Annotated in this window: 50 protein-coding genes (2 of these 50 only partly in view); 30 read left to right on the forward strand and 20 right to left on the reverse strand. The window is 59.0% G+C overall.

What is annotated here, in order from left to right:
- Together AACY50_RS08920 and AACY50_RS08925 are read left to right on the forward strand one after the other, a co-directional pair.
- Positions 1–87, forward strand: the end of a protein-coding gene (locus AACY50_RS08920) for a histone deacetylase family protein (protein ID WP_339431506.1). Its footprint begins 939 nt before the window's first position; only the last 87 of its 1,026 coding nucleotides appear in the window; the start codon falls outside the window, past its left edge; it ends in the stop codon at positions 85–87.
- Positions 88–242: 155 nt separating this feature from the next.
- Positions 243–4,829, forward strand: coding sequence for a dermonecrotic toxin domain-containing protein (locus AACY50_RS08925; RefSeq protein ID WP_339538451.1), 4,587 nt, complete (start codon positions 243–245; stop codon positions 4,827–4,829).
- Here the strand turns inward: AACY50_RS08925 and pdxR are convergent.
- Complete coding sequence (pdxR, locus tag AACY50_RS08930) at positions 4,786–6,339, reverse strand: MocR-like pyridoxine biosynthesis transcription factor PdxR (protein ID WP_339538452.1); 1,554 nt, start codon at positions 6,337–6,339, stop codon at positions 4,786–4,788. The two genes, AACY50_RS08925 and pdxR, sit on opposite strands and share 44 nt — an antisense overlap.
- 92 nt (positions 6,340–6,431) lie before the next feature.
- Here pdxR and AACY50_RS08935 point away from each other — a divergent pair, with 92 nt between their 5' ends.
- The 3 genes from AACY50_RS08935 to AACY50_RS08945 are packed head-to-tail and all read left to right on the forward strand — an operon-like array spanning position 6,432 to position 8,196.
- Positions 6,432–7,055 carry an FMN-binding negative transcriptional regulator gene (locus AACY50_RS08935; RefSeq protein WP_339431503.1) on the forward strand — a complete coding sequence of 208 codons (624 nt, stop codon included), beginning with the start codon at positions 6,432–6,434 and terminating at the stop codon, positions 7,053–7,055.
- 10 nt (positions 7,056–7,065) lie between these two features.
- Entirely contained in the window at positions 7,066–7,512 is a 447-nt protein-coding gene (locus AACY50_RS08940) for a GNAT family N-acetyltransferase (RefSeq protein WP_339538454.1), read from the forward strand.
- Positions 7,513–7,524: 12 nt separating this feature from the next.
- A complete protein-coding gene (locus AACY50_RS08945; RefSeq protein WP_339431501.1) occupies positions 7,525–8,196 on the forward strand; it encodes a GNAT family N-acetyltransferase in 672 nt (223 codons plus the stop codon).
- A 254-nt stretch (positions 8,197–8,450) separates the two neighbouring features.
- Here AACY50_RS08945 and AACY50_RS08950 read toward each other — a convergent pair whose 3' ends face one another.
- The gene (locus tag AACY50_RS08950) at positions 8,451–8,816 is read right to left on the reverse strand and encodes a DUF6124 family protein (RefSeq protein ID WP_339538455.1); all 366 of its coding nucleotides are present in this window, start codon (positions 8,814–8,816) and stop codon (positions 8,451–8,453) included.
- Between the two features lie 599 nt (positions 8,817–9,415).
- On the opposite strand from AACY50_RS08950, the gene AACY50_RS08955 reads away from it, so the two are divergent.
- The 6 genes from AACY50_RS08955 (at position 9,416) to AACY50_RS08980 (ending at position 17,167) form a co-directional block, all read left to right on the forward strand.
- Positions 9,416–11,491 carry a type VI secretion system Vgr family protein gene (locus AACY50_RS08955; RefSeq protein WP_339431499.1) on the forward strand — a complete coding sequence of 692 codons (2,076 nt, stop codon included), beginning with the start codon at positions 9,416–9,418 and terminating at the stop codon, positions 11,489–11,491.
- A complete protein-coding gene (locus AACY50_RS08960; RefSeq protein ID WP_339431498.1) occupies positions 11,488–12,342 on the forward strand; it encodes a DUF4123 domain-containing protein in 855 nt (284 codons plus the stop codon). Before AACY50_RS08955 ends, AACY50_RS08960 begins: the two co-directional genes overlap by 4 nt.
- Complete coding sequence (locus tag AACY50_RS08965; protein ID WP_339538456.1) at positions 12,339–13,118, forward strand: hypothetical protein; 780 nt, start codon at positions 12,339–12,341, stop codon at positions 13,116–13,118. The genes AACY50_RS08960 and AACY50_RS08965 overlap by 4 nt, the downstream gene beginning before the upstream one ends.
- 12 nt (positions 13,119–13,130) lie before the next feature.
- Positions 13,131–13,913: a hypothetical protein gene (locus tag AACY50_RS08970; RefSeq protein WP_339465162.1), complete on the forward strand. Its 783-nt coding sequence runs from the start codon at positions 13,131–13,133 to the stop codon at positions 13,911–13,913.
- 12 nt (positions 13,914–13,925) lie between these two features.
- Positions 13,926–16,109, forward strand: coding sequence for a lipase family protein (locus AACY50_RS08975; RefSeq protein WP_339538458.1), 2,184 nt, complete (start codon positions 13,926–13,928; stop codon positions 16,107–16,109).
- Positions 16,110–16,192: 83 nt separating this feature from the next.
- Positions 16,193–17,167 (forward strand): hypothetical protein, encoded by a 975-nt coding sequence (locus AACY50_RS08980; RefSeq protein ID WP_339507796.1) that lies wholly within the window; start codon positions 16,193–16,195, stop codon positions 17,165–17,167.
- Positions 17,168–17,353: 186 nt separating this feature from the next.
- Here the strand turns inward: AACY50_RS08980 and AACY50_RS08985 are convergent, their stop codons facing one another.
- Positions 17,354–18,253 (reverse strand): homocysteine S-methyltransferase family protein, encoded by a 900-nt coding sequence (locus tag AACY50_RS08985; RefSeq protein WP_339465159.1) that lies wholly within the window; start codon positions 18,251–18,253, stop codon positions 17,354–17,356.
- Between the two features lie 113 nt (positions 18,254–18,366).
- Here AACY50_RS08985 and AACY50_RS08990 point away from each other — a divergent pair, with 113 nt between their 5' ends.
- The 4 genes from AACY50_RS08990 to AACY50_RS09005 all read left to right on the forward strand — a co-directional run bounded on the left by AACY50_RS08990 (position 18,367) and on the right by AACY50_RS09005 (position 25,468).
- On the forward strand, positions 18,367–19,188 hold the full coding sequence (locus AACY50_RS08990; RefSeq protein ID WP_339538459.1) for an ABC transporter substrate-binding protein: 822 nt from the start codon (positions 18,367–18,369) through the stop codon (positions 19,186–19,188).
- A complete protein-coding gene (locus tag AACY50_RS08995) occupies positions 19,185–20,021 on the forward strand; it encodes an amino acid ABC transporter permease (protein ID WP_339431491.1) in 837 nt (278 codons plus the stop codon). Before AACY50_RS08990 ends, AACY50_RS08995 begins: the two co-directional genes overlap by 4 nt.
- 85 nt (positions 20,022–20,106) lie before the next feature.
- Entirely contained in the window at positions 20,107–23,064 is a 2,958-nt protein-coding gene (locus AACY50_RS09000) for an autotransporter outer membrane beta-barrel domain-containing protein (RefSeq protein WP_339538460.1), read from the forward strand.
- Positions 23,065–23,263: 199 nt separating this feature from the next.
- Positions 23,264–25,468, forward strand: coding sequence for an autotransporter domain-containing protein (locus AACY50_RS09005; RefSeq protein ID WP_339538461.1), 2,205 nt, complete (start codon positions 23,264–23,266; stop codon positions 25,466–25,468).
- 195 nt (positions 25,469–25,663) lie between these two features.
- Here AACY50_RS09005 and oadA read toward each other — a convergent pair whose 3' ends face one another.
- Both oadA and AACY50_RS09015 read right to left on the reverse strand, forming a co-directional pair.
- Complete coding sequence (gene oadA / locus AACY50_RS09010; RefSeq protein ID WP_339431488.1) at positions 25,664–27,472, reverse strand: sodium-extruding oxaloacetate decarboxylase subunit alpha; 1,809 nt, start codon at positions 27,470–27,472, stop codon at positions 25,664–25,666.
- A gap of 11 nt (positions 27,473–27,483) precedes the next feature.
- Entirely contained in the window at positions 27,484–28,899 is a 1,416-nt protein-coding gene (locus tag AACY50_RS09015) for an acetyl-CoA carboxylase biotin carboxylase subunit (RefSeq protein ID WP_339538462.1), read from the reverse strand.
- A gap of 190 nt (positions 28,900–29,089) precedes the next feature.
- Here AACY50_RS09015 and AACY50_RS09020 point away from each other — a divergent pair, with 190 nt between their 5' ends.
- Positions 29,090–30,052, forward strand: coding sequence for a LysR family transcriptional regulator (locus AACY50_RS09020; RefSeq protein ID WP_339431486.1), 963 nt, complete (start codon positions 29,090–29,092; stop codon positions 30,050–30,052).
- Here the strand turns inward: AACY50_RS09020 and AACY50_RS09025 are convergent.
- From AACY50_RS09025 to AACY50_RS09035, 3 genes are all read right to left on the reverse strand, one after another.
- On the reverse strand, positions 29,994–30,206 hold the full coding sequence (locus tag AACY50_RS09025; RefSeq protein ID WP_221731873.1) for a PA3496 family putative envelope integrity protein: 213 nt from the start codon (positions 30,204–30,206) through the stop codon (positions 29,994–29,996). The genes AACY50_RS09020 and AACY50_RS09025 overlap by 59 nt on opposite strands.
- A 205-nt stretch (positions 30,207–30,411) precedes the next feature.
- Positions 30,412–31,278, reverse strand: a complete 867-nt coding sequence (gene hexR / locus AACY50_RS09030; RefSeq protein ID WP_007962240.1) for a transcriptional regulator HexR — start codon at positions 31,276–31,278, stop codon at positions 30,412–30,414.
- A gap of 127 nt (positions 31,279–31,405) precedes the next feature.
- Positions 31,406–34,279, reverse strand: a complete 2,874-nt coding sequence (locus AACY50_RS09035) for a putative bifunctional diguanylate cyclase/phosphodiesterase (protein ID WP_339465152.1) — start codon at positions 34,277–34,279, stop codon at positions 31,406–31,408.
- A 257-nt stretch (positions 34,280–34,536) separates the two neighbouring features.
- Between AACY50_RS09035 and uvrD the strand changes: the two genes are divergently transcribed.
- The 4 genes from uvrD (at position 34,537) to AACY50_RS09055 (ending at position 38,885) form a co-directional block, all read left to right on the forward strand.
- On the forward strand, positions 34,537–36,720 hold the full coding sequence (gene uvrD / locus AACY50_RS09040; protein ID WP_339431484.1) for a DNA helicase II: 2,184 nt from the start codon (positions 34,537–34,539) through the stop codon (positions 36,718–36,720).
- A 135-nt stretch (positions 36,721–36,855) separates the two neighbouring features.
- Positions 36,856–37,296, forward strand: coding sequence for an EamA family transporter (locus AACY50_RS09045; RefSeq protein ID WP_339465150.1), 441 nt, complete (start codon positions 36,856–36,858; stop codon positions 37,294–37,296).
- A 176-nt stretch (positions 37,297–37,472) separates the two neighbouring features.
- Positions 37,473–38,339: a Tim44 domain-containing protein gene (locus AACY50_RS09050; protein ID WP_339431482.1), complete on the forward strand. Its 867-nt coding sequence runs from the start codon at positions 37,473–37,475 to the stop codon at positions 38,337–38,339.
- Between the two features lie 138 nt (positions 38,340–38,477).
- Positions 38,478–38,885 carry an SMI1/KNR4 family protein gene (locus AACY50_RS09055; RefSeq protein ID WP_339431481.1) on the forward strand — a complete coding sequence of 136 codons (408 nt, stop codon included), beginning with the start codon at positions 38,478–38,480 and terminating at the stop codon, positions 38,883–38,885.
- Positions 38,886–38,906: 21 nt separating this feature from the next.
- Here AACY50_RS09055 and AACY50_RS09060 read toward each other — a convergent pair whose 3' ends face one another.
- The gene (locus AACY50_RS09060; protein WP_339465148.1) at positions 38,907–40,670 is read right to left on the reverse strand and encodes a cation:proton antiporter; all 1,764 of its coding nucleotides are present in this window, start codon (positions 40,668–40,670) and stop codon (positions 38,907–38,909) included.
- A gap of 280 nt (positions 40,671–40,950) precedes the next feature.
- On the opposite strand from AACY50_RS09060, the gene AACY50_RS09065 reads away from it, so the two are divergent.
- A complete protein-coding gene (locus AACY50_RS09065; RefSeq protein ID WP_007989648.1) occupies positions 40,951–41,433 on the forward strand; it encodes an acyl-CoA thioesterase in 483 nt (160 codons plus the stop codon).
- Positions 41,434–41,568: 135 nt separating this feature from the next.
- Here the strand turns inward: AACY50_RS09065 and pdxY are convergent, their stop codons facing one another.
- The gene (pdxY, locus tag AACY50_RS09070) at positions 41,569–42,441 is read right to left on the reverse strand and encodes a pyridoxal kinase PdxY (protein ID WP_339431479.1); all 873 of its coding nucleotides are present in this window, start codon (positions 42,439–42,441) and stop codon (positions 41,569–41,571) included.
- A gap of 117 nt (positions 42,442–42,558) precedes the next feature.
- On the opposite strand from pdxY, the gene AACY50_RS09075 reads away from it, so the two are divergent.
- A complete protein-coding gene (locus AACY50_RS09075) occupies positions 42,559–42,972 on the forward strand; it encodes a DUF3301 domain-containing protein (RefSeq protein ID WP_339431478.1) in 414 nt (137 codons plus the stop codon).
- A 1-nt stretch (position 42,973) separates the two neighbouring features.
- On the opposite strand, the gene AACY50_RS09080 is transcribed toward AACY50_RS09075, so the two are convergent.
- Positions 42,974–43,945, reverse strand: coding sequence for a CobW family GTP-binding protein (locus tag AACY50_RS09080; protein ID WP_339538463.1), 972 nt, complete (start codon positions 43,943–43,945; stop codon positions 42,974–42,976).
- A gap of 28 nt (positions 43,946–43,973) precedes the next feature.
- Between AACY50_RS09080 and AACY50_RS09085 the strand changes: the two genes are divergently transcribed.
- Positions 43,974–44,330, forward strand: coding sequence for an NADH:ubiquinone oxidoreductase (locus tag AACY50_RS09085; RefSeq protein ID WP_339465146.1), 357 nt, complete (start codon positions 43,974–43,976; stop codon positions 44,328–44,330).
- 4 nt (positions 44,331–44,334) lie between these two features.
- On the opposite strand, the gene AACY50_RS09090 is transcribed toward AACY50_RS09085, so the two are convergent.
- Positions 44,335–44,985, reverse strand: a complete 651-nt coding sequence (locus AACY50_RS09090; RefSeq protein WP_339538464.1) for a DUF1826 domain-containing protein — start codon at positions 44,983–44,985, stop codon at positions 44,335–44,337.
- Positions 44,985–46,190, reverse strand: a complete 1,206-nt coding sequence (gene zigA, locus AACY50_RS09095) for a zinc metallochaperone GTPase ZigA (protein WP_339431474.1) — start codon at positions 46,188–46,190, stop codon at positions 44,985–44,987. The genes AACY50_RS09090 and zigA overlap by 1 nt, the downstream gene beginning before the upstream one ends.
- 223 nt (positions 46,191–46,413) lie before the next feature.
- Here zigA and AACY50_RS09100 point away from each other — a divergent pair, with 223 nt between their 5' ends.
- Positions 46,414–46,791: a glutamine synthetase gene (locus AACY50_RS09100; protein ID WP_339431473.1), complete on the forward strand. Its 378-nt coding sequence runs from the start codon at positions 46,414–46,416 to the stop codon at positions 46,789–46,791.
- On the opposite strand, the gene AACY50_RS09105 is transcribed toward AACY50_RS09100, so the two are convergent.
- Positions 46,788–47,990: an N-acetylmuramoyl-L-alanine amidase gene (locus AACY50_RS09105; protein WP_339538466.1), complete on the reverse strand. Its 1,203-nt coding sequence runs from the start codon at positions 47,988–47,990 to the stop codon at positions 46,788–46,790. The genes AACY50_RS09100 and AACY50_RS09105 overlap by 4 nt on opposite strands.
- Positions 47,991–48,074: 84 nt before the next feature.
- Here AACY50_RS09105 and folE2 point away from each other — a divergent pair, with 84 nt between their 5' ends.
- The 5 genes from folE2 to AACY50_RS09130 are packed head-to-tail and all read left to right on the forward strand — an operon-like array spanning position 48,075 to position 51,946.
- Complete coding sequence (gene folE2, locus AACY50_RS09110) at positions 48,075–48,971, forward strand: GTP cyclohydrolase FolE2 (RefSeq protein ID WP_339431471.1); 897 nt, start codon at positions 48,075–48,077, stop codon at positions 48,969–48,971.
- Complete coding sequence (locus tag AACY50_RS09115) at positions 48,968–49,636, forward strand: metal ABC transporter ATP-binding protein (protein ID WP_339538467.1); 669 nt, start codon at positions 48,968–48,970, stop codon at positions 49,634–49,636. The genes folE2 and AACY50_RS09115 overlap by 4 nt, the downstream gene beginning before the upstream one ends.
- Positions 49,636–50,502, forward strand: coding sequence for a metal ABC transporter permease (locus AACY50_RS09120; protein WP_339538468.1), 867 nt, complete (start codon positions 49,636–49,638; stop codon positions 50,500–50,502). Before AACY50_RS09115 ends, AACY50_RS09120 begins: the two co-directional genes overlap by 1 nt.
- 11 nt (positions 50,503–50,513) lie before the next feature.
- The gene (locus tag AACY50_RS09125) at positions 50,514–51,389 is read left to right on the forward strand and encodes a metal ABC transporter substrate-binding protein (RefSeq protein ID WP_339431468.1); all 876 of its coding nucleotides are present in this window, start codon (positions 50,514–50,516) and stop codon (positions 51,387–51,389) included.
- Complete coding sequence (locus AACY50_RS09130; protein ID WP_339431467.1) at positions 51,386–51,946, forward strand: gamma carbonic anhydrase family protein; 561 nt, start codon at positions 51,386–51,388, stop codon at positions 51,944–51,946. The genes AACY50_RS09125 and AACY50_RS09130 overlap by 4 nt, the downstream gene beginning before the upstream one ends.
- A gap of 99 nt (positions 51,947–52,045) precedes the next feature.
- Here the strand turns inward: AACY50_RS09130 and AACY50_RS09135 are convergent, their stop codons facing one another.
- Positions 52,046–52,564: a DUF3617 domain-containing protein gene (locus AACY50_RS09135; protein ID WP_339431466.1), complete on the reverse strand. Its 519-nt coding sequence runs from the start codon at positions 52,562–52,564 to the stop codon at positions 52,046–52,048.
- A gap of 131 nt (positions 52,565–52,695) precedes the next feature.
- Between AACY50_RS09135 and cls the strand changes: the two genes are divergently transcribed.
- On the forward strand, positions 52,696–54,135 hold the full coding sequence (gene cls / locus AACY50_RS09140) for a cardiolipin synthase (protein ID WP_339431465.1): 1,440 nt from the start codon (positions 52,696–52,698) through the stop codon (positions 54,133–54,135).
- Between the two features lie 35 nt (positions 54,136–54,170).
- On the opposite strand, the gene cfaB is transcribed toward cls, so the two are convergent.
- The 5 genes from cfaB to AACY50_RS09165 form a co-directional block, all read right to left on the reverse strand.
- Positions 54,171–55,358 (reverse strand): C17 cyclopropane fatty acid synthase CfaB, encoded by a 1,188-nt coding sequence (gene cfaB / locus AACY50_RS09145; RefSeq protein ID WP_339431464.1) that lies wholly within the window; start codon positions 55,356–55,358, stop codon positions 54,171–54,173.
- 84 nt (positions 55,359–55,442) lie between these two features.
- Entirely contained in the window at positions 55,443–56,231 is a 789-nt protein-coding gene (locus tag AACY50_RS09150) for a DNA-binding domain-containing protein (RefSeq protein WP_339494144.1), read from the reverse strand.
- Positions 56,222–57,067: an MNIO family bufferin maturase gene (bufB, locus tag AACY50_RS09155; RefSeq protein WP_339431462.1), complete on the reverse strand. Its 846-nt coding sequence runs from the start codon at positions 57,065–57,067 to the stop codon at positions 56,222–56,224. The genes AACY50_RS09150 and bufB overlap by 10 nt, the downstream gene beginning before the upstream one ends.
- Positions 57,068–57,132: 65 nt before the next feature.
- Entirely contained in the window at positions 57,133–57,384 is a 252-nt protein-coding gene (bufA2, locus tag AACY50_RS09160) for a BufA2 family periplasmic bufferin-type metallophore (RefSeq protein ID WP_339431461.1), read from the reverse strand.
- 109 nt (positions 57,385–57,493) lie between these two features.
- On the reverse strand, positions 57,494–57,671 hold the final stretch of the coding sequence (locus AACY50_RS09165) for a heavy metal translocating P-type ATPase (protein ID WP_339538469.1). 1,730 nt of this gene lie beyond the right edge of the window; 178 of the gene's 1,908 nt are visible here — the last part of the coding sequence; its start codon lies off the right edge, out of view; the stop codon is at positions 57,494–57,496.

A 57,671-nucleotide genomic window follows, 5' to 3' on the forward strand; every position in this document is an offset into this window, starting at 1 on the left:
CCAACGCTGTTTGTCATGGAGGGCGGTTACGCAGTGGAGGAAATCGGCATCAACGCGGTGAACGTGCTTGAAGGGTTTGAACGATAAAAAGCGCCTGAAACGGATTGGCACGGCAAGACCCGCTTTGGCGGGTCTTTTTTTGTCTGCGAGATGTATGTACCGCACGCCGCTGAAACGCGGCCTCTACCTTGCCCTGATTCGACGCCCTTAAGCGTGCCCCCCAATCAGAGCAGGTGTTGCCCATGTCCGAACATTCTTCAGCCAGTGCCGTTGATGTAGTCACCCAACTGGTGACCGGCCCCTCAGTGCGAGAAGTCGCCACAAAGACATTGCGTCCGGCACTCAAGACGCTGTACCCGGACCTCAATATCGACCCGCAACTGGCGATGGTCGTGAAACCGACCTGGATCATTCAGAACGACAAAGTCATTCCCGGCCGCCCTCAGATCGAATCGCTGACTGATGCGTTGGTACGCTTGGGCCTGTCCGGCACGGCGGAGACCTACCTCGATGGTGAACACTTTCTGACCTTGCAGCCCGATATCCAGACGGCTGTCCAGTTGCCGGTCAAGATCGACGCCATCGGTTTGCTGCTCAACGAACTGGCGCCTTTGCTGTTCATCGCCTTCAAGGAACAACACGTCGACTACTGGGATGAATTCACGTATCCGGGACAGCCGCGCTGGCAAAAAATGTCCGATGCCTTGCGTAATCTGTGGAACGTCGACGCCAGTCTTGGCTGGGATGCCGACCAGCGTGCCATTGCCCACGCCGTCTACCAAAACCCGGACAAACAACAACGTCTCAACGACACCTACAAGACTCGCGCCTGCCTGATAGACCTCGACCGGGACGACGCAAAACACCCGGAACACTTGACCCTGCTTGATTGTGCCGTGCTGATCGGAACTGTCGAAAAGCGCACAGTGGTTCTTACCCACTCGGTGGTCCACGGTTTTCAGTGCTTCGACTCGCTGGATGCATTCGGCGAAGCCCTGCCGCAGTTCTGGCAGAGCGTTTCCAGTGCTGGCCTGAAGTGGCGACTGGTCGAGCCGCAGGGCCATTTCTTCGATCATCAGGCCTGCACACTGATCGCCCTGGAGGCCGAAGCCTTGGGCAAGATCAATTTTTTTCAAGACTCGACCCTCGACAACCTCTTCCCTCGCCAGGGCTCAGCGACCACCACCCGGGCCACACCGCGTCTCAAACCGCATACAGATCGTCTGGGGCCGCTACTGCCCGCCTGGCTGGACAATGCCCTTCCCGCCGATCAAACCCGTTACAGCCGACACCTGCTGGATCTGACGACGGTGCAGCATTCCAACCAGGGAAAAACGTTCCAGAGCGAAGTGGTCAGCCTGCAAAAATTCACCCGCCAGGCCCTGAAGCAGCAGATGCTCAAGGAGCATCCGACAGCGGACAAGATCGAGATCGATGACCTCCAGATCACCATCACCAGCCTGGTGGTATGGGGCACGTTCGTATTGCCGGGCAATATTCAGACTCAGACGCTTTCGCTCAGTGAACTGGCCCTGCAAAACCTGGCGGGCCAGCCCCTGGGCAATAAAACCGTGCACTACAACGGCGACCACGCGTTACCAGACTGGCTGACCGTGACCTACCTTGAAAAACTGGTGAGTACCGTCGACATCGGCAAGACCTACCCGCAGTACCTGCAAAAATTGCTGATTGACGACACTCGGCAAGCGTCCGAACTGCAAGCGCTCTACACCAGCCAGTTACCCATAGAACTGCCGCTCCTGGCGCTGCAACACAAGATCCAGGGCAAAGCAGGCATGGATGAAAAAGGGTACCGATATGTCGCCGCAGCACTGGGCAACACCGCAGAGCAGCGGCACATCGATGGCGAGGAAATTGTCATTCGGCCTTTGTCGTTCATCGCCCACCGCAGCAGTTCACGCACGGATGTCGTCAACAACATGTTTGTCATCGGTCCGAGGGAAGTGGAAAAAGGCCCCTGCGTACTCTATCGACCGCTGTTCGAAATGGCGCTGATCCAGTATCCAGGCCACGCCAACCTGCTCTACGCCATCGAGCATTCGCGACAGCTTCGCGAGTCGGTACTCGCCTGGTTGCCGGACGATGTGCGCTTCAATTACAGCCAGTTCGTATTCACCGCCAGGCTGCCCTCGGTGTGGACGATCCCGCAACTGCTGGTGAACCCGACCACCGCGTTCGACATGTCAGGGCCTGTTGCATTGGGGACCGCTGCGATTGAGAGCGATGTGCGGGGAACACTGTATGAGAGCAACGTCCAGGCCGTCATCACACAAGCCGAACGGCAATCGGTATCGGATGCGGAGGCACGCTGGGCGACACTTAAACGCGGCGGTTGGATGGTGTTCAACGCAGCGTTGCCATTCCTCGGTCGCAGTGCCGGCACGGCAGCGTGGATCTGGCAGATCATGGACGATTTGCAGGAAATCAGCGATGTCGAAAATGAACAGACCGACAAGACTGCCTGGACAGCAATCGCCGACATTCTCCTCGCCTTGGGCATGGTACTGGCCCATCGTGCAGCGGTGGGGAACAAGCCGATGCATGAATCGATTGCGACGACGCCAGAAGAAACGCCACCCGTAACGTCCGCCCCCAAGACCATCAAACCGCAGCGTTTGCCGGACATGGCCGGTACCGAACTGCCTGTCGCTCATCACATGTCGCTCAATACGGTGACCGCACTGAAGCGCTCCCCCGTCGCACTTGCAGCGCTGCTCGACAGTTTCAAGATCGACAAACCCAAAGAACTCGGCGCCGAAGCCAACGAAGGGGTGCATCGCCACCTCTACGCAAAACAGAAGAAATGGTACGCATCGGTCGGCGACCGCTGGTTCGAAGTACTGATCAACGAAAACCAGGACGTACAGATCATCGACTCGCGCCGGCACCCCACCCTCGCGGGGCCGTTGCTGACCCGCACCGCCGGCGGTCAATGGATCATCGACCTGAGATTGCGCCTGCGTGGCGGTGGACTGCGCAGTGGGCGCGAACAGGAAAGAGGCAAGAACCTCAGAAAAGTACAGGCACTGATTGCCGAAATCGAAGCTTTCGACAACACGATGGCAGACAAGCAGAGTCAACTCGACGCGGCCCATAACGCAATGCACGATACATCGTCGACCGTGGACGAAGCCGTTGGCAAAAAGTACCTGGACACCCTCGACTCGCTCGACAAGGCGTACGCGGCAAACGTCGAGAAAATCAAGTCACTGAACCGCAAACAGACAGTGCCCAACTATCGGACAGTCATGATCGAACGCCTGCAGATGCTGTTGTTTCTGGGGCAGGAATGGCTCAGCCAGCACAACACCGATTTTCAGACCAATGTGAACGCGACCATCTCGATGATCGCTGACCACACCCATGTCGAACCGCAAAAGTTTATCCAGTCCTGTGAAAACATCACCGATCAAACCCAAGGCATCATCGAAAAGATCGAGGCTGCCCATGCCCGGTTCGCAGAACTCGAGCTGCTCGGCAAAGAAGCCGTAGAGACCGTTTCAACTTATCGAAAGGCACTCCCGAGCTACGACCTCAATGACCTCAAGCTGTTGCAGATCAGTCTTGGGCAAGAGATCTGCGTCAAGCCCGGCGAGACCGCGACTCGGGCAGACGCGCAACAGGCACTGGAAACGCTCATCGAGGATGCTGCGCTGAATATTCAGAGCTCGATGAATCTGACCGCCGATGAGAGCCTGAGCAACTTGCGCGATCGAATCGAAGCCCTGAGCAACGTTTCCGAGCAGTTTGCCGCGGTGGACCAACGTTTTGCCGACCTTGTCGCGGAGTTTCCCGATCAACTCCAGACCACTCGGCTGGGGCATGTACGGACTCGGGTCATCGAATTCAAAGCACACACAGACGTGCGTCTGGCTGACCTGCTGCGCAATAAACATCTGCTGGAGCCGTTGCCAGGCCCAGCGAAACCGACGTCGAGTCGCAAGATCATCAGCACCAGATTCAAGGGCACGCTCGTTGGGGAACGGAAAAAAAGCACGGATGGCCTAGACACCGAACTGGTCGAGGTGCGCGGAGAACTGACCGGCGTTATTGCCACGTTTCACGAAAAATCGCCCGGTGTATGGGTCGAACACGGCATCACCAAAACCCAACCTGCCAAGGCCAGACCGAACATCAAAAAAGCGGTCGAACACGCAAAAGCATTACTCGATGGCCTGGCGGCGTTCCACCGGCGCACCGAGGCGCGCATCAAACGAGGTCAACGTATCCCGGTCGAGATTGAGGAGATCTACCATGAGGAAGCCGAGCGCTTGCGCAAAGCCGGCGAAGCGCTTGATGAGGCAATGACGGCCGCCAATCTGACCGTCGACCCGAAGCATCCGACGGCCGCTCTCGGTCATGCACTGAGCAATGCGGCAACCGCACTCTACGAAAAAGGCACCAGTGCCCGCATCAGGATCATCAAACAACAACCTCCGACGGCAGCCCGAGTGGAGTGGCTCAAAAACAAGCTAGAGGTGCAGATAACGCAAACGGTCACCCGGCGCAGCCTCAAGGGGCAGGACAAGGACTTCCTCGACGAATATGAAGTGAGCGACGCCAAAACCGCAAAAGTGCTGTGGTATGCGCACTTTCACTATAAAAATGCCAGCGACGCGTCCGCTTCGTTCACCGCCGGGCACATGAAAACCCTCCAGCAACGGCGCCTGGGCGGCAAGCTTGACCTGCGCAACAAAAGTAACCAGCAACTGATCGAAATCTATCGCAGCCAGATCGGCAGTACATTGGCGCAAACCCTGTTTTTCAAACCTGCCACGCCTGTCGCAGACGCATCAGTGCGGCTCTGATCCCAGGCTCCGGCACGGCGGCAAAGCCCAGCACCAGTCCGGCACGCTGATCGGCTGAAGTCAGGGAATCGGGCAGCCAGTAATGGCTCAAGCCGTTGATTTCCACATCCACGCGGGCGGCTTGTTCAACCAATTGCTGCTCGCGCTCGATGCTGTTCACGGCCACCGTCAGGTGCAGCCCGGCAGACACCGCCGGCAGCTTGCCCACACCGGCGATTGCCGTCGGCCAGCCGTCCAGCAATGCATTGCGACGGTTGAGTGCTGCCCGACGCATACGCCGGATATGGCGCTGGAAATGCCCGGCGGCCATGAACTCGGCCATCACCATTTGCGTACTCACCTCGGAATGCCGGACGTCCACTGCCCGGCGTTGCGAAAACGCGTCCACCAGCCCCGGTGGCAGCACCAGATAGCCCAGTCGCAACGCCGGGAACGCGACTTTGCCGAAGGTGCCGACATACAGCACTCGCCCCTGTCGATCGAGCGCCGCCAACGGTGCCAATGGCGCGCCGGTGTAACGGTACTCACCGTCGTAGTCATCCTCGATGATCCAGCCTTGGGTGCGTTCGGCCCAGGCCAGCAGCTCAAGCCGTCGCGCCAGGCTCATCACCACACCCGTCGGGTATTGATGCGACGGCGTCACATAAGCCACGCGACAGTCACTGGCTGCCGACAGCGCCGAGCAATCCATGCCCTCTTCATCCACGGCAATACCGTGTAAACGGCCACCCGCCACCGCGAACGCATGGCCGGCCGCTCGGTAACCCGGATTTTCGATACCGACGCCATCACCCGGCGCCACCAGTAGCTGTGCACAAAGACTGATGCCTTGCTGTGCGCCGCTGGTGATCACAATTTGTTCAGCCGAACACTGCATGCCACGCGAACTGCGCAAATAAGCGGCAATCAGACCGCGCAAACGCGCATCGCCAGCCGGGTCGCCGTAGCACAGTTGCTGAAGATCGGGTTTGCGCCAAAAAGCCGCGTTGAGCTTGGCCCACACGTCAAAGGGGAACAGATCGAAGGCTGGAACGCCCACTCGAAATGCGCGGGGCGGACCACTGGGAGGTTTGGGTAAATGATTGTTTCTGACCCGGCACAGCGGATCGCTGTGGATAACTTTACTGGACGAATCAACAGGTAAATCCAGCCAATTTGTGGATAAGTCTGTGGGTAAGCCTGTTGAAAACCCTGTGGATACTTTTGTGGATAGTTTTTCCGCCGATAACGCGGCTTGGGGTAATTGCGCGACGTAGGTGCCATCACCGACTCGCCCCTCGATAAAGCCTTCGGCGTATAGCTGATCGTAGGCGCGCACCACACTGTTACGGGAAATGCCCAGCGCCGCCGCCAGATCACGGCTGGCCGGCAGGCGTGTGCCGCCGCACAGGCGCCCGTCCAGCACACGCAAACGCAGCGCCTGATAGAGCTGGCGGGTCAAGCCCAAGCGACGGTCGAGCTCGATACCCGCCGGATTGAAGGGCATGGACAACGTGGGCGATTCAGGCATGGCAATGGACCTATGAAATGGGTCGTCAATGGCTCTTACAACAGACCAATAGCCTGCCTAGGATGCAGGCATTCGCCAAGGAAAATTTCCCCATGTACACGCCCCGCGCCTTTGCCATCGACGAGTTGTCGCAACTCCACGAACTGATCCTCGCCACCCGCCTCGCCATTCTGGTGACCCACGGCGAAAACGGTCTGCAAGCCAGCCATGTGCCGGTGTTGCTGCATTGCGAGCAAGGCGAGAACGGCACGCTCTACGGGCATCTGGCCAAGGCCAATGCACAGTGGAAAGACTTGCGCGACGGGGCTCAAGCGATGCTGATCTTTGCCGGCCCGGACGCCTACGTCAGCCCGGGCTTTTACCCGAGCAAGGCCGAGCACGGCAAAGTCGTGCCAACCTGGAACTACATCGCGGTGCACGCCTACGGCCACGCCGAAACCTTCAGCGACGGCGGACGGCTGCTCGACATCGTCAGCACCCTCACCGACCGCCATGAAGCGGGCCGCGCGCAACCGTGGAAGGTTGACGACGCCCCCGCCGATTACATCGACGGCATGCTCAAGGCCATCGTCGGTTTTGCCATTCCCATCGACCGACTGGAAGGCAAGCGCAAGCTCAGCCAGAACCGCAGCCCCGCCGACATTGCCGGCGTGCGCGAAGGCCTGGCCGCCAGCCCCGACATCAATGATCAAACCCTCGCCCACTTGATGCGTTAAGGAATTCACCATGAGTCAGATCGAGATCCGCCCAGTCACCGCCAATGATCACGCCGCCTGGCTGCCGTTGTGGCAGGCCTACCTGCGTTTCTACAACACCGAGCTGCTCGAGGCCGTAACCCATAGCACTTGGCAGCGCCTGCTCGACCCCAGCGAGCCAACCCACGCCGCCCTCGCCTGGGCCGATGGCAAAGCCGTGGGCATGGTGCACTACATCTACCATCGCTCGAACTGGAGCATCGAAAACGCCTGCTACCTGCAAGACTTGCTGGTGGCGCCTGAAACCCGCGGCACCGGCGTCGGTCGCCTGCTGATCGAACACGTCTACGCCACGGCCAAGGCTGACGGTTGCGCCAAAGTGCATTGGCTGACCCACGAAACCAACGCCACCGCGATCCAGCTATACGAGCGCATCGCCGAACGCCCAGGCTTCATCCAGTTTCGCAAAGCCCTTTAAGGAGAGACACACATGACTGCTTCACTGGCCGACTGGAAAGGTGTCCCCGCCCCCACGACCACACTGATCGAAGGCCGCTTCATTCGCCTGGAAAGACTCGACCCGGCCCGTCACGCCGACGAGCTGTTCAACGCCCTTGAAGGCCCCGGCGCCGACCCGAAACTGTGGAACTATCTGCCTTACGGCCCATTCCCTGAGCGCAGCGTGTTCAATGCCTGGCTGAGCAACCACGCGGCCAGCAGCGATCCGTATTTCTTCAGCGTCATCGACCGCGCCACAGGTCAGGTGCAAGGCATCCTCAGCCTGATGTCGATTGTCCCGGCCCAGGGCCGCATCGAAATCGGCCACGTCACCTTCGGTGCACCGATGCAGCGCACGCCGAAAAGCACCGAGGCGGTTTACTTGTTGGCCAAATACTCCTTTGAGCTGGGCTACCGTCGCCTCGAATGGAAGTGCAACAACGGCAACGCCCGCTCCAAATACGCCGCCGAGCGCTTGGGTTTCAGCTTCGAAGGCGTGTTTCGCCAGCACATGGTGGTCAAGGGCGAGAACCGCGACACTGCGTGGTATTCGATTCTCGATGGTGAGTGGCCGGCGATTGCGGCCGGGTTTGAGCGGTGGTTGTGCGATGAAAACCAGACGCCTGACGGGCAGGTGAAAGGGCTGGTCGAGTGCCGCTCCTGAGCGTCTGAAAGCAAAAGATCGCAGCCTGGCAGGCAGCGATCTTTTGATGTTTAACGGACATCTCGCCGAATTCGCACCACGCCCATCTTCATCCCAAACGGGCGATTGTATGTTTTCAACAAGCACCGTGCGTTCGGCAACGGTCAGGCTTATTTCAGACCCCACTTTTTCAATCGCTGGTCAATCACGCCTCAATAGCGTATTTCCCAACCAATGCGCTGGCGGCACATGCGCATGCGCCGCCAGCACGTTAATCACTCCGTGGGCACTAACCTATCCAGCACCCGATTAACCGCCAGCTCTGCCAGCATCACCACCTGCGCGATGCCTTGCAGGGTTTTGCGGTTCGAGCCTTCAACCATTGCCGCGTGGTTGTTGAGCATGACGGTGGCGGAACCGAGCGTTTCACTGGCGTCGGCCAGCAGGGATTCGGTGTCAGCCTCGGGGTGCGCCATGTACAGCGTGCTGGGTGTGTAGGGCGCGGCCATGATGGCGGCGGCCGGTGGGCAGAGATAGTGGTCGAGGGCGCGCTCGGCGGCTTCATGGAATTTCTTTGAATCGGGCGATTCGTAGGGGGATGCCGGATCTGTGACCGGCGGGTTTGGCGTTACTTTGAACATCGGAGTGTACCTCTATGAGGCCGCACCATCCCGCTGCTAAACGATAGGGTGGCGGCTGTGCGCAAGTTAGCAGACCGGTCACTCCGAAACCCGGCGCACCCGAAGGTGCCATGCGCACAGCCACCATCAAGCGCAGGCAAATGCCTGACCGGATGAGACTTGTACGACCGGAATGAAACGAAGCCGGGCTGCTAAACCCGATCACTGGGAATCAGTGACCCGATCAAGTTACGCAGCCAGCCCTGGGCGCACAAGCCGGCGGATTCTGGCGTAGCCGTAGGCAACGACGCAAGGATTTGTAGGTCGCGAGGCGTAAAGCCAATAGGTCTTAAACGAGAACAACGCCAGATGTTTACTACACAAAAATAATTGGCGATTTGTCTGACGTATTTGAGCCGCATACATGCCAAGAATCCGAGCCTCGCAATAGCGTCAGTGAAGAGGCAACCGAACCACACGAACAATCAAGGTCCTTTCCTTCAACCCCATAGGACCCCTCCTACATTTTTTCTTCGGCACGTTTGTTAGCTTTCGGCACTTGTATCTGCCTTCACGCATTCAGATACAAATTCCCTCAGCGACCGTCGAAGGAACAAAGGATGCCTAGCCCCAGCCCTCTCGCACGTTTCAATCTGACCATTGATAGTCTGGAGCACGACCTTCAAGTCCTGGAGTTCACTGGTCAGGAAGCGATCAGCACACCCTATGCCTTTGACCTGGTGCTGGTCAGCGAGAGGCCGAATCTCGATCTTGAAAGCCTGCTGCACAAACAAGCGTTTCTGGCATTCAGCGACGGTCGCAATGGCATCCATGGGCAAATCCATCGCGTTGCGCAAGGCGACGCTGGCAAACGTCTGACGCGTTACAACCTCACGCTTGTTCCTCGGGTGGCTTATTTGGGCCACCGCATCAACCAACGTATTTTTCAACAGCTGACCGTCCCGCAAATCATTGCGCAGGTGCTGGAAGAACACGGCATCCACCGCGACCTTCATCTGTTTCAGTTGGGTGCCATTTATCCGGATCGCGAGTACTGCGTGCAGTACGACGAATCAGATCTGCACTTCGTCCAAAGGCTCTGCCAAGAAGAAGGCATTCATTACCACTTTCGGCACAGTCGCGAAAAACACCTGATGGTATTTGGGGACGACCAAACCGTATTCCCCAGGCTTGACCGGCCAACACCCTACAAACAAAACAGCGGCATGGTTGCCGAGGGACCCGTGATCAAACGATTCGACCTGCGAGTCGAAGCGCGCACCAGTCGCACCACTCGCCGTGACTACGACTTCGAAAAATCCCGAATTCTTCTGGAGTCCAACTACGAACCTGGCACCGATCTCACGCAGCCTGACCTGGAAGATTACGACTACCCCGGCCGCTTCACCCTGCGTGAGCGCGGCAAGTTTTTAACCAAACGGGCACTGGAGCGCCATCGTGCCGACTATCGGCAGGCTGAAGGCAAAAGCGATCAGCAAACCTTGGTATCCGGGCATTTTATGGAGATGTCCGAGCATTCACGCACGCAGTGGAATGCGCTTTGGTTGCTGACAGAAGTGCGCCACGAATGTAAGCAGCCGCAAGTGCTGGAAGAGAGCATCACCAGCGCAGGCTCCGCGCAAGAACATGACTTTGTTCAAGGTTATCGAAATCAATTTGTCGCGACGCCTTGGGACGTTTTCTACCGACCGCCACACCATTACCAAAAGCCGCGAATACTGGGTAGCCAGACCGCCATGGTCACCGGTCCCAAAGGCGAGGAAATCCACTGCGACCCCTTCGGCAGGGTCAAGGCTCAGTTTTTTTGGGACAGAGAAGGTCGTAACGACGACAAAAGCAGTTGCTGGTTGCGGGTGTCGTCCAATTGGACCGGCAACGCCCATGGCAGCGTCACTATTCCGAGAGTGGGCATGGAGGTGCTGGTCAGCTTCCTGGAAGGCGATCCTGATCAACCGGTGATCAGTGGCTGTCTGGCCAACAGCGCCAACCCGGTGCCCTACGAACTGCCCGCGCACAAAACCCGAAGTGTGTTTCGCTCACGCAGTTCACCCGATAGCGGCGGATTCAACGAATTGCACCTGGAAGATCGCGCCGGGCAGGAGTTGATCTACCTGCGTGCCCAACGCGACATGGAGCACAAGGTCGAAAACGACAGTCGACTTGAAGTCGGCAACGAACGCCGGGAAACCATCAAGGGCAACAGCATCACCGTGCTGGGAGCCGAAGAACACCGAACCATCACCGCCGACCGCAAAGTGCAACTCAAGGCCAATGACTATCTGCATGTCGCGAGCAACAGCCAGACCCGAGTCGACCAAACGCTGGTGGTGGAGGCTGGCCAGCAAGTGCACATCAAGGCTGGGGCGCACCTGACGCTGGATGCTGGCGCGAGCATCAGCCTCAAGGCCGGTGGGCAGCACATTGTGATCGGCCATGCGGGCATTTTCAGCAGCAGCGAAATCCAGATCGGGGGTGCCCCGGTGGCGGGTTCCGCTGCCGCATTGTCAATGCCGGGGGCCAATGACGCCTTGGCGATGCCAGCAGAACGGCCGCCCATGATTGCGCCCAGCCAGAACGAATTGATGGCCGCCAGCAGCGTTATGGGATCGGACTTCTGCCCCATCTGCGAGGCCTGTCGTGCGGGTATTTGCCTGCCCCGGGGAGCCGCCGCATGACTGACTCGCTACCCCGCCAATGGATGAGAGAACAGCAACGTTCAGGTTTTGCCTTGTGCGTCGTTCTGGACTCACAGAACGAGCGCGACCTGCGCCAATCCCTTTTAAAAACCAGCCAATTCGACCAATACCTGAGTGTTTACGGTGAAACGTTGGTGGCTGATCTGGCGGATGCCGGGCCATTCATCTTCACTTTCGATCAGCCTGACGACAGCCGCATCAGTGAACTGCTGAAGAATCCGCAACGCAACTGGGGCTGGTTTGCCAGCCTTCAAAAAGGCGATTTGAGCAGGCTGGTCAAACATTGGCACGAACGCCTGATCATCGGTGCCCGCCCACATCAGGCGCTGTACCGCTTTCACGATAATCGGGTATTGAGCCGCGCCCTCGCGCACCTGCCTGAGGACGCCTGGCCGGCCTACCTCGGGCCAGCGATCAGCGTGTGTTACTGGCAAGGCACACACTGGCAAGGCACGAACAATCCCGCCCCCGGCAGCTACCCAGTGCCAGATCAGCCGCTGTGGCATCAAGTGCCAGCGCCCAACCAACAGACGGATGAAATTCGCCGCAGCAATGCTCATCGCTATCTGCTGGCGGAGCATGTCCAGGCTTACGCCAAACTTGCCGAACACCATGATCCTGATACGTGGCTGCGCAACAGACTGGCGCAGGCGCAAACGTGGGGTTGGCTGGCGCCGGAGCAACTGGAGTTTTTGCTGACCCAGAGCCTGCAGGCGCAGGGCTACACGTTGGCGCCGCACTGGCAGGTTCGGGCCGGTGAAACGCCGAGTGAGCATTTCGAGCGGGTGTCGCAAACAACAGCATTTTGGCAAGGAGAAGCCGCCCTATGAAAAGCCTGATTCGCACAGCAAGTCTGGGTTTTGGCCTCGCGTTAACCGCAGGCTGTGCGAGCAGTCACAGTCAGCCGAATACCTTCACCTTCACCGCCGATATGCCGCCCGACTTTGCATACGTTGCAGTGGTTTATTACATGCCTGCCAAGGGCGAAACCTGCACCGTTGAAAAAAAGGCCAACTTGGCACCCGTGTTCAACGGCGAGTGGCGAACGGAATACAAACCTGATGCTGAAATAACGATTCGCAGAACACGTAGCGGCTGTCCGTTGGTGATCAATCGCATCGAACTGAAAATCTACGCGACTTACGGTAAGGATCGGGGAGATTTTGGCGCCGACAGCGCCAGGGTGTTCATTCGGAATGAGGTGGAAGATCAGTACAGAAACGTTTTCAACGAAGCGGGTGAAAGTACCTTTTACGGTGAATGCCAACAGCTGTTTCGTACTTCGGGTAAGCCCCGAATCCTCAGAAAACTCCTCGACTGCAAAACGATCGGTGCCCAGGGGGAGTTGCGACGAGGCAAACCTTCCGCCGCTTATACCCCGGACCAACTGCCGGGTAAGACCGTGAAGATGCACATCAAATTGGCCAGCGAGGAAGAGCCGGCCTTCAAGGATACGTGGGTCAAGGTGCCGAACGGCTGGAAGCGTTGTATGGGCAAAAATTTTGAGGATCAAGACGCTTATTGCTTTGGCAATTACAAAGACTTCAGCAGCTTTCAGATGCCAGACGTCCGGCAATGCACCATCTATCCCGGTTGCACGGAATAAGGACATTACTCAATGACTACCTCGTATCCCCTGCTTAAAAGCTCTGTTTTGGGTTGTTGCTTCGTTGGCATTTCAGGCTGCGTGAGCAGTCAGCCGAATACGTTCACTTTCACCGCCGATATGCCGCCCGACTTCACCTATGAGGCCATCGCAGTGTATGTGCCTGCCAAAGGGGAAACCTGCACCGTGCCGGGCGGACGAGGCACTGGAGTTGGTTACAACCTGAAATGGCGTGAAAACTATCAGCCCAACTCCGAAATAGCCCTGCGCAGAACTGTCAGCGGATGCCCGCTGGTGATAAGCCGCATCGAGCTGGAAATCTATGCGACTTACGGTAAAGACCGGGGAGATTTTGGCGCTGACAGCGCCAGAGTGTTCATTCGGAATGAGGTGAAAGATCAGTACAAAAGCGTCTTTAACGAAGCAGGCGAAAGCACCTTCTACGGTGAATGCCAACAGCTCTTCCGAACGGTAGGGCCAAAACGGCGCATCGTGAAACTCCTCGATTGCAAGACTACCGATGCTCAGGGCGAGCTGAAAAGAGGCAAGCCTTCCGCGGCTTATACCCCGGACCAACTGCCGGGTAAGACCGTGAAGATGCACATCAAATTGGCCGACGAGGAGAAACCCGGCTGGGGTGATACGTGGGTGAAGGTTCCGAATGGCTGGAAGCGTTGCATGGGCAGAGGACTTGAAGATCAACGAGGTTATTGCAACGGTAACTACACCGACTTCAGCACTTTTCAGATGCCAGACGGCCGGCAATGCACCATTTATCCCGGTTGCACGGAATAAGGAGGTTTCGACATGACATCAATGGAAAAAGAGCTGGAATCTCCACTGAGCAGCCGCGTATTGACATGCCCAGCACAAGGTCGGTGGAGCAGCTTTCAATTAGTCGACGAGTTTGGTTCTGGCGAACCGTATGAAGGCTTGGCCTACGTCGTAGTCGATTCGGAAGGAAAAACCTACGATGGCAATCTCGATGGCACTGGCACAGGCAAAGTTTCTGAGCACTTCGCAGGGCCGATAGCACTCACCTTTGATCAGAAGTACCAAGGGGAAGAAGAGCTATACAAGGACTTACAAGCAAGACCTCATTACCCCCTGAAAATTACTGAACTTCAGGTACGCGCCGAACAAACCCGCTACCTGAACCACAACTCGACCCGCACCAGAGAAAACCCCGCACAAGCCTGCGCCGATGAATTCTTTCAGGTGGAAGTGCGTCATCTGGTCAAGCATGTTTCGCATTTGCCACCGCAGGTTTACAGCCATTACCCGCCCGGGTCGGGGCCGGCGAAGATCATGGGTAAGCATGGTGAGCGCGGTGTTGCCCTCATGCCGCTAAAACATACGGTGCTGGAAGTACGCCCGATGCGCGCCTTGCGCCCCATGCTGTCAATCGACGCTGGGGTCTGTGCGCTAAACCTCTATCAACTGGCGCTCATGTCCACCCTGAGCTATTGCCCGTTTGGTCAGAAGCCGGATAAACACCCCGTCGAAACGAAGACTGTGCGCTTCCCCTTGCAACCCACTGTTGGTAACTGGTTCGGGGATGCACTGGCCAAATTCGAAGAGCTTGGCAAAGTCGATGCGACGCAGACATCAGCGTATTACCCGCTTTTTGAAGATGTGCCGTACTCCAGGCGACTGGAGATCGTGCCGTTCGACCCAGACCTCTATGACGCAAACAAACCTGAACGGGAAGACGAGCAGGAGCACCCCGCCAAGATCCATTTCTTCGACGACAGGATCTTGGGTAAGCAGTCCACCGATACCCAAGCCTTCATCACCCACCACGACGAATTAATCCTGATTTCCGTGCGTGGCACCTATGAAATCATCGCGGATGGCCTGCGCGATGCCGATGCGTTTCAAGTGCCGTTCGAAGAACACGGCAGCAAGGTGCACCGTGGCTTTTACGAAGCGGCACAGAAAGCCTATGGTTTCGTCGTGAAATACCTCGACAAGTTTTATACCGGTCAAAAACTGCTGATCTGTGGGCACAGTCTCGGAGGCGCAGTGGCATTGCTGCTGTCGGAAATGCTGCGTCGAAGAACAGACTTCAACTACAACATCCAGCTCTACACCTACGGCGCCCCCCGCGCCGGTGACGCCCTTTTCACCAAAGGCGCAGAACCGCTGGAACATCACCGCATGGTCGCCCATAACGACCCGGTGCCCAGCGTGCCCGGCACCTGGATGAACACCAAAACGAGTGTTTACGGAACAGGTGCGGCACTGACCTTCGTCAACGTGCCCGTTGGCCTCTCGGTGTTTGTCGCCGGTATTACCAACTGGACCGGCGAACCCTACGAGCACCACGGCAAGCTGTACCACGCGATGCCGGTGCAGTTTGATCGCAATGAAAAGTCCATGATCCTGTGGGAGCCCGGTTGCGACACCGTTGCCCAGCATGCCGCCTGCTCGGTGGCCATTCAGCAAAAAAACGGCCTCCCGGATCGACCTTCGTTACTGACGCAACTCTTCAATGCCGGCAGCCACTCGATGGTCGGCAGCTACATTCCGGCGTGCTGGGCAACGCTGAAACGTTGGCAGGAAGCGCAATCAGCAAACCGATCCCTCGTATCGGATAGAGAGTTTGAGTGGATGCAAAAAGCGCTGGCGAGCATTACTTTGCAGTTGCGGCAAAAGCGCGACCAGACACGCCCGGACGCTTACGTTCGCCATCATGAAAAAACCATCGAAGCGCTCAATCGCGAGATCGACAAAATACAAATGTCGCTTGATCGCCTCAAAACCTTGCGTCAACAGCGCATCACCGAAAAAAAGGTCTACGGATCACTTTCGGATCAGCCCGAGCCGCTGTCTGAAAGCCTGTCGCGCTGGCTTGCCCATTCGGAAAACAAAGTCGTCGAGCAGTTGGCCATGGCGCCCACCAGCAAAAGTGATGACGGGCTACTGGCGTCGATCTACGGCCATACAGTGGGTGCGCCGCATACGCTGGATATCGATTCATTCATCTAAAAACAGTCCGGCACCCTCGCCATTTGCGTGTCTTGCGGGTAACCCGCGCCCGAAGGCTGCCCGGTTAACCCGCGAGGTTTTCCATGAAAGATTCAAGTTCAATGTCCGAAGCTCAAGCGCTGCCTGATTATCACCAATGCCTCCCCGCCGAACTCCACAGCCATGCGGATGATTTCATTCGCTATTTGCACGAACTGCCCAAGAGATCGCCGGTCGAGTGCCCGCTGTGCGGTCATCCACGCTTCAGACTGGAAACCAGCCAGAAAACACGCCTGCCTTTTTACCGCTGTGTGGCCTGCAACAAAGGCTTTAACTGTCTCTCGAAAACACCGTTTTCGAAAGTCGGGCTAATGCACCTCTGGTCAACCTTTGGTCAATACCTGTTGGCGGGTTGGTCGATGCGAGGTATTGCCGAAGCCATGAATATTGCCCCCAGCACCACTTCGCGGTGGAACAAACACTGCCGCACCGTCATGGCTAAAGACTTTCCAACGTTGTATCAGTGGTGGGCGGCACGCCAGGATCGAATCGATCTGGAGCCACCCGCACCTATTGCGGCTCAGGCCCAAGCGTTTCTGAGCGGGCTGGAGCATTTGCTCACGACTCCTCAAGCAGTCTGTCCAAAGTGCGGTTCACCTGACATGAAGCGTTTCGATGAGCGCCGCCCTGATTTTCGTTGCCCAGGCTGTTACAGCACTGTGAGTTTGCTGCAGGGCACGCTACTGGCCCGATTGGGTTATCCAGAGCATTGGCTGGGTTTTGTTCAAGGCTTGATCAACGGCGAGAGCGTGACTGATTTACAGCGGCGTACAGGCCTTTGCCAGCAGACGTGCAAGCGTTGGCAAGTACGTTTCATGCGGATGTTTGAAGAACAGGGCCACACCGATCTGGCGCAGTGGATTACATGGCTGCGCAGCCGTCGGGTTAAAGAAGTGAGTGATTTTGTGCGAGACGGCGGGGAGCTGGAAGCGGTTACAGGTTCTCGTTATTCCGCCAATTCAGGACGGCGATTTGCCGTTCCCCCGAAGAACCCGTGGAAGCGCAAACCCGATAAGTAGGCCGTAGGAGCATTTAACGCCGCGCACTTTTATCGGCGCACCGGGTTGGTCAGGGGGCGATGGCAGAAGTCATGGGACAGACCTCATCAAGCAGATGAGGCCAATCCTGGAGTCGCTATGCGTCCGTCATGTGGGATGGCCCCTACACCCTGGAGCTGCCGCAGGCTGCGATCTTTTGATCTTCTCTCAAGCGAGTTTCTGCGCCAGCACCGCAATGTGCTCCGGGCCGATCCCGCAGCAACCGCCCAAGTGACTGGCGCCGCGCTGCTGCCAATCAATCGCCCATTGCAGATAGCCGGGTGGATCGAGGTCTTCGCGCAACGGATCGAGTCCGTCATTGGCCGTCGCTTCCTTAGGCTGCGGCGGGAAGGCGTTGGCATAGGCGCCGATGTTTATCTTCACCCCCAGACGTTCGAAGGTCGCGCGTGCCGCGTCAATCGCCGCGCCGATCACTTCCGGCTGACTGCAATTGAACAACAGCGTCTCGACGCCCAACTCAGCCGCCGCTGCAGCCGCTTCGGCCACCGGCTCGCCGGAACGCAAACGCGGCACTTCGTCGGTGTCTTCGTCCTTCAAGGTAAACGACAGCCAGAACGGCTTGCCGTCCTGCGGCAGCCCGGCGTGAATGGCGCGCGCCTCGACGATCGAGCTTTGGGTTTCCGCCAGCCAAAGATCAACGTGCGGTGCCAGCCCCTTGACCAACGGGCCCAGCAACTCGGTCACCCGGGACGCCTCGAACAGATCCGGACGATAGGAGCCAAACAACGGCGGCAACGAACCGGCCACTCGCACCGCTTTGCCCGAAGCCTGCACCGCACGCCGCGCCAGTTCACCGGCCAACGCCGCCAGCGCCTGCCCTTCAGCGGCGAAACGTTCTTCGCCGATGTGGAACGGCACCACCGCGTAACTGTTGCTGGTGATCACATTGGCCCCGCTGGCGATGTAAGCGGCGTGTACCGCTTCCACCGCCTGCGGCGCTTCGCTCAACGCCAGCGCTGACCACTCGGGTTGCCGGAATGGCGCACCGGCGCGTTGCAACTCACGGCCCATGCCGCCATCGAGAATAATCGTGCTTGCTGCGCCCATATGCCTTTCACTCATAAGCTTATGAAAATAACTCACTATCAGAGTCGTTCTTATAACTATTTAATACGCACCATTCCGTTAATGACAACCTCTTTTTCAACCAGGGATCGACTGTGAAATTTCAACCGCTACTGGCCCTGGGCCTGACGATTCTGGCCGCCTCCTCCCAAGCCTTCGGCGGCGCCACACTGGATCGCGTCGAGCAGAAAAAAGAACTGGTTGGCGTGCTGATGGAAAGTTATCCACCGTTCTCGTTTCTCAACGAAGACAACCAGCTCGACGGTTTCGACGTTGATGTCGCCAAAGCCGTGGCGGACAAACTGGGGGTTAAGCTGCGTCTGGAAACGCCGTCCTGGGACGTCATCGCCGCCGGCCGCTGGAGCGGGCGCTACGACATCTGCATCTGCTCGATGACCCCGAGCAAGGCCCGCTCCGAAGTGTTCGATTTCCCGGTCGAGTACTACGCCTCCCCTGCGGTGATCGTGGTCAACGCCAAGGATGACCGCATCCACGGCGCCAAGGACCTGAGCGGCATGAAGGTCGGCCTCACCAGCGCCTCCAGCTACGAAAGTTATCTGAACAAGAATCTGGTCATCGAAGGCGCCGAAGACACGCAGTTGCAGTACCCGTTCGAAGACGTGCAGATCGCACCGTACGATACCGACAACGTTGCCTTCCAGGACCTGGGCCTGGGGGCCGGTGTGCGTCTGGACGCGATCCTCACCAACCTCGTCACCGCGCAGCCACGCCTGAACGAAGACAAACGCTTCAAACTGGCCGGTGCGCCGCTGTATTCGGAACCGAATTCGGTGGCCATCGAAAAGGGTGACGCCCAGTGGGATGCCAAAGTGCGCGAGGTGTTTGCGCAGCTCAAGCAGGACGGCACCCTGAGCAAGCTCTCACAAAAATGGATCGGCGCCGACATCAGTCAATGACTTCTTTCCCGACACCTCCACAGCCACCGCAACCGGTGGCTGCATCACGCCTGCAACGGCTCTTCGGTTTTCGTACGCGGTTGTACCTGACCTGGGCGGCGATGTTCTGCCTGTGCGCCGGGTTCTTCCTGAGCTTCGACCTGAAGTTCTCGATCATCCTCGACAAGCTGCCCAACCTGGTCGGCCTGAAGCTGGCACCCAATGGCTTCCTGCAAGGCGCGGCGCTGACGTTGTTTCTGTGCGTGTGTTCGATAGTCGCCTCGTCATTGCTGGGCTTCGTCACCGCGTTGGGGCGCTTGTCGAAAAGTGCCGTGGCGTTTGGCATCGCCAGTTTCTACGCTTCGTTTTTTCGCGGCACGCCGCTGCTGATCCAGATCCTGCTGATCTATCTCGGCTTGCCGCAATTGGGCATCGTACCCGGCGCCATCGTTGCCGGGATCATCGCCCTGTCGCTGAACTATGGCGCTTATCTCAGCGAAATTTTCCGCGCCGGCATCCTCGGCGTCCCCTATGGTCAACGCGAAGCGTCACTGGCGCTGGGCATGCGTGAGTCGGTGATTTTCTGGCGCATCACCCTGCCCCAGGCCATGCGCACGATCATCCCGCCAACCACCAACCAATTCATTTCCATGCTCAAAGACTCGTCGCTGATCTCGGTGATGGGCGTTTGGGAGGTGATGTTTCTGGCGCAGTCGTATGGTCGATCAAGCTATCGCTACATCGAAATGCTCACGACCGCCGCGATCATTTACTGGGTGATGTCGATCGGGCTTGAGCTGATCCAGGCACGCATGGAGCGCCATTACGGCAAGGCTTACGAACGCCGTACCTAAGGTGCTCTGCACTATCACCGACATCATTCTGTAAAACCCCATCGCTATACAGGACGGCCCGCTTATAACAAAAGGCCGTCCGCCCATGCCCTTCTCGCCTCAGCGATTGTCCCTCGCCATCGCCCTGTTGATCGCCACCACGGCCGCTCACGGCAAAACCGTGCAGATCGACAGCGCCACCACGGCTTCGCAAACCCTCGGTGGCAGCGACACGCTGACGATTTCGGCGCCGGGCAGCATCACCAACAGTGGCAAGGCTGTCAGCCTGAAGGACAACACCAGCGGTGTCGGCGTGGTGATCGATAACGCCGGCAACATCATCTCCACTGGCGGCCGGGCCATCGACAGCAGCGGCGACCTGAGCCAGGCACGCAATTACGCCCTCTACAACCGCAGCGGCGGGCAGATCCTCGGTGCCAATGATGCGTTGCGCATCGACAGCAACTTCGTCAGCGGCAGCCTGTTGATCGACAACAGTGGCGTCATTCGCTCCACCACCGGTCAAGGGCTGGACCTGGATGCGCTGCGCCGCGACGGGGTGAAAACCACGATCATCAACCGTGCGGGCGGGCTGATTCGCGGCGAGGCCAGCGACGGCATGAAGACCGGCGCCAATGCGACGATTACCAACTACGGCGAGATCTCGACGGGCGATTCGCACAACGCCGACCAAAAATTCGACGGCATCGATATCGATACCGCCACGGGTGTGTCGATCACCAACGACGGCGTCATTTCCGGCGGCCGCCACGGCATCACCACTGACCTGGGCGCGACACTGGTCAACTACGGACAGATCACCGGGCGCAACGGCTCGGGCTTCGGCTCCGACGGCGATGGTACGGTGATCAACCACGGCACCATTACCGGCGCGTACGCCGGGCTGCAAGCCAACGGTGATGGCGACGGCGTGGACATCGACAAGATCGCCCACATCGAAAACTACGGCACCATTCAAGGCGTTGGCGCGGGCGGTGTCGACAAGGGCGGGTTCGCCAACGGCAGTGAAGGCATCGCCCTGGGCGGCGGCTACATTTTCAACGCCAGCGGCGCCCTGATCAGCGGCGCTAACAGCGCGATCCTGGTAGACGACGGTAGCGACGGCTCGGGGCTGGCGGCAACCACGCTGGAAAACTTCGGCACCGTCCAGGGCCTCGACGGTTTTGGCGTGAAGTTCGTCGGTGAGTTCGCCGACAACGTGGTCAACGGCGGCACCCTCAGCGGCAGCAATGGCCTGGCACTGGATCTGGGCGGTGGCAACGACAGCGTGACCTTGCGCAATGGCAGCCGCTTTATCGGTGTGGTCGATGGCGGCAGCGGTTACGACCGGGTAGTGATGGACGACGTGGCGGGTGGCAGCTTCAGCGACAGTCGCAATTTCGAGTGGCTGGAGGTCAAGCAAGGCGCGTGGACGCTGACCGGTAGCGGCGATTTCAGCGACGGCGGCGCAGTGCGCAACGGCGCGACGCTGATCAACCAGGGCGCTATCGCCGGCAACCTCACCGTGGATGCTGGCGGGGTGTATGCCGGGGGCGGTTCGGTGGGCAGCCTCAACGTCAACGGTACATTGCGCACAGACACGGGCCTGGGCCGCACGACGATTGTGCGTGACTTGAACATGGGCAGCGCAGCCACCCTCGCCTACGGCGTCAACGCCGACGGCAGCAGCGCGCCAGTACAGGTCGGTGGCACCGCGAATCTCAACGGCGCGACCCTGGCCGTTAATCCCGGCAGCGGCACCTATCCGTGGCAGAGCCATTACACCGTGCTGCAAGCCACGCAGGTCAACGGCACCTTCGGCAAGGTCAGCAGCGATTACGCCTTTCTCACACCCACGCTGGCCTACACGCCAACTCAAGTCGACCTGACATACACCCGTAACGACGTCGCCTTCAAAGATTTCGCCGCCACCGGCAACGGCAGTAGCGCCGCCAACAGTCTGGCCTCAATGGGCAAGCACAACGCGCTATACAACGCCCTGCTCAACACCACCCAAAGCACTGCCGGCGCGGCAATCGAGCAACTGGCCGGGGCCAGCAATGCCAACCTGACCAGCGCCACCCTTGGCGCCAGCAGCCAGGTGGGCAACAGCATGCTCTCGGCGATGCAGCAGATCGGCGGCAGCCCAGGACTGATGGTCGGCCTCGATCAACGCGAAACCCCTGTGCTGGCAGCCAACGGCGTGCCGTCCGAGGCGCGCAACCTGAACGATCCGAACGCTCGCGGCCGCCTCTGGCTGCAAGCCATCGGCGGCTACGGCAAGCTCGACGGCGAACACGGCAGCAGCGGTCTGGAGCAACGCTCAAAGGGCAGCGTGCTCGGTGCCGACTGGTCGCTGAATTCAGCATGGCGATTGGGCGTATTGGGCGGTTATTCGAAAACCGATCTGGACGCCACAGGCGTCGATGGCAATGTCGAGAGCTGGCACGCCGGCGTTTATGCCCTACATCAGAACGGCCCGCTCTCACTGCGCCTCGGCGCGGCGTACAGCGGCCATCAAGGCGAAAGCAAACGCACCATCGCTTTCAACGGTTTCAGTGATCGCCCCAAAGGCGACTATGACGCCGACAGCCAGCAAGCCTTCGCCGAACTCGGTTACGCCATGGGCAGCGGCCGCCTCAGCGCCGAACCATTCGCCAGCCTCGGCTACCAGCGCTACCACCGCGACAGCTACCGGGAAAAGGGCGGCGCCGCTGCGCTGCAAGTCGACAGCCAGACCCAGGACAACTTCAGCAGCACCTTCGGCCTGCGCCTGGCGCACCTGAGCAGTCTGGACAACGGCATGAGCCTGACGCCACGCATGGCGGCGGGCTGGAAACACACTTACGGCGACGTCAGCAGCTCGACGCGCCAGGCCTTTGTGGTGGGCGGCACGGCGTTCAATGTGGACGGCAGTTCTTTGGATCGGGACAGTCTGGTGCTGGAGGCCGGGCTGGACGTGGGGATTTCTGCTCGGCATACGCTGGGGGTGGGGTATAGCGGCGAAATCGGCAGCAACAGTCGCAATCACGGGTTGATCGGGCAGTGGCAGATGAGTTTTTGATCGTTGAATAGCCAGTGTGGTCTTGATTAGTCGTAGGAAAAGGAGCCGGTATAGTCGCGTAAAAATACCGGTTCCGGATATAGCGGAAGATTTCGACAAAATGACGCGACAGCGCCTGCAAAACGGCGGGAAGTAGCCGACATCAAAATTTTTGCTGCGTCCCTAGAGTTTGGCCTTCTTTCAAAAAAGGCCTTGCTTGATGCTCATTCAACACACATTCAAACCACAACACTTGGCTTTAGCCATTGCGTTGGCGCTGGGCTGCGCAAAGATTGCAAACGCCCAGCAACTACCTGAAGCCTCTGACGCTGCGTCCACCGCGCAGGTGCCAGAACAGCCCGAAGACACCGTCTATGCAGAATCTCTTGGGAGGATTAAGGACTTTATCAACGATAAAGCGACCGTTCCGATTGCCTTCAATACACCCCAGAGCACTTTTCGAGGAACGGAACTCAACGATTTGATCGCTCTTCAAGACGACGCAAGCTTCACGGGGCAGTTGGATGGTGGCAAGGGGGACAACATGCTGCTACTGGATATCTCCGAGGGGGGCACGCTGAAAGACACCCGCAATTTCAATGCACTGTTTCTCGTGCGCGGAGACTGGACGCTGAGCACAAAGGGAGACTTCAACCAAGGCGTGCTGGTAACACACAACGGTGCGCTGACCAACCAGGGCACCATCAGCGGTGGGGCGGTTACCGCTGGCAAACTCTTCAACAATGGAAGCATAAAAGGGGATGTCTATGTCGAGAACGGCGGCAGCTTTGCGGGTAAGGGCTCGGTAGGAAACTTGCACGTTAACGGCCTGCTCATGGTCAATGGATTGCATGGTAGCCCTCGAGTGAAAGGCAGTTTGAGCCTATCCCCGAATGCTGAACTGTCTTATGAGGTCGCCCCCGGCAGCAGTGGTCAAACGATCAAGGTAGACGGCACTGCCAAACTTGAAGGCGCCACCTTGAAAGTCGTTGCAGTTGCAGGGGAATACCCGCAAAGCAGCCAGTACAAAATCATCGAAGCCAGCAAGGTTGAAGGTCAGTTCGGCACGATACTGAACGATCTGGCGTTCATGACAGCCACACCTCAATACAACAAAAAATCTGTGGGACTGACCTACGCACGCAACGAGGTCTCCCTGCCTAGCGTGGCCACCACCGACAACGGTCGTGCAGTAGCCGAAAGTATTGAAGAGCCATCGATCCCGGATCGACCACCGATATCAGCACCACTACCGACAACAACGCCCGTACTGGCGACAAGTCCATCTTCCACGTCAGAAGAAGCACCCATTTCAGAAGACGCGGTGGCGGTGCGTGCCGCCCCTGTCGCCACACCGTCAGCCCCTCAAACAGCGGCCCCCCAAAACGCTGCGGTCGTCGCACTGTTGGCTAGCGACAAAAGCACCGCACCGATTGCCATCGAGCAGTTGGCCGCCGGCGGCAACGCCAACCTCGCCAAAGCCACATTGAGCAGCATCACGCCTGTAAGCGCGAGCATGCTTTCGGCCATGCGCCAACTGGATAGCCGCTCGGGCGCTGCGTCTGGCTCTGGCAGTTCACCCCGGCAGGCGGCCGGCAGTGCAGACTCCGGACGCGTCTGGGTTCAGGCCATCGGCCATGGTGGCAAGGTCGATCGCGATCACGACAGCACCCTGAAACACGCCACCCAGGGTCTGGTCATGGGCGCGGATTGGCGACTCGATGAGCAATGGCATATCGGCCTGCTGGGCGGTAAATCCCAGACGAAACTGGATGCCCGCCAGTACGATGGCGACCTCGACAGCTGGCACCTCGGCGCCTATGCCGTGCGTCAGGACGGGCCACTGGCCCTGCGCCTCGGGGCGACCTACGCCAGCCATGACGGCAGCAGCAAACGTCGAGTGGTGTTCAAGGGCTTCAGCGACCGCCTGAAGGGCAACTACGACGCCAACACCCAGCAGGCCTTTGCCGAACTGGGCTTCAATTTCGGCCATAACAACGTGACGCTCGAACCGTTCGCCAGCCTCGGCTATCAGCGTTATCAACGTGACAGCTACAGCGAAAAAGGCGGCGATGCGGCGCTGAAGGTGTTCGGGCAAACCCGCGACAACCTCAGCAGCCTCTTCGGCCTGCGTGCAGCGAAAATCAGCCGACTGGACAACGGCATGAGCCTGACGCCGCGATTCGCCGCCGGCTGGAAACATACCTTCGGCGAACTCGACAGCGATGCCCGCCAACAACTGCTCAAGGGTGGGAAACGCTTTGAAGTGGCCGGTGCCGCGCTGGATCGAAACAGTCTGGGCGTCGATGCTGGCCTCGACCTTGGCCTGTCGGCCAACCACACCGTTGGGCTAGGCATCACGGGGGATTTCGGAACCGAAAGCCGTACTCACAGTGTGATGGGCCAGTGGCGAATGGCGTTCTGATGGTCTGAACACTGTCCCTGTGGGAGATTGCTCGCGAAGAGGGAGTGTCAGTCGACATGATCTGTGACTGATACACCGCATTCGCGAGCAAGCCCGCTCCCACACGGGATTTGCGTGATTCAGTCAAAACCCGGACGAAAAAAAGGGGAGCACATGCCCCCCCGAGGTTTAAAGCGTTGTACCGAGGCTGTTATCTCAGCCTTCGATCTCGATCAGGATTTCACCCGGATTGACCCGGTCGCCCTTGGCCACATGAATCGCCGTGACCTTACCGGCAACAGCGGCCTGGACTTCGGTTTCCATCTTCATGGCTTCGGTAATCAACACCGCTTGGCCGGCCTTGACGGTATCGCCCTCCTTGACCAGCACGTCGACGATGTTGCCCGGCATGGTGGTGCTGACGTGGCCCGGCGCCGAGGCTTGCTTGCGCTTGCTGCTGCCACCGCCGACGAATTCGTTGAGCGGTTCGAACACCACTTCTTCCGGCATGCCGTCGATGGACAGGTAGAAGTGACGCTTGCCTTCAGCCTTGACGCCAACACCGGTGATGTCGACGCGGTAGGTTTCGCCGTGAACGTCGATGACGAACTCGGTCGGCACACCTTCGCCGCCCGACGACGCGACTTTGCCGGCTTCAGGAATCGGCAACAGCACCTCCGGCGTGAGGGTGCCGGCGGCTCGCTCTTCGAGGAACTTGCGACCGATTTCCGGGAACATGGCGAAGGTCAGCACGTCTTCTTCGGACTTGGCCAGTGCGCCGATATCGGCTCGCAGCTTGGTCATTTCCGGCTTGAGCAGATCGGCCGGACGTACGTCGATCACTTCTTCGCTGCCGATGGCCTGACGACGCAGTTTCTCGTTGACCACGCCCGGCGCTTTGCCGTAGCCACCCTGCAAATACAGCTTCACTTCGTTGGTGATGGTCTTGTAGCGCTCGCCGGCCAGCACGTTGAAGAACGCCTGAGTGCCGACGATCTGCGAAGTCGGGGTCACCAGCGGTGGGTAGCCGAGGTCCTCACGCACACGCGGGATTTCCGCCAGCACTTCGGCCATGCGGTTCAGGGCGCCCTGCTCTTTCAACTGGTTGGCGAGGTTGGAGATCATCCCGCCCGGCACCTGGTTGACTTGAACGCGAGTGTCGACCGCTGTGAATTCGCTTTCAAACTGGTGGTACTTCTTGCGCACGGCATAGAAGTACAGACCGATCTCTTGCAGCAGTTCAAGGTTCAGACCGGTGTCGTACTCGGTGCCTTTAAGAGCGGCGACCATCGACTCGGTGCCCGGATGGCTGGTGCCCGAGGCGAAGCTGGAGATTGCGGTGTCGATGTGGTCGGCACCGTTTTCGATTGCCTTGAGCTGGCACATGGCAGCCAGACCGGCCGTGTCGTGGGAGTGGATGAACACGGGCAGCGACTGTTCGGCTTTCAACGCCCTGACCAACTCACCCGTGGCGTACGGGGTCAGCAGACCGGCCATGTCCTTGATCGCCACCGAGTCGCAACCCATGGCTTCCATTTGCTTGGCCTGCGCCACAAAGGCGTCGATGGTGTGCACCGGGCTGGTGGTGTAAGCGATGGTGCCCTGGGCATGTTTGCCCGCCGCTTTCACCGCTTCGATGGCCACGCGCAAGTTACGCACGTCGTTCATCGCGTCGAAGATGCGGAACACGTCGATACCGTTGACTGCGGCCTTGGCGACGAAGGCTTTGACCACGTCGTCGCTGTAGTGGCGGTAGCCGAGCAGGTTCTGCCCGCGCAGGAGCATTTGCAGACGCGTGTTAGGCAGCGCGGCGCGCAGTTGGCGCAGGCGCTCCCACGGGTCTTCTTTCAGAAAGCGTACGCAGGCGTCGAAGGTCGCGCCGCCCCAGCATTCCAGCGACCAGTAGCCGACTTTGTCGAGCTTGTCGCAGATCGGCAGCATGTCTTCGGTGCGCATGCGGGTGGCGAGCAGCGATTGGTGGGCGTCGCGCAGGATGGTGTCGGTTACAAAAATCTTTTTGGTCATTGTTCTATTCCTCACAGGCCTGCGTGGGCGGCGATGGCGGCGGCGATGGCCAGGGCCAGCTCTTCGGGTTTGCGCTTGATCGAGTAGTTGGTCAGTTCAGGATGGCTTTCAACGAAGCTGGTATTGAACTGGCCGCTACGGAATTCCGGGTTGCGCAGGATTTCCTGATAGTACGCGGCAGTGGTCTTCACGCCTTGCAGACGCATGTCGTCGAGTGCGCGCAGGCCACGGTCCATCGCCTCTTCCCAGGTCAGTGCCCACACAACCAGCTTCAGGCACATGGAGTCGTAGTAAGGCGGAATGGTGTAGCCGGTGTAGATCGCCGTGTCGGTACGCACGCCCGGGCCACCCGGGGCGTAGTAACGAGTGATCTTGCCGAAGCTTGGCAGGAAGTTGTTTTTCGGGTCTTCGGCGTTGATGCGAAACTGCAACGCAAAACCACGGTGCTGAATGTCTTCCTGCTTCACCGACAGCGGCAGGCCGGAAGCGATGCGAATCTGCTCACGGACGATGTCGATCCCGGTGATTTCTTCGGTGATGGTGTGCTCCACCTGCACCCGGGTGTTCATCTCCATGAAGTACACCTCGCCCTCGGCGAGCAGAAACTCCACGGTGCCAGCATTCTCATAGCCCACAGCCTTGGCCGCACGCACCGACAGGTCGCCGATGTAGGCGCGCTGTTCCGGGGTCAGTTGCGGGCTCGGGGCGATTTCGATCAGCTTCTGGTTGCGGCGCTGGATCGAGCAGTCACGCTCGAACAGGTGCACCACGTTGCCAAAGCTGTCGCCGAGGATCTGCGCTTCGATGTGCTTGGGATTGACGATGCATTTTTCCAGGAACACTTGCGCCGAACCGAAGGCCTTGGTGGCTTCGGAGATAACGCGAGGGAAGTTCTGTTCGAGTTCTTCGCGGCTGTTGCAGCGCCGGATACCGCGGCCACCGCCACCGGAGGTGGCTTTGAGCATCACCGGGTAGCCGATGCGGTCGCCTTCAGTGAGGGCTTCTTCAATACCCGATACGTTGCCTTCGGTGCCTGGGGTGACCGGTACGCCGGCCTTGATCATGCTGCGGCGCGCTTCGGTCTTGTCGCCCATGCGGCGGATGACTTCTGCCGAGGGGCCAATGAATTTAATACCGCGTTCGGCGCAGATGTCTGCCAGTTCAGCGTTTTCCGAAAGGAAACCGTAACCGGGGTGCAACGCATCGCAGCCGGTTTCAACCGCCAGGTTCACCAGTTTGCGCGGGTTCAGATAACCGGCCAGTGGCTCGGCACCGATGCTGTAGGCCTCGTCCGCACGCTTCACATGCAAGGCATGGCGGTCGGCGTCGGAAAAAATCGCAACCGAGCGAATGCTCATTTCGGCGCAGGCTCGCACGATTCGTACGGCAATCTCACCACGGTTGGCGATCAGGATCTTTGTTATCACTTGGAGGTTCCCTTGAGCCGGTGGCACCACGACCTGCTAGACCCAGGTCGACGCGTGACCAAATGTTTCAATTTAGTCGCGACTCCACACTAGCGCTCGAAAGGAATTAACAAAAATGAATAAAAATTGGGTCAGGCATAAGCAAAGACTTATAGTTGAAACACTCGCCAGCCTTCAGAGCCTGTAAAAAATGCGTAAGTCCCTGATGCGTATGACATTGCGTCAATTGCAGATCTTCAACGAAGTGTGTGATTTGCGCTCCTACAGCCGCGCGGCGGATGAAATGTCTCTCACGCAACCGGCCGTCAGCCTTCAGATTCGTCAGCTCGAGGAGCTGATCGGGCAGCCATTATTCGATTACGTCGGCAAAAAACTCTACATGACCGAAGCCGCCGAAGCTCTGCAGCGCGCCAGCCGGGACATTTTCGGGCGCCTGGAAAACCTCGATATGCAGCTGTCGGACATGCAGGGTTCACTGCAAGGCCAACTGAAACTGGCCGTGGAATCCAGCGCCAAGTATTTCGTACCGCACCTGTTCGCCGCCTTCAAGCGTCAGCACCCGGAGGTGAACCTGCAACTGACCGTGGTCAACCGTGGCCAGGTCATTCGGCGCCTCTCGGATAACCGTGACGACCTGGTGATCATGTCGATGGTGCCTCAGGACATGGGCCTGGAGTTCCTGCCATTCCTCAACAACCCGATTGTTGCCGTGGCCCGCCCGGATCATCCGCTGGCGCACTTGGGGACGTTGCGCTTGCAGGATCTGGAGCCTTACACCTTGCTGATCCGCGAACCGGGCTCAGGTACACGACTGGCCTGCGAGGAATACTTCAAAGAGAAACGCGTGCACTTCACCCAGACTCAGGAAGTGGCCTCGGCCGAAGCTCAGCGCGAATGCGTGGTGGCGGGCCTGGGCGTGGCGCTGTTGACGCGCCACGCCCTGAACCTGGAGCTGGCGACCGGTGGCCTGGTCGAGCTGCCGGTCGAAGAGTTGCCACTGTTTCGCAGTTGGTGCCTGGTGCAAGCCAAAGCCAAACGGCTGTCACCGGTGGCACACGCCTTCCTGGCGTTTATCCGCAGCGAACGGGCACAGATCAGCGCGCTGGTTGAACGCTTCGACGGGAAGCTGCCGGTGCCGCGTGCCAGTAGTTGAGTTTGCCTTCCTCGGGAAAATCTCCGATCTGGGCCTGAAGCTGGCGGAGTTCGAAGCGATCTTCGATGGCACGGCGAAATTCCATGCGGCGCTGATCTTCCTGCTGACGACGGGTTTTCGCTGCGCTGTTGCGTTCTTCGTAGGGCTGAGCCATTTCGAGTCTCCCAAGGCGAGTACGGGAGTTTCACGATAGGCGCGGGGGATGACGGTTTGGCTTCGCGGGGATGACAGTGCGATGAAAGTTTCGCAGGGCGAGGGTGTTTTAGGGAATGCCTTCGCGAGCAAGCCCGCTCCCACAGTGGATCTGCCGCGGACACACCTCTTGTGTCCTGGGGATCAAATGTGGGCGCGACCTTGCTTTAGTCGTCTAAGGCTTTCACAGCTTTTGGTGAGAGCCGCAAGCTGCGCAGGCTGCGCTTCACGCTCTTGAGGTGGTTGACCAGACTCGGCCCCCGCGCCATGGCCACGCCCATCGCCAAGACGTCGATGACCACCAGATGCGCAATGCGCGAAGTCAGCGGCGTATAGATTTCGGTGTCTTCATGCACATCGATCGCCAGATTGACCGTGGACAATTCAGCCAACGGCGTCTGGCTCGGGCACAACGTGATCAGTGACGCGCCGCTCTCGCGCACCAGGTTGGCAGTAATCAGCAAATCCTTCGAACGCCCGGACTGGGAAATGCAGATCGCCACGTCGGTCGGCTTCAACGTCACCGCCGACATCGCTTGCATGTGCGGGTCGGAATACGCCGCCGCCGTCAGCAGCAAGCGGAAGAACTTGTGCTGCGCGTCCGCCGCCACGGCGCCCGATGCGCCAAAGCCATAGAACTCGACGCGCTGGGCCTGGGACATCAGCGTCACTGCGCGCTGCAGTTCCACCGGATCGAGCTTCTCGCGAACCTCCATCAGGGTGTGCAACGTCGTGTCGAAAATCTTCAGGCTGTAATCGGCGACCGAGTCGTCCTCATGGATCGCGAACTGGCCGAAACTGGCACCGGCGGCCAGGCTCTGCGCCAGTTTGAGTTTCAGATCCTGAAACCCGGAGCAACCGATGGCACGGCAAAAACGCACGATGGTTGGCTCGCTGATGCCGACGCTGTGGGCCAGGTCGGCCATGGAACTGTGCATCACCGCCGCAGGGTCAAGCAGCACGTGGTCGGCGACCTTGAGCTCCGACTTGCGTAACAGGTGACGTGATTGGGCGATGTGTTGCAGCAGATTCACGGGGCTGGACTCTTCTTATGGTCGGGGATGTAGCAAGCTTGTAGTTATACTACATGAATCGGCTTTTTGCCTGCTCAATGCGTAACTCCATGCCCCCATATCAGGCGCGATGGCATACATGTAGCCCTTAAAACGTATTGTCCTGTTCGCGCAAAAGCCCGGCCAGATCGGCAGCTTCCACCGGTCGACTGATCAGATAACCCTGCACTTCATCGCAACGCTCGGCACGCAAAAATTCCAGTTGCTCCTGCCGCTCGACCCCCTCGGCCACCACTTTCAGCGACAACCCATGGGCCATGGCGATGATCGCCCGGGTGATCGCCGCGTCTTCACTGCCCTCCCCCAAACCCCGGATAAACGCCTGATCGATCTTCACGTAATCCACCGGGATGCGCTTGAGGTAACTGAGCGACGAATAGCCTGTGCCGAAATCATCAATCGCCAGTTTCACCCCCAGATCGCGCAGTTGCTGGAAGGTCGCGATGATGTGTTCGACGCTGTCGAGCAACTGGCTCTCGGTCAGTTCCAGTTCGAGGTAGTGCGGCGCCAGCCCGGTTTCTTCCAGCACCTGGCGCACCAGACTGACCAGTTTGCCTTGGCGCAACTGGTGCACCGACAGGTTCACCGAAACACGGATCGGCGCCAGCCCCTGACGCTGCCATTCGCACGCCTGCCAGCAGGCCTGGCGCAGCACGAATTCGCCGATCGGCCCGATCAGTCCGGTTTCTTCGGCCAGACCGATGAAGTCCCCCGGCGGCACTCGGCCCATGGTTGGATGATCCCAGCGCACCAGCGCTTCCGCCGCATTCAGGCGCCCGGTCTCCAGGCACAGCTTGGGCTGGTAGAACACCTTCAACTGCTGCTCTTCGATGGCTTTGCGCAACTGGTTTTCCAGTTGCAAGCGCTCAAGGGTGCTGGCCTGCAAGCTGTCGGTATAAAACTGGAAGTTGTTGCCGCCCAAATGTTTGGCATGTTGCATGGCCATGTTCGACTGACTGAGCAGCGCGGAAATCTCCCGCGCATTGTCCGGCAACATGCTGATGCCCATCGATGCACTGACCACCAACTCATGGCCTTCGACCGTCAGCGGCAGGCGCAGTTTGGCCGCCAATCGCGTGGCCACTCGGGCCAGACTCGACAGGTTGCCGTAGGCATCGAAGAGCACCGCAAATTCGTCGCCGGACAACCGGGCAATGGTGTCGGCTTCCGGTAAGGCATTAACCAACCGTCGCGCCATTTTTTGCAGCAACTGGTCAGCGATTTCGTGACCCAGACTGTCATTGAGCAGTTTGAAGCGATCCAGATTGATGTGCAGCAGCGCCAGACTGCGTCGCCCGCCCTGCCGCACCCGTTGATGCGCTTCGTGCAGGCGTTCGCGGAACAGCGAGCGGTTGGCCAGACCTGTGAGTTCGTCGTAATGGGCCAGATAACGCATGCGCTCTTCGGATTCGCGCCGTGCTGACAGATCGGCGAAAAAGCCCACGATATGGCTGACATTTCCCCGACTATCGCGCACCGCGTTAAGTTGTAGCCACTGCGGATACAGCTCACCGTTCTTGCGGGTCTCCACCAGTTCGCCCTGCCAACTGCCGTGCTGTTCCAGCGCATGGCGGATCGCAACGTAATGGCGGCGGGCATCGCGGCTGCACGGCAACTCGACGACGTTACGCCCCAGCATGTCGTCGATGTCGTACCCCGTGACCCGACTGAAGGCCTGATTGATCGCGATCAGCGCGTAGTTCGGATCGAGAATCACGATGCCTTCGCTGGCCGCTTCAAACACGGTCGCCGCCAGTCGCTGCTGTTCTTCAAGGTGTTTACTGGCGCTGATGTCGCGGCGCGTGCCGAGCATGCGGATCACCCGCCCGCTCTCGCTGCGCTCAACGGCGCGACCACGGTCCTCGATCCACACCCAGTGGCCGTCGCCGTGACGCACGCGGTATTCGATCTGGTAGTCCTCGGTGCGGCCCTTCAAATGCTCGATCAGCGCGTGTTTGAGCACCGGCAGGTCTTGCGGGTGCAGCCGCGGCTTGAGGTCGCGCAGGATCGCTGTGACGTATTCCGGGGCGAGGCCGAACAGCTCCTGAATCTGCGTGTGATGGACTTCGTCGGTTTGCAGATTCCAGTCCCACAGCCCCAACTCACTGGCTTTCAACGCCAGTGCCAGGCGCGCCTCGCTTTTGCTCAACGCCTGGTTAGCGGCGTCCAGTTCACGACTGCGCTGGGCGACGCGGTCTTCCAGTTCGACCTGCGCTTCGCGCAATTGGCCCTCGGCACAGCGACGGTGCTCGATTTCCCTGGCCAGCTCCTGATTGAGTTGCTCGCTGCGCGACTGCGTCTGTTGCAGGTGTTCGATCAGGTGCTGATTCTGGAAGCGTCGCAGCAAACCGCGATCGATCAGACGATTGACCTGCCACGCCACCACGCTCAGCGAACCCAGCAGGATCAGCCCCAGCCAACCCCAGCCGCGCGCCTGCTCATCGCCGCCCCAGAACAGAAAACCGATCGCCGGCAGCAGGCACGGCAAGGTAAAGGACAAGAACGCCGGCAGGCTCACGGCATAGGCAACACTGGCCGAGAGGGTCGCGGCGCCGATCAGGCCGAACACCCAGGCTTGCTGCATGAAATTGTCGGCCGGCACCAGAGCGATGCCAGCCCCGGCCAGGGTCAGGCCGGTCATGGTCGAGCCGATCAGGAACATCCGGAACCAGATCGGCTGGGCTTGACGATGGGGAATCGCCGAATCGAACGCGGCCACCTGAATCACCCGTAATGCGACCAGCAACAGCAACCACACCAGCCAGACGCTGACCACGAAGTAACGCTGCGGGCTCCAGAGCAAACCGGCGCAGACCAGACCATTGATCAACATGAACAGCGTGGGCAATAAAGAGCCCTGATACAGCAGGCGTGTGCGCTCGACCGCCATTTCGGTGGCGTAATGCCGGCGAATAACCCGGGGTTCCACAGAGGGGCCCGACAGTTCGGAGCTGAGGGTCATGGGCAACGTTCTTGTTCTTATAAGGAGGGCGTGCGCCCGAAACGTGGACGGAGCATACACAAGCCGATCCTGTTGCCAAACTGCTCCAGATCATAATTTCACGGAAACTTTTCGCCCCCTCGCCACTGAAAAAACCCGCAAAGCGAGGCGGGCTGACGCCTGTAGGCAGTGACCGACCGGTCGTCACTGGCAGGACTTTCATCGGCTAATGCAAAGCTCGGTTTGCCCGGGCCTGCGGCGCGCCCTAGAATGCCCCGATGCGCGATGATCTCTCCCTTCTGCTGAACTCCCTCAACGATGCCCAACGCCAGGCCGTAGCGGCCCCCGTTGGCCGTCAGTTGGTCCTGGCCGGTGCTGGCTCCGGTAAAACCCGAGTGCTGGTGCACCGTATCGCCTGGTTGATCCAGGTCGAAAACGCCTCGCCCCACTCCATTTTGTCGGTGACCTTCACCAACAAGGCCGCTGCCGAGATGCGTCATCGCATCGAGCAGTTGCTGGGTATCAACCCGGCGGGCATGTGGGTCGGCACCTTCCACGGCCTGGCGCACCGCTTGCTGCGGGCACACTGGCAGGAAGCGGGCTTGAGCCAGACTTTCCAGATTCTCGACAGCGACGATCAGCAGCGGCTGGTCAAGCGAGTGATTCGCGAGCTGGGTCTGGACGAACAACGCTGGCCGGCCCGTCAGGCCCAGTGGTTCATCAATGGGCAGAAAGACGAAGGTCTGCGTCCCAAACACATTCAGGCCAGCGGCGATCTGTACCTGGCAACCATGCGCAGCATCTATGAGGCCTACGAGGCGGCTTGCCTGCGTGCCGGCGTCATCGACTTCTCTGAGCTGCTGCTGCGCGCACTCGACCTGTGGCGCGATCATCCGGGCCTGTTGGCGCATTATCAGAAGCGTTTCCGGCACATTCTGGTGGACGAATTCCAGGACACCAACGCCGTGCAGTACGCCTGGTTGCGTCTGCTGGGCAAGGGCGGCGACAGCCTGATGGTGGTTGGCGATGACGACCAGTCGATCTACGGCTGGCGCGGCGCGAAAATCGAAAACATTCATCAGTACTCCTCCGACTTCCCGGATTCGGTGACCATTCGCCTGGAGCAGAACTACCGCTCCACCGCCGGCATCCTAAAGGCCGCCAACGCCCTGATCGCCAACAACACCGGACGCCTGGGTAAAGAGCTGTGGACCGACGGCGGCGATGGCGAGGCGATCAATCTGTACGCCGCGTTCAATGAACACGACGAAGCACGCTACGTTGTCGAAACCATCGAAAGTGCGCTGAAAACCGGCCTGGCACGCAGCGATATCGCGATTCTGTACCGCTCCAATGCCCAATCGCGCGTTCTGGAAGAAGCCTTGCTGCGCGAACGCATTCCGTATCGCATTTACGGCGGCCAGCGCTTCTTCGAGCGGGCGGAAATCAAAAACGCCATGGCCTATCTGCGCTTGCTGGAAGGTCGCGGCAACGATGCGGCACTGGAGCGGGTGATCAACGTCCCGGCCCGCGGCATCGGCGAGAAAACCGTCGAAGCAATCCGCGAGCATGCGCGCCACAGCGATGTGTCGATGTGGGAAGCCATGCGCCAACTGGTCGCCAATAAAGGCCTGACCGGTCGGGCGGCTGGCGCGTTGGGGGCGTTTATCGAGCTGATCGAGAACCTCGCCGCCAAATGCATGGAGATGCCGCTGCATCTGATGACGCAGACCGTCATCGAGCAATCCGGCCTCATCGCGTATCACGAAGCGGAAAAAGGCGAGAAAGGCCAGGCCCGGGTGGAAAACCTTGAAGAACTGGTCAGCGCTGCACGCAACTTCGAGACCACCGAAGAAGACGAAGAACTGTCACCACTGGCGGCATTCCTCGGCCACGCTTCGCTAGAGGCCGGCGACACTCAGGCCGATGAGCATGAAGACAGCATTCAGTTGATGACCCTGCACAGCGCCAAAGGCCTGGAATTCCCTTACGTGTTCCTGGTGGGTATGGAAGAAGGCCTGTTCCCGCACAAGATGAGCCTGGAAGAACCGGGACGCCTTGAGGAAGAACGGCGTCTGGCCTATGTCGGTATCACCCGGGCGATGCAGAATCTGGTGATGACCTATGCTGAAACCCGACGCCTGTACGGCAGCGAAACCTACAACAAGGTGTCGCGTTTCGTACGAGAAGTGCCGAAGGGTCTGATTCAGGAAGTGCGCTTGTCGAACAGCGTCAGCCGACCATTTGGCGGCAACCAGTCGATGAGTGGCAGCAACCTGTTCAGCGGCAGCGAAATTCCGGAAACCGGCTTCAGCCTCGGCCAGACCGTGCGTCACTCGATCTTTGGCGACGGGGTGATCCTGAATTTCGAAGGCGCCGGCGCTCAGGCCAGGGTGCAGGTGAATTTCGGCGAAGGCAGCAAGTGGCTGATGTTGGGCTACGCGAAGCTCGAAGCCATATAAGCCTTACGGCGTCCCTGAGGGAGCGGGCTTGCTCGCGAAAGCGGTCTTTCATTCAACACTGCGTTGGCTGACACGCCCTGATCGCGAGCAAGCTCGCTCCCCACAGGGGCTGGCGCTAATCATCGGGATAGCCACATGGGCTCAGGCTTCTTTTCCTCCTGGACATTCTGGGCACTGCTCTCGGCCACTTTCGCCGCGTTGACGGCGATCTTCGCTAAAGTCGGCATCGAAAACGTCAATTCCGACTTCGCCACCCTCCTGCGCACCATCGTGGTACTGGTCAGCCTGGCCTTGATTTTGTACGCCACGGGCCAATATCAGTCATTGGGATCAATATCCGCCAAGAGCTATCTGTTCCTGCTGTTATCCGGCCTGGGCACCGGCGCATCTTGGCTGTGCTATTTCCGGGCGCTAAAGGTCGGCCCGGCCTCGCTGGTGGCTCCAGTCGACAAGCTCAGCGTGGTGCTGGTGGCAGTGCTCGGCGTGATCCTGCTGGGCGAGAAACTCGACCTGCGTCAATGGGGTGGAGTCGGTCTGATTACGGCCGGTGTGGTGATGCTGGCGTTTCGTCGCTGAGCAAATTTCTCACTGAACCCATCCCGATTTCCTACAGACAAAAGTACATAGCCTTATTGCCTGGACCAAGCTGAACGTAACCTGTCAGGCAAAAGCCCGAAACACTCTCTCGCTAGCCAGTAACACTTCAGCTGTGCAACATGGCGCGCGTGTCTCCACAAACGGGTATTCCCTTTATGAAACGTTTTCTTAGCATCGCCATGGCGTTGTGCATCGGCCTGACGATGAGCCTCGACGCCAACGCCAAGCGCTTTGGTGGTGGCAAAAGCGCCGGCGCTGCGCCGACGCACCAGACCAGCCAGATGGCTCCCTCTTCCTCAGGCATGGGCGGCGCTGCGGCGACTGCCGGTGCCGCTGGCGCCGCTGCCAAGGCCGGCGGTGCTTCGCGCTGGCTCGGCCCTCTGGCCGGCATTGCCGCCGGTGGCCTGCTCGCATCCATGTTCATGGGTGGCGGCTTCCAGGGCATGCAGATCTTCGACATCCTGATCATGGGCTTGATCGCGTTCGTGATCTTCCGTTTCATCGCCGCTCGTCGCCGCAAGCAGCAAGAGCAATTCGCTCCGGCCGGCGCGCCGATGCAGCGTGAAACGTTCGAGCAAAAGCCTGCGGCCATGGGTTCGATCTTCGGTGGTTCGGCTGCACCGGCTGCCGCCCGTCCGGTAATCAACGCGCCGGCCTGGTTCAACGAACAGAACTTCCTTGAAGCTGCGCGCAGCCACTTCCAGTCGCTGCAGCAGCACTGGGATGCCAACGAAATGGACAAGATCGCCGAGTTCGTGACCCCGCAAATGCTCGAGTTCCTCAAGCGTGAGCGTGCGGATCTGGGCGACGCGTTCCAGTCGACCTACATCGACAACCTCCAGGTGCAACTGGACGGCGTCGATGACCGTGCCGACAAGACTATCGCCACCCTGACTTTCAGCGGTGTGTCGAAGACTTCGCGTTTCGACCAGGGCGAAGTGTTCAGCGAAAGCTGGAACATGGAACGTCCGCAGGGCGACAACCAGCCTTGGCTGGTCGCCGGTATCCGCCAGAACGGCTGATACCCTCTGCGTCAAGCATGCGCTTATGAAAACCCTGGACTCGTCCGGGGTTTTTCTATTTCACGGTTGCATCTATAGCGAGCTACTGTATAAACCGGCCCATATAAACCGCGCCATTCAAGCAAGAGGATCCCGGACGTGGAAGAAATCATCGAACAACTGCGCGAAGCCAACGAACCCGTACCGGTTCCATTGGAGTTGCCTGACGAAGATCTGCTGGTCGAAATCGAAGAACAACTGTTCATCGATATTCCGTTTGTCTTCAAAGAGTTTTTGCTGACCGTCAGCGATGTGGTTTACGGCAGCCTGGAACCCGTGACCGTGACCGACCCACAATCCCACACTTACTTGCCGGAGGTTGCCGCCAACGCCTGGGATGTCGGTGTTGATCGCAGCCTGATCCCGATCTGTCAGGACGGCGACGACTACTACTGTGTCGAGGAAGACGGCACAGTGGTGCTGTGGCAGGCCGAAGAAGAGCTGGTTGCCGAAGAAACCTGGGAATCGGTGTGGCACTGGGCGCGGGACGTCTGGCTGGAAAGCTGATCGGCCAAGCGCCCCGAGTGGTCAGTGCCCCGACGACTCCTTGTGATTGTCGAGGGTTTCCAGCAAGGCCACCTGCATCCGCGTGTGCACGCGGATGAACCAGCGCCAGAGCAGCGCCGCCACGGCGGCCGCGACCACGGCGATCAGCACCAGCAACTTGTTGGTCGGCAAAATACTGGCCGACAAGGCTGCCAGCAGCAGAAAAATCACCAGCAGCGAGAGAATCGGGATCACTTCGCAGATCACCCGGCGCACTCGCTGCGTGTGACGCCCAGCCATCTGCGGCTTCACGCCCATCTCCGCCAGCAACATCGACAGCGCCTTGAGCTTGCGGTACGCCGCAATCAAGAACGGCAGCGACACCAGCAGCGCTCCACCCCAGATCAATGCTTTCTGCCAGCTCGGATCGCTGATCCACTCCTGCATCCAGACCGACAGACGTCCGGCAAAGAATGCGCCGGTGAAGAAGATCGCAATCACCAGCGCCAGATTGACCCCGACCTGCAACAGAATCCGCCGAATCATCGCCGCCAGCATCGCGCCCTCGCCCTGCGGCTGAATGCTGCGCAGCCATTCGCCATACATCCCGAACACTCGCGAGAGACGTTGCGGCATGGCGGCAGACAGCTTGATCGACAGCGGATCAGCGGCGCGAATCAGATAAGGCGTCAGCAGTGTAGTGATCACCGACACTGCCACGGCAACCGGATAAAGGAAGTGACTGGTCACCTGCAAAGTCATGCCCAGTGCCGCGATAATGAAGGAAAATTCGCCAATCTGTGACAGCCCCATCCCTACCCGCAGTGAGGTGCGTCCGTCATTGCCGGCGATAAAGGCGCCGAGGCCGCAGGACAGCATCTTGCCCAGCACCACGGCGACGGTGATGACCGCAATCGGCCACGCATATTGCAGCAGGATCATCGGGTCGAGCATCAGGCCGATGGCCACAAAGAAGATCGCGCTGAACAGATCACGAATCGGCTCGATCAGCCGTTCGATTTTCAGCAGTTGCCGTGACTCGGCCATGATTGCGCCGATCAGGAATGCGCCCAGCACCATGCTGTATTCGAGCTTGACGACCAGCAGGCAAAAGCCGAAACACAGGCCCAGCACGGTGATCAGCAGCATCTCGTTGCTTTCGAATTTGGCGACGTAAGCCAGCAAGCGTGGCACCAACAGAATGCCGATCACCAGCGCAACAATCATGAACAGCGACAGCTTGCCGACCGTGGAGAACACTTCGCCGGAGCTCACCGTGCCGCTGACGGCGATGCTCGACAGCAGGGCAATAATGCCGATGCCGAGGATGTCTTCGACGATCAACACACCGAAGATCAACTGCGCGAAGCGCTCGTTCTTCATTTTCAGATCATTGAGCGCCTTGACGATGATGGTGGTCGAGGAGATTGCCAGGATCGCGCCGAGAAACAGCGAGTCCATGGTGCTCCAGTCAAACCAGCGACCAATCTCATAGCCGATCCAGATCATCAGGACGATTTCGAGGAACGCCGCGATAAACGCCGTGGCGCCGACCTTGAACAGCTTGCGCAGGCTGAACTCAAGGCCCAGGCAGAACATCAGGAAAATCACCCCCAGTTCGGCGAGGGTCTTGATCGTTTCTTCGTCGTGGATGAAGCCGAACGGCGGGGTGTGTGGGCCGATGATGAAACCGGCAACGATGTAACCGAGCACCACCGGTTGCTTGAACCGGTGAAACAGGACAGTTACCACGCCAGCGACCAACATGATCACCGCCAGATCCTGAATAAAGCTGATGGCATGCATGGCGTGGGCTCCTTGATTGGCCAAGCGCGCAGTCAGACGCCAGAGAGGTCTGAGGGTGCTCGGAAAAATCCGCGTTTGTTGTGGGAACGGCCTTTTTACGCGGGTTTTTGCAGGGTAGCACCGCGACTTCGGGCTGGAAGGCAGTGCAATATATGGAAACAGAACGATCCCGGCGTGACGGCGACCTGTCGCCCGGCGTCCCGATAACGGCACTTTTGAAAAGTGACCAGGCACCCGCAGAGGTGCTTCCAGCAATCCAGCCTTGATCCGTGAGAACGTTATGGAACCCGGAAACGCCCAGCTGTCGATGACGGTACTGATGACCCCCGACATGGCCAACTTCTCAGGCAATGTCCACGGCGGCACCCTGCTCAAATACCTCGACGAAGTGGCCTACGCCTGCGCGAGCCGCTATGCCGGCCGCTATGTGGTGACCCTGTCGGTGGATCAGGTGATTTTCCGCGAGCCGATCCATGTCGGTGAACTGGTGACGTTCCTCGCCTCGGTCAACTACACCGGCAACACGTCGATGGAAGTCGGCATCAAAGTGGTGACCGAGAACATCCGCGAACGCTCGGTGCGCCACACCAACAGTTGCTTCTTCACCATGGTCGCGGTGGATGATCAGCGCAAGCCGGCGCCCGTGCCGCCACTGCAACCCCAGAACAGTGAAGACAAGCGTCGTTACATGCAGGCCCAGCAGCGCCGGCAGATTCGTCAGGAGCTGGAGAAGCGTTACCAGGACATCAAGGGCGACGCCTGATCGATCCTTTGGGACGATGTCGCTTTACAGATAGCCTTCGCGAGCAAGCCCGCTCCTGCATTTAATCGCAGCGCTCCCATGAGAACGCGGTCGAATGTGGGAGCGGGCTTGCTCGCGAATGGGCGCGATGCGGTCTTACAGACTGATCGCCGTAGCCTCGAACTTCACTCGCGGATGCGCAATTCGGTCCTGCGCCCGCACCAGTTGCAGTTCGTAACTGGCGCTCGCCTGAGTCTCCAGCAACACTTCATGCACCGCCGCCGCCGTGAATTCGAACGCGGCCACCAGGCTGTCGCCCAGCAGCACCCGCGCCAGGAACAGACCGGACGTCAGATCGCCCACGCCCACCGGCTGGCGCGGGAACGCCAGCAACGGACGGCGCAGATGCCAACTGCCCTCGGCAGTCACCAACAACATCTCGAAGCCATCCGCCGGTTTACCCGGGTAATCCAGATGTTTGACCAGCACCGCTTTCGGCCCGCGCGCCAACAATGCCCGCGCCATCGCCAGGCAATCGAACAAGGACTGCGGCTTGCGCCCGGAGAAGCTGTCCAGTTCCAGTTGGTTCGGACACATAATGTCCGCCACCGCGGCCGCCTCTTCCAACAAGAAGTCGCTGACCTCCGTCGGCACGCTGCAACCCTTCTGCGGGTGCCCCATCACCGGATCACACAGATAGAGCGCCTTCGGGTTGACCGATTTGATGCGCGCAACGCCGCTGAGAATCGCCCGCCCCTGTGCGGCGCTGCCCAGATACCCCGAGAGCACCGCATCGCAGTTGCCCAGTTCGCCAATCGCAGCGATGCCTTCGACCAGTTCGGGAATCTGCTGAGGCGACAGCACTTCACCAGCCCACTGACCGTATTGGGTGTGGTTGGAGAACTGCACGGTGTTGAGTGGCCAGACATTCACCCCGACCCGCTGCATCGGGAAAACCGCTGCACTGTTACCGGCGTGGCCAAACACCACATGGGACTGAATGGCGAGCAGATGAGGCGTACGTTTCATTCGGGTTTTTCCGTAAAACGATTGAAATTCAAGCCGCGCAGTATGCGACGAAACGCAGTCTGTACGACAGACCGGCGACGCAGTTAAGCTGACGCCATCTTTTGGAGTTTGATGTTGATGCTGACCCTCGAAAACATCTTTGTGTTGATGCTGTTTGCCGCTGCCGGCGCGTGGCTTTGGCACAACCACGGCTTGCGCGAGCGAGCGCTGGAGCGGGTCAAGCAGCATTGCCTGAACGTGCGCGTCGAGTTGCTCGACGGCAACGTTGCGCTCAAGAAGATCGGCTTGATCAAGGACGCCAACGGTCGCCGACGTCTGGCGCGGGTGTACACCTTCGAATTCACGGTGACCGGCGAAACCCGCCACAACGGCACCATCACCCAGTTTGGCGCCCACAGCGCGCAGATCGAACTGGCACCCTACCCGGCGCCGTTCGACGATACGCCGCCCGTGGTCGAAGTCCACAAGCCTCGCGCCGAAGTGATCGAACTGAGTCAGTGGCGGCAGGAACACACCAAATGGAAGCCGTGAGTCAGCTCGCCTGAGTCCGGCACTGCGCCAACCCTGCCTGCAGTTGATCGATATTCTGCGAGTCGGCGAAGATCAGCTCGATTCGCGAATCCTTTCGCCATTCACTGGTTTGCCAAGTCAGCTCGGCGTTATCCAGAGCATTTGCCGAAAACCAACCGTCGGCGCTGTGGATAACCAGTTTGGCCCTGGCCCAGACAAGGCTTTGAAGCCAAACAGCCATTCGCTGCTGATCGAACGTCTGGCTCGGATGCCAGCGCCACCCCATGCTCCAACCGCCCTCCTGTGCCCGACTCAGGCAAATCGGTAGCGTCGGATCGCTCCAGACCGCCGGCATCTGCGCCAATCCTTTGGGCGCGACCCAGTTATCCACACCCGCCACCGCTTGCACGGCCAGGCCCGGCAGTTCGCTCAAGGGCAGTTGCGCCTGTTGCGTCCAGATCAGCCTGACGGGCGGCAACTGACTGGCAATTTTCTGGCGGGCGCTCCCATCCAGGCCTTCAGCCTTGTTCAGCAACAGTAAACCGGCACGGGCCAACGCTTGCTGTTGCGCTGTCGGCAGCGCTTTCCCCGCGTTGAGCGACTGGGCATCCAGCACCAGCACACACGGTTGTATCGCCAGTACGCCCTGCCATGGCGCTTCGCTCAGCTGTTCAAGTAACTGCGCGGGATGGCCCAGCCCGGAAGGCTCGATAAACAGCCGATCCGGTTTGGCCTTGCGCAGCAAACGTCCAAGGCCGACCTGAAACGGCGCACCATTCACGCAACACAAACAGCCTCCGGCCACTTCACCCAGTGCGATACCATCGCCGTCGCGAGTCAACAGCGCAGCGTCCAGGCCGATCTGACCGAACTCGTTGATGAGCACGGCCCAGCGTTCACCGACCGGTCGTTGCGCCATGAGCTGGCGAATCAGGCTGGTCTTGCCGGCGCCCAAAGGGCCGGCGATGACATGGGTAGGAATGTTCTGCAACATGGCCGGGAATTTTCTGAGGAGAGTGAAGATGCGTTGGAGGGGATGGTCGTTGTTGCTGATGCTGGTGTCGAGCGAAGTGTTGGCCCAGGCCTGCGTGGTGCACAGCCAGAGCGAGCGGCTCGACGTCAAAGTCTGCCAGCAGAACCGCAACATCCCGGAAAAACTGTTCAACGACGGCTTCTGCCAACCCACGTTGGCCGGGCAAAAAGTCGAGGTGCAGTACCTCGACCAGTGCCCGACCGGAGCCTTCGGCGTGTGCAGCAACGCGCAAGTCGCCAATATGCCCTATCGCCAGGATACTCACTATTACGGCGTGGCCACGGATGCCGCTTATCTACAGCCCTATTGCGAGGGGCAGAGCCAAGGCAAATGGCTCAAGCCTTGAAGCGTTAGCCGAGCCAGTCGAGGGTCAGAATCAGCCGACGCTCGCCGGCCGCCGGCTGGGGCGAGCGATGAATCAAGCCAAAACCTTCATTGCCGTGCCACTTTTCGCCCTTGAATAACGCGACTTCACCGCTGGCCAGTTGCTGGATCTGTGCCGAGTCTTGCGGCTGCGAATTCGCCTGGCCCAGTTGCTGACGATCCATCGTGCCTTCTTTGAGCCATTGACTGCCGACACCCGCATACGTGGTGATCAGCCGTACCGGCACATGATCAACGTGAAAACGCGGACACATGGCCTTATCCAGCACCCGCAGACGCAAGCCGATACGCCGGGCGCCGAGCAGACACGCGAAGGCGCTGACCAGCCACTTCAGGTCTGCGATAAAGCCCTCGTAACCCTGCAGATCGCGAAATCCGCCCGCCAACCCGGTGAGATCCGGCTCGGCCTCTTCATCAGCGATATCCAGGCACAGCGACTCCGCCAAGGGTTCGTTGAGTGACAATAGCAAATCAGCGAAATCAGCGATGTGCAGCGGTAGTTGCCGCTGCCAGACCGCGAGGTTTGTTTCGTCCTCAAGAATGCGTGCCAGCACTTTGGGCGTGGGCCCCTGATGCTGATAGCGGGTGCAGTTTTGCAACATGTTGAGCGCAAGCATCAGGCGGCCTCTTCATGCCAGGGACCGAACGGATCCGGCATCGATCGCCAACCTTCGACGCCGATCGCCATTTCATCATCGGTCAGCAAACACTCGTCGAGTTCTGCAGAAAGCTGCACGAAATCGATGTTCTGACCGATAAACACCAACTCCTGACGGCAGTCTCCGACGCTGGCGGTCCAGTTTTCCATGATCGCGGCGGTACTGTCCTGATCCTGCGGCCATTGGTTTTTCGGCACGAAACGCCACCAGCGTCCGGCAAAACCATGGCGCATCAAACCACCGGCCTGGGACCAACTGCCCGCGTCAGCAGGCTTGCTCGCCAGCCAGAAGAAGCCTTTGGAACGCAGCAATTTGCCGTTGAGCCACGGACGATCAATGAAGTTGTAAAAACGCTGCGGGTGGAAGGGGCGGCGCGCGCGATAGGCGGTAGAGGCGATGCCATATTCATCCGTTTCCGGGACGTGCTCACCGCGCAGCTCCTGCAACCAACCGGGGGCTTGCGCAGCTTTTTCAAAATCGAAACGACCCGTGTTGAGAATTTTGTCCAACGGCACTTCGCCCATGACCATCGGGATTATTTCGGCCTGAGCATTGAGGCGTTTGAGGATGGCGATCAGTTGTTCGCGCTCGCTCTGGCTGATCAGATCGATCTTGCTGATCAGCAACACGTCGGCGAACTCGACTTGCTCAATGAGCAGATCAGTGATGGAGCGCTCGTCCTCCTCACCGAGGGTTTCACCACGGGAGGCAAGGCTTTCGGCGGCCTGGTAGTCGAGGAGAAAATTCATGCCGTCGACGACTGTGACCATGGTGTCGAGACGGGCGATGTCAGCGAGGCTCTGTCCCTGCTCATCGCGGAAGGTGAAGGTCTCCGCCACCGGCAGTGGCTCGGAGATCCCCGTTGACTCGATCAACAAGTAATCGAAGCGGCCATCACGGGCGAGCTTGCTGACTTCCTCAAGCAAGTCCTCACGTAACGTACAGCAGATACAGCCGTTACTCATTTCCACGAGTTTTTCTTCGGCGCGGTTCAGGCTGACATCGCGCTGGACTTCGCTGCCATCAATGTTGATTTCGCTCATATCATTGACGATGACGGCGACGCGCAAACCGTTTCGATTACGTAGTACGTAATTCAAAAGTGTACTTTTACCGGCGCCAAGAAATCCGGAAAGTACGGTGACGGGCAATTCGGCTGACATTGGATAATCCTCATTAGATAGCAGCCGATCAACGCATTGGTTGCGCATAACGTTTTCTAGCCCCCACACGACAGGTTCGTGGAAGGTGAACGCTTGAAATCGGCCGGCTCAGGCTCAGTTCAAACTAATGTTATATTATAACAACATGAATAGACCAGCCCGCCTCTTGCCCAAAACGACGAAGAGCAGGAAGCTGCAACCCCTCTCACGCCCGGGAAACGCTATGAAAAATGCGCTGAAATGCTCGCTATTGAGCCTCACGCTGTTAACGACAGGCAGCGTTTGCGCGCAAATTCCGGAGCTCGCCAAGTGCACACGCAGCGCTAATCTGCTGGCCTGCGTCGATGCCGATGGCAACGCCTATAGCGTCAATACGGTAGGCAACACGCTCTATCTGCGCGGCTTTGAAAAAAGCAGCCAGCGTTACTGGGCGCAAACCAACAGTCGGTTCGGTCAACTGACGTTCTTCACCGGCGTCGCCTCCGACGGGGAAGCCTGGGTGGGCTATACCCGTCGGGTTGGTTGGACGACTATCAACCGCTTCTCCAGTTCGGGCGGTAGCAGCGCGAAGTTCACTTGTAGCCGAATCACCGGCTGCTAGGCCTGCGTTTTTTGCCGGGTCTGCTGCCACGCGAGGTAGCTGTCGATGGGCGGATTTTTTTCAAAGTAGCGCTGCAGCCCGTCAAATAAACCATCAGCGACGGCCTGTTGATGCCGCGTCGTGACCAGCCGCTGACTGTCACGCACGTTGGAAATAAAGCCGGTTTCCACCAGGATCGAGGGCACATCTGGCGATTTCAAAACCGCGAAGCCTGCTTGCTCGACGCGCTTTTGGTGCAGCGTAGTAATGCCTGCAAGACTGCCGAGAACCGTTTTCCCAAGCTGCAAACTAGCTGCGATCGTCGCGTTCATCGACATGTCGAGAATCACCCCGGCGAGCATCGGGTCCTTGTCTTTTAGATTAAGCAGGCTGGTGGCGCCGAGCAGATCGACACCGTTTTCGCGTTGCGCCATGAAGCGGGCAGTCGCTGATGTCGCGCCACCTTCAGACAGGCAATACACCGACGCGCCAGAGGCCGTCAGACGCGGCGCCGCATCGGCGTGTACCGAAATGAACATGTCGGCCTTGTGCTGACGAGCGATCTCGACACGCTTGCGCAAAGGCACGAAGAAGTCGTCGTTGCGCACCAGCTTCACGTCAAAACCTTTCTCTTTTTTCAGACGTTTGGCGAGCAACTTCGCGATGGATAACACCACATCCTTTTCCCGCTCTCCCTTGGCGCCGACTGCACCAGGGTCCTTCCCACCATGCCCAGGGTCGACAACCACGATGATGTCGCGCTTTGGATGAACCTTATCCAAGGATGTTTCACGTGGAACCATTGGCGCGGCAAGGGACTGCTTGGCGCTGACCAAATCCAACACAAGCCGATGCCCCTGACCCTCCTGTGGCGCCAGAAGGAAGCTGTTCAGCAGTACAGGACGGCTCAAATCGAGAACAATCCGCGTATCGCCACGGCCAAAAACGCCGGATCTGATAGATCGAATTACGGTGTTTTTTAACGCTAACTGACTGAAATCTGCGCTGACACTGGCCCCACTGAAATCAATAATGAGCCGCTCCGGAGCACTGAGCGTGAAGGTTTTGTAGCGTACCGGTCCGCTTAAATCGAAGACCAAACGCAGCTTTTCATCTGAACGCCAGAGTCGAGCGTTGCGGATTTGCGTAGCTGACACGCTGAAAGGGAGGGCGAAGGCCGCACTGGCCAGAATCAAATTGAGCAAGTGACGTCTGTGCATATGAAAGCCTGTTCATGAAAAAGGCATCGTGATTTGAATTGTTATAATGTAACATCTAATTCAATCAACACGATGGCCCCGAACATGAATTCGATGACACTCCCGGATATCGCCGCGCAGACGGCTCGCCAAGCTTTACCCCTCGAATGGGTGGGCATGTGCGGCATTGAGTTACCCGTGTTGCTGGAAGGCCAACGTCTGAGCGCCAAGGCGGATGCCGGTGTGAGTCTCGATGACGGTGAAGCACGCGGCATTCATATGTCGCGACTCTATGTGTCGTTAGCGGCCCTCGAACACACAAACCTCTCCCCCGGTTTTTTGCGCCAAATACTCCGTCATTTTCTCGATAGCCATGACGGCTTATCCAAAAATGCCTACCTGAATATCCACACCGATCTGCTATTGAAACGCCCCGCTTTGGTGAGCCCGCTGGCCGGGTGGCGATCCTACCCAGTGACCCTTTCAGCCAGCCTGAAAAACGAAATGTTCCACGTGGAACTCAAAATTGACGTGCAATATTCCTCGACGTGCCCTTGCTCTGCAGCACTGGCGAGGCAACTGATCCAGCAACAATTCATTGATGACTTCGCTAACAAACCGCTGCAACACGCCGACGTTTTGTCTTGGCTCGGTACGAACAAAGGCATCGTCGCCACGCCACACAGCCAACGCAGCACTGCGCAATTGCACCTGCAACTCGATGAATTTATCGATGAGCTGCCGATGAGCACGATTATCAACGATGCTGAAGCAGCCCTCGGCACCGCCGTCCAAACCGCTGTGAAACGTGCTGACGAACAAGCCTTCGCCTTGGCCAATGGACAGAATCTGATGTTCTGCGAAGACGCCGCTCGCCGACTGAATCTGGCCTTACGCCGCTCACCGGGCGTCAACGCCTTTCACCTGCGAGTGATTCACGCAGAAAGTCTGCACGCCCATGACGCCGTCGCCGAAAGTCGTTGGCACCGGGAGAACACATGATCCGCTGCCAATCCTTGAGCTGGGGCGCACCCGGCCAGCCGCTGACTTCGCCTCTGAGTCTGGAATTCGAAACAGGCAGTCTTACCGCGATCATTGGCGCCAACGGCTGCGGCAAAAGCAGTTTGTTGAAAGTGATTGCGGGCCTGCAAAAACCCCTGGCAGGCCACGTCACCCTGAGCGTTCCACGGCAGAGCGGACTGTCCTTCCTCCCACAACAACAGCATCTGGATCGGCAATTCCCGATTAGCCTGGAGGAGCTCGTGGCCGCCGGATTCTGGGGACGCAGACTGTCGACAACATTGCGCGCCCAGCGCCTCAAAACCGCACTGGAAAACTGGCACCTTGGTGGACTCGAGCGCCGTCCACTCATGGCGCTATCGGGCGGCGAATTACAACGCGCCCTGCTCGCTCGACTTAGCCTGACGGACACACCTGTGCTACTGCTGGACGAACCCCACGCCGCACTCGATGAACTCGGTCAGCAGTTACTCTGGCAACACATCCACGCATGGCATGCAGAGGGACGCACACTCGTCGTGGTGTGTCATGACCTGAGCGCCGTGCGCCAACACATCCCCCAAACCTTGCTGATCAAAAACACTGGCTGCGTCTACGGTCCGAGCGCCGAACTGATCCGGCAAACACCTCATACGCAGGTAGCCTGATGCTCACCGTCGCCCACTTCTGGCAGCCGTTCAGCGAGTTCGTCTTCATGCGTCGCGCCTTGTTAGGCGGGCTGGTATTGGCCTGCAGCACCGCCCCCCTGGGTGTGTTTCTGATCTTGCGGCGCATGAGCCTGATTGGTGACGCCGTCGCCCACGGCATCCTTCCCGGCGCCGCATTGGGCTTCTGGTTCGCCGGCCTGAGTCTGCCCGCGCTGACACTCGGCGGCCTCGGTGCCGGTTTGACCATGGCCGGTCTCGCCGCATGGATCACCCGACTCACGGGCCTGCGCGAAGACGCCAGCCTGGCGGCGATCTATCCAATCTCCTTGGCCGCCGGCGTACTCATTCTTGGCGTGGCCGGCAAACGCCTCGACCTTTTGCACCTGCTGTTCGGCTCGGCCCTGGCCGTCGATGGACCAACGCTCAATGGCATGTTGTGGGTCTCGGCGCTGAGCCTGATGGCCATGACGCTCATCTACAAACCGCTGCTGCTCGATACCCTCGACCCTCTATTTTTGCGAACCGTCAGCCGCCTCGGCCCGCTCGCCCATGGTGTGTTTCTGACGCTGGTTGTACTGAATCTGGTGATCGGCTTCCAGGCGATCGGTGCGCTGATGGTGGTCGGGCTGATGATGCTTCCCGCTGCGGCTTCACGATTCTGGAGTCGACGCCTCCCCATCCTGATCGCCGTTGCAGCAACCCTGGGTTGCCTGTCGGTATGGCTCGGTTTGTTGCTGTCGTTCTATTACTCACTGCCCAGCGGCCCCGCCATCGTACTGGTCGCCGGGACAGGTTATCTGCTGTCCGTGGTGTTCGGACCGGTGCACGGCTTGTTGCGCCGCCCGCCTTTGCTCACATCCCAATGAGGTGTTTCCCGATGCGCGCTCTACTCGTGCTGTTCAGCCTGATGCTATCGATGTCGTTGTCGGCGGCAGAAAAATTGCCAGTGGTCACCAGCTTCAGCATCCTCGCCGACATGGTGCATCAGGTCGGCGGCGAGCATATCCAGATCACCAACATGGTCGGCCCGGACGCTGACGCACACACCTATGAGCCGACACCGGACGATGCCAAAGCCCTGCTCACGGCCAAACTGATCATCAAGAACGGGCTCGGTTTTGAACCATGGCTGGATCGTCTGGTGACCAGCACTGAGACCAAAGCCCCGGTCGTCAGTGCCAGTCACGGCGTGATTCCACGTTCGCTGGATGAGGACGGCGAGACCGTTCCCGACCCGCACGCCTGGCATAATCTGGCCAACACTGAGCTGTACATCGCCAACATCACCAAGGCACTGATCGCGGCTGACCCGGCGAACAAAGCCGATTACGAGCGCAACAGCAAAACCTACCTGACGCACATCTACGCCCTCCTCGCCGAAGCCAAGGCCAAACTGGGTTCGCTACCGCCGGGCAATCGCAAGATCGTCACCAGCCATGATGCCTTCGGTTACCTCGGTCAGGCCTACGGTATCGACTTCATGGCACCCCAGGGGCTGTCGACCGAGCGCGAACCGTCCGCCGCAGAAGTCGCGGCACTGATCACCCAGATCCGCCAGGCCCACGTCAAAGCGGTGTTCATGGAGAACATCAAGGACGCTCGCCTGCTCAAACAGATCGCCGACGAAAGCGGCGCGCACATCGGCGGCACGCTTTACTCGGACGCCCTCGCCGCGAGTGGCCCGGCCAGCACCTTCACCGGCTTGTTCGAATACAACCTCAACACCCTTTACGACGCGCTGAGCCGACCATGATCCGCAAAAATCCTTCAGGTGATTTACCGCACATTGCCGAATCGGCCTATGTCGACAAAACCGCGATCATCTGCGGCAAAGTGGTGATCGGCGAAAACGTCTTCGTCGGCCCGTACGCGGTCATCCGTGCGGACGAGGTGGATGCATCGGGCGGGATGGAGCCGATCACCATCGGCGCCAATTCGAACATTCAGGACGGTGTAGTGATCCACTCAAAATCCGGTGCCGCGGTGACCATCGGCGAGTTCAGCTCCATCGCCCACCGCTCGATCGTGCACGGCCCGTGCGTGGTCGGCGACCGGGTATTCATCGGCTTCAACAGCGTGTTGTTCAACTGCGTGGTTGGCAGTGGCTGCGTGGTACGCCATAACTCCGTGGTCGATGGCCGCGATTTGCCAGACGCGTTCTATGTGCCCTCCACCACCCGCATCGGCCCGAACACCGACCTGTCGTTATTCACGCCGGTGAGTGTCAGCGCCTCAGAGTTTTCCGAAGACGTGGCGCGTACCAACGTCGATCTGGTGCGCGGCTACAAAGCCCTACAGAACGAGTTCTGACCCCTCATTTTGATAAGGCTTTAAAGACGCGTTTACGAACAAGCCCGCTGCCACAAGGTCAACACTAGACCGGTGGCAGCGGGCTTGCTCGCGAAGCATTTAAGCTCTTGGTTTTACGGCGCCGCAATCCTGGCCCAGCCATACCGCGCGGGTTTCCAGACTGCCCTTCTGATTGATACCGATGGCGTTGAACGTACCGTTGGCGACCGTGGTGAATTCACGATCACTGAGGAACGTGGCCACGCCAGTGCCCTGCGCTCTCGGGCAACTGAAGCGGAATTTCCATTGGTTGCCGCTACGCTCGGTGATCTGCTGTTTGCAGCCCGATTGCGGATCAGCCAACGGAATATCATCGGTCGCCACTTGCTGCGGCGTCAGGCAGGCGCGGATGCCTTTACCGCCAATATTGATCCCGTTCTTTTCCAGCGCTGCCCGCTGTTGGGGAGTCATCTGTCCCTGGAGTTGGCCAAGGATCGATTGCACATCCATCGGTTGATCATCGACTTTCACATTGCTCGAGGTCATTTCCCACAGCCCCGGCTGCAGCATCTGCGCCTGAGCCATCACCGGCATTGCCAAACCCAGGCCCAGCGCCAAACCCAGCAGACGAACGTTCATCGATAAACTCCTGATCAGTAGTGGCCGTTAGACGTCAGCCGATTGCTTCGGTTCATGCACCAATTAAATAGCGACATTCGCGATAGAACATGGTCTGTTAAGCATTGAATCTTGCGGAGCAAGGCTGCCCCATGGATTATTTTGGACCGCACATTTTCGGTTATATGATCGCCCTGATACACACCCTCGGATTGATCGCCGCGATTCATGCGGTGTTGACCGTGCGCACGGCTCAGGGCTCGATCGCCTGGGCATTGTCACTGATCTTCATTCCCTACCTGACGCTTATTCCTTACCTGGTGTTCGGACGCAGCACATTCGATGGGTACATCAAGGCGCGACGCCAGGCCAACGAACAGATGCGCCAGGCCATCTCCGAGCTGAACTGGCGTCCATGGGTAGAAGAAGCCCTGACTGCCCGCGCCTCGAATGCCTACGCCTCGCTACGCGCCATGCCCAAACTGGGCCGCATGCCGTGCCTGGCAAACAACCAAGTACAGTTGTTGGTGAATGGCACAGACACCTTCGATGCAATTTTCCATGCCATCGATCAAGCCCGCGAGGCGGTACTGATCCAGTTCTTCATCATTCATGACGACCGTCTCGGCCAACGCCTGCGCGATTTGCTGCTCAAGAAAGCCGCCGAAGGCGTGACCATCCATTTGCTCTTCGACGGCATCGGCAGCCACGCCCTGCCCCATAGCTATGTGCAGGCATTGCGTGATGGCGGCGTCGAAGTCAAAGCCTTCGCCACACGCAGCGGCTGGCTCAACCGCTTTCAGGTCAATTTCCGTAACCACCGCAAAATCGTCGTGGTCGATGGTGTGATCGGGTTTGTCGGCGGGCATAACGTCGGCGATGAATACATGGGGGAGAAACCACCGTTGGCGCCATGGCGCGACACCCATGTGCAGGTGCGAGGCCCGGTGGTGGCGTGCATGCAGGAATCCTTTGCCGAAGACTGGTTCTGGGCCGCGCGAACGTTACCGCCGCTCATCTTGCCGGATGAGTACCCCGACGATGGCGTGCTCTGCCAACTGCTCGCCAGTGGGCCGGCGGACGCTTATGAAACCTGTTCCCTGTTTTTCGTCGAAGCCATTCATGCCGCGACAGAACGGGTGTGGATCACCAGCCCTTACTTCATTCCTGACGAAGCCGTATTCGCGGCGTTAAGGCTGGCGGTTTTACGCGGTGTGGATGTGCGCTTGCTGCTGCCTTCGCGTCCCGATCACCGTATCGTCTATGCCGCCTCCAGCCTCTATGCGTTTGAAGCGGTTCGGGCAGGCGTGCGCGTATTCCGCTACCAACCGGGGTTCCTGCATCAGAAAGTCGTGTTGATCGACAGTGAGATCAGCGCCATCGGCAGTGCCAATCTGGACAACCGCTCGTTCCGGCTGAATTTCGAAGTGATGCTGCTGACCGTCGACAGCGATTTTGCCGCCAACGTGGAACACATGCTCAACGAGGATTTCGAGCAAGCCTTTGAGATCGCCAAAGAAGAAAGCCGGAAGATCCACCGCCTGCAACAACTCGGCATGCGGATCGCCCGGCTTATTTCACCGATTCTCTAAACGCTCCCTCCTACAGGTTGAGGGAGCGGTGGCTATCAAGGGTGGTAGATGTCGTCACGGGTCCAGGGCAGTTCATGGCTGCCATCGGCGTGCGCTTTCACCGCGAGAATCTGGTGCAGATTGATCCAGCCATGCGCAAATGCGTAAGCACAGCCGGCCAGGTACAGGCGCCAGATGCGCAGCGCCTGATCAGGCACCAGCTTCGCGGCGGCGTCGAGGTTGTCCTCCAGCCGCTCGCTCCAGTGATCGAGCGTACGGGCGTAATGCAGGCGCAGGCTTTCGACGTCGACAATCTCCAGCCCGGCTTCGCTGATCTCACCCGAGATCATTGCCAGGTGCGGTAGCTCGCCGTTGGGGAATACATATTTCTCGATGAACTCCCCGGCACCACGCCCCACCGGACGACCATCGGTGTGCTTGGCGGTGATGCCATGGTTCATCACCAGACCGCCCTCCTTCACCGCGCCAAACAAGATTTTGCAGTATTCGGCGAGATTGGCGTGGCCGACGTGCTCAAACATACCGACGCTGACCACTTTGTCGAAACGCCCGTCCTGGGGCAGATCGCGGTAGTCGAGCAGTTGCAGTTCGATCAGGTCTTCCAGGCCTTCGGCTTTCACCCGCTCGCGGGCCAGTTCCAGTTGCGCGTTGCTGAGGGTGATGCCCAACACCTTGGCGCCGAACTCCCGGGCGGCGTAACGCGCCAGGCCGCCCCATCCACACCCGACATCCAGCAAATAGTCGCCTGGCTGCAAACGCAGCTTGCGACATAGATGCCGGAATTTGGCTTGTTGCGCCTGTTCAAGCGTTTCGCTGCCGGTCTCAAAGTAAGCGCAGGAGTACGCCATGTCGCTGTCTAGCCAGAGCTGGTAGAACGCGTTGGACAGGTCGTAATGATAGGAGATGGCTTTGGCGTCGGTTTCCTTGTCGTGCAGCGAGCGTACCGGATTGGTGTCGTCATCCTCATCGGACAAAGCACTGCTCCACTCGTCACAAACACGGATGACCTCGGCAATCGAACCTTCCAGTTCGAGCTTGCCCTCGACAAACGCCGCCCCCAGCGCATCGAGGCTTGGATGGGTCAATTGCGAAACCATCTGGGGATCCTTGACCACGATGGTGACACTGGGCGATGGCCCGAGATTGAACTCATGGCCATCCCAAAGTCGCAGACGAAGCGCAAGCTGCAGATTCTGTAAGGCCGGTGGAAGTTGCGCGAGCATGGAAAACTCCCCCTGTTTCAGAAGTCAAATCTGAGGGTAGACCATCCTTGAAAAATAGCAGGCTATCGATTTAATTAGCCTTATCTATTGTGGCAGACGCTCTAACAGGCCTTCCTGCACCCACTGTTTCAACCAGGTCACGGCCTGAAGTGGAGCGCCCTCTTCATAGATGACTGCTAACTCGGCGCACAGTTCGGCGAAACTCCAGCCTTCGTTTACCAAGCCATTCAGAGCCTTGGCCTCGGCAGATTCCAGACTGCGGTAATGACAGATCAGATCGTTACGCCAGATCAGGTAGATCTGAGGGGTTTGAAGTGGCTGGCTGGGCGGGAAATCGGTTTGTTCCTTAACGGAACGCCACAGGGCGACGCTGTTGAACCGGCATTCCAGCCACTGAACGCACGGCGCGAGTTTGACCCGCAGCGTTGGCCATTCTTGCGCGGACAGCATCGTCATGGTTTCCAGATTTAACGGCTCACCCGCTGGCGCATCGAAAGCCAAAGTGAATGCCCACTCGAGCCTCGCCATTTCAGCCAAAGGCGCACTGTGTTCAGGCACCAGATGCTCGCGAATAAACCCCTCGAAACCTTTACCCAACCAACGCAGGCTGTAATGCGCCGACGGGTATTGACGCAGGTACGCGGTGGCGAGCGAGTCGAACGCCTCGTCGCCCATCCAGTACCAGATCACCGGAAAATCGTTGCGCAACACTTCCAGTAGACGGGCCTGATAAGCGTTGTGATAGATCGCCAGACCGGTGCCGACATCCAGCGTAGGCCCGCCGATCAGACTGGCGCCCAGCAGCGGTTGGGCTGTGGCCGCCTCATCCAGCAAATACGACTCGAATGCCAATTGCCATTCTTTCAGGCGCATTGCTGTCTCCCGGCCAGAACCCTTTCACCCAGCGCCCGCGCCTTTTGCAGTTCATCGAGCAACTCTTCAAAAGGCGGAAAGTGATCGTCACGTTCCAGCAAAGTAGCCACCGGACCGAAGTGCTCCAACGTACGTTGATACAACGCCCAGACGGGGTCGCTCACCGGTTGGTCATGGGTATCGATGACGTAATCGCCGTAGTCACTGTGTCCCGCCAGATGCAGTTGACGCACCTTGTCGGTCGGCAGGCTGTGAATGAACGTCCACGGATCAAATCCATGATTGCGAGAACTGACGTAGACATTGTTGACGTCCAGCAGTAACTCACAACCGCTCTGCCGACTCAGGGCAGCAAGAAATTCCCATTCCGTGAAATCATCTGAGGCAGCTCGGACATAACTGGAGACGTTCTCCAGCACCAATGGCCGCTGCAAAACGTCCTGAACGTGGCGCACGCGTTCGGCAATGTATTCAAGACTTTCTTCGGTGTAAGGCAGAGGCAGCAAATCGTGCAACTGATGAGCGTTGCCGCGACTCCAGCACAAGTGATCGGAGATCCACGCGGGGTTGACCCGTTCGGCCAGTTGCTTGAGTTGTTTCAGATAGTCCACATCGAGGGCATGTGGCCCGCCGATGGAGAGTGAAACGCCATGCATCACCAGCGGATAACGCTCGGCAATGGCGTCCAGGTAATACAGGGCTTTACCGCCTTGCACCATGAAATTTTCGGAGACCACTTCAAACCAGTCCACGTTCGGCGACTGTTCGAGGATCTGCTGGTAGTAAGCGCTACGCAATCCCAGGCCATAGCCGAGGAAGGGGTCAGAGGCGGACATGTGCAGACTCCTGTTAAAAAGTGGCCGCAGTGGCGTGAGCCACTGCGGCGGCACTTGCCGGTCAGTTATTCGCCGACCTTGCCACCTGCTTCTTCGCAAGCCGCTTGAGTCATGGCTTTGAAACCCTGGCCTTTGCAGGAGCCTTGGCTTTTGCAAGCATGGTCTTTGGTTTTGCAGTCGTTCTGGCCTTTGCAGGCAGTCACGCCGTAGCAGTGAACGTTGGCATCAGCGGCCATCGCATTGGTGGCGACACCGGCAAACAGAGTGGCAGCGGCCAAAGCGAGAGCGGCACCAGCAGCAGCGGTCTTGATAGTCATTTTTCTTATCCTCGGTAATCGTCAGGGATGTCGGCTGGACGGTTTGTTCAGTCCCGACATAGCACTAGAGAGCGCTACCCCGACGGCGTTACAGAGGCCTAAAAAAAACTTAAATATCGTCTCTGAGCTTGAGCAACGGTTCCTGAAAACGCAGCAAACGCCCGGCGTTGCCCAGCACCAATAGCGTACTGAGGTTATGCAGCAACGCGGCAATCATCGCCCCGGCGGCACCCAGCCAGCCGAATGCAGCGAACACGACGATGGCCAGCGTCCAGCCCAGACCGATG

It is taken from the genome of Pseudomonas sp. RA_15y_Pfl2_54 (assembly GCF_963971015.1).
In the GTDB taxonomy this organism is placed as follows: Bacteria; Pseudomonadota; Gammaproteobacteria; order Pseudomonadales; family Pseudomonadaceae; genus Aquipseudomonas; species Aquipseudomonas baetica_A.

Bases quoted from the DNA above. Each gene is read 5' to 3' on its own strand.
- AACY50_RS09150 (WP_339494144.1), bottom strand. From the start codon at position 56,231: ATGCGCCTGAAAGAATGGCAATTGGCATTCGAGTCGTATTTGCTGGAT.
- uvrD (WP_339431484.1), top strand. From the start codon at position 34,537: ATGCGCGATGATCTCTCCCTTCTGCTGAACTCCCTCAACGATGCCCAA.
- bufA2 (WP_339431461.1), bottom strand. From the start codon at position 57,384: ATGACTATCAAGACCGCTGCTGCTGGTGCCGCTCTCGCTTTGGCCGCT.
- folE2 (WP_339431471.1), top strand. From the start codon at position 48,075: ATGAATTCGATGACACTCCCGGATATCGCCGCGCAGACGGCTCGCCAA.
- AACY50_RS09135 (WP_339431466.1), bottom strand. From the start codon at position 52,564: ATGAACGTTCGTCTGCTGGGTTTGGCGCTGGGCCTGGGTTTGGCAATG.
- AACY50_RS08985 (WP_339465159.1), bottom strand. From the start codon at position 18,253: ATGGGCGCAGCAAGCACGATTATTCTCGATGGCGGCATGGGCCGTGAG.
- pdxR (WP_339538452.1), bottom strand. From the start codon at position 6,339: ATGCCTGAATCGCCCACGTTGTCCATGCCCTTCAATCCGGCGGGTATC.
- bufB (WP_339431462.1), bottom strand. From the start codon at position 57,067: ATGTCCGCCTCTGACCCCTTCCTCGGCTATGGCCTGGGATTGCGTAGC.
- cfaB (WP_339431464.1), bottom strand. From the start codon at position 55,358: ATGCTCGCGCAACTTCCACCGGCCTTACAGAATCTGCAGCTTGCGCTT.
- AACY50_RS08995 (WP_339431491.1), top strand. From the start codon at position 19,185: ATGACTTCTTTCCCGACACCTCCACAGCCACCGCAACCGGTGGCTGCA.
- AACY50_RS08960 (WP_339431498.1), top strand. From the start codon at position 11,488: ATGACTGACTCGCTACCCCGCCAATGGATGAGAGAACAGCAACGTTCA.
- AACY50_RS09090 (WP_339538464.1), bottom strand. From the start codon at position 44,985: ATGCTTGCGCTCAACATGTTGCAAAACTGCACCCGCTATCAGCATCAG.
- AACY50_RS09045 (WP_339465150.1), top strand. From the start codon at position 36,856: ATGGGCTCAGGCTTCTTTTCCTCCTGGACATTCTGGGCACTGCTCTCG.
- AACY50_RS09120 (WP_339538468.1), top strand. From the start codon at position 49,636: ATGCTCACCGTCGCCCACTTCTGGCAGCCGTTCAGCGAGTTCGTCTTC.
- AACY50_RS09020 (WP_339431486.1), top strand. From the start codon at position 29,090: ATGCGTAAGTCCCTGATGCGTATGACATTGCGTCAATTGCAGATCTTC.
- AACY50_RS09035 (WP_339465152.1), bottom strand. From the start codon at position 34,279: ATGACCCTCAGCTCCGAACTGTCGGGCCCCTCTGTGGAACCCCGGGTT.
- AACY50_RS08935 (WP_339431503.1), top strand. From the start codon at position 6,432: ATGTACACGCCCCGCGCCTTTGCCATCGACGAGTTGTCGCAACTCCAC.
- AACY50_RS09005 (WP_339538461.1), top strand. From the start codon at position 23,264: ATGCTCATTCAACACACATTCAAACCACAACACTTGGCTTTAGCCATT.
- zigA (WP_339431474.1), bottom strand. From the start codon at position 46,190: ATGTCAGCCGAATTGCCCGTCACCGTACTTTCCGGATTTCTTGGCGCC.
- AACY50_RS09105 (WP_339538466.1), bottom strand. From the start codon at position 47,990: ATGCACAGACGTCACTTGCTCAATTTGATTCTGGCCAGTGCGGCCTTC.
- AACY50_RS09060 (WP_339465148.1), bottom strand. From the start codon at position 40,670: ATGCATGCCATCAGCTTTATTCAGGATCTGGCGGTGATCATGTTGGTC.
- AACY50_RS08965 (WP_339538456.1), top strand. From the start codon at position 12,339: ATGAAAAGCCTGATTCGCACAGCAAGTCTGGGTTTTGGCCTCGCGTTA.
- AACY50_RS08940 (WP_339538454.1), top strand. From the start codon at position 7,066: ATGAGTCAGATCGAGATCCGCCCAGTCACCGCCAATGATCACGCCGCC.
- AACY50_RS09075 (WP_339431478.1), top strand. From the start codon at position 42,559: ATGCTGACCCTCGAAAACATCTTTGTGTTGATGCTGTTTGCCGCTGCC.
- AACY50_RS09050 (WP_339431482.1), top strand. From the start codon at position 37,473: ATGAAACGTTTTCTTAGCATCGCCATGGCGTTGTGCATCGGCCTGACG.
- AACY50_RS09085 (WP_339465146.1), top strand. From the start codon at position 43,974: ATGCGTTGGAGGGGATGGTCGTTGTTGCTGATGCTGGTGTCGAGCGAA.
- cls (WP_339431465.1), top strand. From the start codon at position 52,696: ATGGATTATTTTGGACCGCACATTTTCGGTTATATGATCGCCCTGATA.
- AACY50_RS08955 (WP_339431499.1), top strand. From the start codon at position 9,416: ATGCCTAGCCCCAGCCCTCTCGCACGTTTCAATCTGACCATTGATAGT.
- AACY50_RS08950 (WP_339538455.1), bottom strand. From the start codon at position 8,816: ATGTTCAAAGTAACGCCAAACCCGCCGGTCACAGATCCGGCATCCCCC.
- pdxY (WP_339431479.1), bottom strand. From the start codon at position 42,441: ATGAAACGTACGCCTCATCTGCTCGCCATTCAGTCCCATGTGGTGTTT.
- oadA (WP_339431488.1), bottom strand. From the start codon at position 27,472: ATGACCAAAAAGATTTTTGTAACCGACACCATCCTGCGCGACGCCCAC.
- AACY50_RS09130 (WP_339431467.1), top strand. From the start codon at position 51,386: ATGATCCGCAAAAATCCTTCAGGTGATTTACCGCACATTGCCGAATCG.
- AACY50_RS09025 (WP_221731873.1), bottom strand. From the start codon at position 30,206: ATGGCTCAGCCCTACGAAGAACGCAACAGCGCAGCGAAAACCCGTCGT.
- AACY50_RS09000 (WP_339538460.1), top strand. From the start codon at position 20,107: ATGCCCTTCTCGCCTCAGCGATTGTCCCTCGCCATCGCCCTGTTGATC.
- AACY50_RS08975 (WP_339538458.1), top strand. From the start codon at position 13,926: ATGACATCAATGGAAAAAGAGCTGGAATCTCCACTGAGCAGCCGCGTA.
- AACY50_RS08980 (WP_339507796.1), top strand. From the start codon at position 16,193: ATGAAAGATTCAAGTTCAATGTCCGAAGCTCAAGCGCTGCCTGATTAT.
- AACY50_RS09080 (WP_339538463.1), bottom strand. From the start codon at position 43,945: ATGTTGCAGAACATTCCTACCCATGTCATCGCCGGCCCTTTGGGCGCC.
- AACY50_RS09125 (WP_339431468.1), top strand. From the start codon at position 50,514: ATGCGCGCTCTACTCGTGCTGTTCAGCCTGATGCTATCGATGTCGTTG.
- AACY50_RS09065 (WP_007989648.1), top strand. From the start codon at position 40,951: ATGGAACCCGGAAACGCCCAGCTGTCGATGACGGTACTGATGACCCCC.
- AACY50_RS08925 (WP_339538451.1), top strand. From the start codon at position 243: ATGTCCGAACATTCTTCAGCCAGTGCCGTTGATGTAGTCACCCAACTG.
- AACY50_RS08945 (WP_339431501.1), top strand. From the start codon at position 7,525: ATGACTGCTTCACTGGCCGACTGGAAAGGTGTCCCCGCCCCCACGACC.
- AACY50_RS09100 (WP_339431473.1), top strand. From the start codon at position 46,414: ATGAAAAATGCGCTGAAATGCTCGCTATTGAGCCTCACGCTGTTAACG.
- AACY50_RS08970 (WP_339465162.1), top strand. From the start codon at position 13,131: ATGACTACCTCGTATCCCCTGCTTAAAAGCTCTGTTTTGGGTTGTTGC.
- AACY50_RS09115 (WP_339538467.1), top strand. From the start codon at position 48,968: ATGATCCGCTGCCAATCCTTGAGCTGGGGCGCACCCGGCCAGCCGCTG.